General features: G+C 68.4%; 52 protein-coding genes and 2 tRNA genes (1 of these 54 running past the window's edge). 36 read left to right on the top strand and 18 right to left on the bottom strand.

Going from position 1 to position 57671, the window contains the following annotated elements; translation table 11 throughout:
• The 5 genes from OWR29_RS39130 to OWR29_RS39110 form a co-directional block, all read right to left on the bottom strand.
• On the bottom strand, positions 1–857 hold the 5' portion of the coding sequence (locus tag OWR29_RS39130) for a hypothetical protein (protein ID WP_267568603.1). Its footprint begins 523 nt before the window's first position; the window shows 857 of its 1380 coding nt (coding positions 1–857); its start codon is at positions 855–857; the stop codon falls past the left edge of the window.
• A gap of 397 nt (positions 858–1254) precedes the next feature.
• The gene (locus tag OWR29_RS39125) at positions 1255–2238 is read right to left on the bottom strand and encodes a hypothetical protein (protein ID WP_267568602.1); all 984 of its coding nucleotides are present in this window, start codon (positions 2236–2238) and stop codon (positions 1255–1257) included.
• Positions 2235–2678 carry a hypothetical protein gene (locus tag OWR29_RS39120; RefSeq protein WP_267568601.1) on the bottom strand — a complete coding sequence of 148 codons (444 nt, stop codon included), beginning with the start codon at positions 2676–2678 and terminating at the stop codon, positions 2235–2237. The genes OWR29_RS39125 and OWR29_RS39120 overlap by 4 nt, the downstream gene beginning before the upstream one ends.
• A 561-nt stretch (positions 2679–3239) precedes the next feature.
• Complete coding sequence (locus tag OWR29_RS39115; protein WP_267568600.1) at positions 3240–3482, bottom strand: hypothetical protein; 243 nt, start codon at positions 3480–3482, stop codon at positions 3240–3242.
• 251 nt (positions 3483–3733) lie between these two features.
• Positions 3734–4804: a hypothetical protein gene (locus tag OWR29_RS39110; protein ID WP_267568599.1), complete on the bottom strand. Its 1071-nt coding sequence runs from the start codon at positions 4802–4804 to the stop codon at positions 3734–3736.
• A 1216-nt stretch (positions 4805–6020) separates the two neighbouring features.
• Here OWR29_RS39110 and OWR29_RS39105 point away from each other — a divergent pair.
• The 4 genes from OWR29_RS39105 (at position 6021) to OWR29_RS39090 (ending at position 8287) form a co-directional block, all read left to right on the top strand.
• Positions 6021–6386 (top strand): hypothetical protein, encoded by a 366-nt coding sequence (locus OWR29_RS39105; RefSeq protein ID WP_267568598.1) that lies wholly within the window; start codon positions 6021–6023, stop codon positions 6384–6386.
• A gap of 143 nt (positions 6387–6529) precedes the next feature.
• Positions 6530–6901 (top strand): hypothetical protein, encoded by a 372-nt coding sequence (locus OWR29_RS39100; RefSeq protein ID WP_267568596.1) that lies wholly within the window; start codon positions 6530–6532, stop codon positions 6899–6901.
• 5 nt (positions 6902–6906) lie between these two features.
• Positions 6907–8001 (top strand): hypothetical protein, encoded by a 1095-nt coding sequence (locus tag OWR29_RS39095; RefSeq protein WP_267568595.1) that lies wholly within the window; start codon positions 6907–6909, stop codon positions 7999–8001.
• Positions 7994–8287: a hypothetical protein gene (locus tag OWR29_RS39090; protein WP_267568594.1), complete on the top strand. Its 294-nt coding sequence runs from the start codon at positions 7994–7996 to the stop codon at positions 8285–8287. Before OWR29_RS39095 ends, OWR29_RS39090 begins: the two co-directional genes overlap by 8 nt.
• Before the next feature lie 13 nt (positions 8288–8300).
• Here the strand turns inward: OWR29_RS39090 and OWR29_RS39085 are convergent, their stop codons facing one another.
• Entirely contained in the window at positions 8301–9083 is a 783-nt protein-coding gene (locus OWR29_RS39085) for a hypothetical protein (protein ID WP_267568593.1), read from the bottom strand.
• Between the two features lie 854 nt (positions 9084–9937).
• Here OWR29_RS39085 and OWR29_RS48185 point away from each other — a divergent pair.
• Complete coding sequence (locus tag OWR29_RS48185; RefSeq protein ID WP_369077362.1) at positions 9938–10102, top strand: DNA cytosine methyltransferase; 165 nt, start codon at positions 9938–9940, stop codon at positions 10100–10102.
• Positions 10103–10174: 72 nt separating this feature from the next.
• Here the strand turns inward: OWR29_RS48185 and OWR29_RS39080 are convergent, their stop codons facing one another.
• The 5 genes from OWR29_RS39080 to OWR29_RS39060 form a co-directional block, all read right to left on the bottom strand.
• Complete coding sequence (locus OWR29_RS39080) at positions 10175–10477, bottom strand: hypothetical protein (protein WP_267568592.1); 303 nt, start codon at positions 10475–10477, stop codon at positions 10175–10177.
• A 28-nt stretch (positions 10478–10505) separates the two neighbouring features.
• Positions 10506–11240 (bottom strand): hypothetical protein, encoded by a 735-nt coding sequence (locus tag OWR29_RS39075; RefSeq protein WP_267568591.1) that lies wholly within the window; start codon positions 11238–11240, stop codon positions 10506–10508.
• Positions 11209–12054, bottom strand: coding sequence for a DNA methyltransferase (locus tag OWR29_RS39070; RefSeq protein ID WP_267568590.1), 846 nt, complete (start codon positions 12052–12054; stop codon positions 11209–11211). The genes OWR29_RS39075 and OWR29_RS39070 overlap by 32 nt, the downstream gene beginning before the upstream one ends.
• On the bottom strand, positions 12047–12787 hold the full coding sequence (locus tag OWR29_RS39065) for a hypothetical protein (protein ID WP_267568589.1): 741 nt from the start codon (positions 12785–12787) through the stop codon (positions 12047–12049). The genes OWR29_RS39070 and OWR29_RS39065 overlap by 8 nt, the downstream gene beginning before the upstream one ends.
• Positions 12788–13118: 331 nt before the next feature.
• Positions 13119–13301 carry a hypothetical protein gene (locus OWR29_RS39060; protein ID WP_267568588.1) on the bottom strand — a complete coding sequence of 61 codons (183 nt, stop codon included), beginning with the start codon at positions 13299–13301 and terminating at the stop codon, positions 13119–13121.
• Between the two features lie 149 nt (positions 13302–13450).
• On the opposite strand from OWR29_RS39060, the gene OWR29_RS39055 reads away from it, so the two are divergent.
• The 18 genes from OWR29_RS39055 (at position 13451) to OWR29_RS38970 (ending at position 32459) form a co-directional block, all read left to right on the top strand.
• Positions 13451–14356 (top strand): hypothetical protein, encoded by a 906-nt coding sequence (locus tag OWR29_RS39055; protein ID WP_267568587.1) that lies wholly within the window; start codon positions 13451–13453, stop codon positions 14354–14356.
• Positions 14357–14654: 298 nt separating this feature from the next.
• Positions 14655–14996, top strand: coding sequence for a pilin (locus OWR29_RS39050; RefSeq protein ID WP_267568586.1), 342 nt, complete (start codon positions 14655–14657; stop codon positions 14994–14996).
• Between the two features lie 2 nt (positions 14997–14998).
• Positions 14999–16321, top strand: coding sequence for a TrbL/VirB6 family protein (locus OWR29_RS39045; protein ID WP_267568585.1), 1323 nt, complete (start codon positions 14999–15001; stop codon positions 16319–16321).
• A 108-nt stretch (positions 16322–16429) separates the two neighbouring features.
• Positions 16430–17374: a PrgI family protein gene (locus OWR29_RS39040; RefSeq protein WP_267568584.1), complete on the top strand. Its 945-nt coding sequence runs from the start codon at positions 16430–16432 to the stop codon at positions 17372–17374.
• Complete coding sequence (locus OWR29_RS39035) at positions 17371–19146, top strand: VirB4 family type IV secretion system protein (RefSeq protein ID WP_267568583.1); 1776 nt, start codon at positions 17371–17373, stop codon at positions 19144–19146. Before OWR29_RS39040 ends, OWR29_RS39035 begins: the two co-directional genes overlap by 4 nt.
• Complete coding sequence (locus tag OWR29_RS39030; protein WP_267568581.1) at positions 19143–21605, top strand: type IV secretory system conjugative DNA transfer family protein; 2463 nt, start codon at positions 19143–19145, stop codon at positions 21603–21605. The genes OWR29_RS39035 and OWR29_RS39030 overlap by 4 nt, the downstream gene beginning before the upstream one ends.
• Positions 21598–22713 carry a replication-relaxation family protein gene (locus OWR29_RS39025; RefSeq protein ID WP_267568580.1) on the top strand — a complete coding sequence of 372 codons (1116 nt, stop codon included), beginning with the start codon at positions 21598–21600 and terminating at the stop codon, positions 22711–22713. Before OWR29_RS39030 ends, OWR29_RS39025 begins: the two co-directional genes overlap by 8 nt.
• Before the next feature lie 474 nt (positions 22714–23187).
• Complete coding sequence (locus tag OWR29_RS39020; protein ID WP_267568579.1) at positions 23188–23880, top strand: hypothetical protein; 693 nt, start codon at positions 23188–23190, stop codon at positions 23878–23880.
• Between the two features lie 121 nt (positions 23881–24001).
• Positions 24002–24520: a hypothetical protein gene (locus OWR29_RS39015; protein ID WP_267568578.1), complete on the top strand. Its 519-nt coding sequence runs from the start codon at positions 24002–24004 to the stop codon at positions 24518–24520.
• A 70-nt stretch (positions 24521–24590) separates the two neighbouring features.
• Complete coding sequence (locus OWR29_RS39010) at positions 24591–25106, top strand: DUF3846 domain-containing protein (protein WP_267568576.1); 516 nt, start codon at positions 24591–24593, stop codon at positions 25104–25106.
• Positions 25094–25423 (top strand): hypothetical protein, encoded by a 330-nt coding sequence (locus OWR29_RS39005; RefSeq protein WP_267568575.1) that lies wholly within the window; start codon positions 25094–25096, stop codon positions 25421–25423. Before OWR29_RS39010 ends, OWR29_RS39005 begins: the two co-directional genes overlap by 13 nt.
• 152 nt (positions 25424–25575) lie before the next feature.
• Positions 25576–26769, top strand: a complete 1194-nt coding sequence (locus tag OWR29_RS39000) for an FAD-dependent monooxygenase (RefSeq protein ID WP_267568574.1) — start codon at positions 25576–25578, stop codon at positions 26767–26769.
• Positions 26770–26865: 96 nt separating this feature from the next.
• Complete coding sequence (locus tag OWR29_RS38995) at positions 26866–27423, top strand: hypothetical protein (RefSeq protein ID WP_267568572.1); 558 nt, start codon at positions 26866–26868, stop codon at positions 27421–27423.
• 111 nt (positions 27424–27534) lie between these two features.
• Positions 27535–28518 carry a GGDEF domain-containing protein gene (locus OWR29_RS38990; protein WP_267568571.1) on the top strand — a complete coding sequence of 328 codons (984 nt, stop codon included), beginning with the start codon at positions 27535–27537 and terminating at the stop codon, positions 28516–28518.
• Between the two features lie 76 nt (positions 28519–28594).
• Positions 28595–28771 carry a hypothetical protein gene (locus tag OWR29_RS38985; protein WP_267568570.1) on the top strand — a complete coding sequence of 59 codons (177 nt, stop codon included), beginning with the start codon at positions 28595–28597 and terminating at the stop codon, positions 28769–28771.
• A gap of 269 nt (positions 28772–29040) precedes the next feature.
• Complete coding sequence (locus OWR29_RS38980) at positions 29041–30060, top strand: DUF4192 domain-containing protein (RefSeq protein ID WP_267568569.1); 1020 nt, start codon at positions 29041–29043, stop codon at positions 30058–30060.
• Between the two features lie 149 nt (positions 30061–30209).
• The gene (locus OWR29_RS38975; RefSeq protein ID WP_267568568.1) at positions 30210–31187 is read left to right on the top strand and encodes a DNA-processing protein DprA; all 978 of its coding nucleotides are present in this window, start codon (positions 30210–30212) and stop codon (positions 31185–31187) included.
• Between the two features lie 807 nt (positions 31188–31994).
• Positions 31995–32459, top strand: coding sequence for an AAA family ATPase (locus tag OWR29_RS38970; RefSeq protein ID WP_267568567.1), 465 nt, complete (start codon positions 31995–31997; stop codon positions 32457–32459).
• A gap of 16 nt (positions 32460–32475) precedes the next feature.
• Here the strand turns inward: OWR29_RS38970 and OWR29_RS38965 are convergent, their stop codons facing one another.
• A complete protein-coding gene (locus OWR29_RS38965; RefSeq protein ID WP_267568566.1) occupies positions 32476–32640 on the bottom strand; it encodes a hypothetical protein in 165 nt (54 codons plus the stop codon).
• 361 nt (positions 32641–33001) lie between these two features.
• Between OWR29_RS38965 and OWR29_RS38960 the strand changes: the two genes are divergently transcribed.
• Positions 33002–33982, top strand: coding sequence for a hypothetical protein (locus OWR29_RS38960; RefSeq protein WP_267568565.1), 981 nt, complete (start codon positions 33002–33004; stop codon positions 33980–33982).
• A 221-nt stretch (positions 33983–34203) separates the two neighbouring features.
• Here OWR29_RS38960 and OWR29_RS38955 read toward each other — a convergent pair whose 3' ends face one another.
• Positions 34204–34581, bottom strand: coding sequence for a VOC family protein (locus OWR29_RS38955; protein ID WP_267568564.1), 378 nt, complete (start codon positions 34579–34581; stop codon positions 34204–34206).
• 2152 nt (positions 34582–36733) lie between these two features.
• Here OWR29_RS38955 and OWR29_RS38950 point away from each other — a divergent pair.
• The 5 genes from OWR29_RS38950 (at position 36734) to OWR29_RS38930 (ending at position 41367) form a co-directional block, all read left to right on the top strand.
• Positions 36734–37966, top strand: coding sequence for a hypothetical protein (locus OWR29_RS38950; protein ID WP_267568563.1), 1233 nt, complete (start codon positions 36734–36736; stop codon positions 37964–37966).
• Between the two features lie 450 nt (positions 37967–38416).
• Complete coding sequence (locus tag OWR29_RS38945) at positions 38417–38800, top strand: hypothetical protein (protein ID WP_267568562.1); 384 nt, start codon at positions 38417–38419, stop codon at positions 38798–38800.
• A gap of 371 nt (positions 38801–39171) precedes the next feature.
• Positions 39172–39510, top strand: a complete 339-nt coding sequence (locus OWR29_RS38940) for a hypothetical protein (protein ID WP_267568561.1) — start codon at positions 39172–39174, stop codon at positions 39508–39510.
• Complete coding sequence (locus OWR29_RS38935) at positions 39510–40889, top strand: hypothetical protein (protein WP_267568560.1); 1380 nt, start codon at positions 39510–39512, stop codon at positions 40887–40889. The genes OWR29_RS38940 and OWR29_RS38935 overlap by 1 nt, the downstream gene beginning before the upstream one ends.
• A complete protein-coding gene (locus OWR29_RS38930) occupies positions 40882–41367 on the top strand; it encodes a hypothetical protein (protein ID WP_267568559.1) in 486 nt (161 codons plus the stop codon). Before OWR29_RS38935 ends, OWR29_RS38930 begins: the two co-directional genes overlap by 8 nt.
• 111 nt (positions 41368–41478) lie before the next feature.
• Here the strand turns inward: OWR29_RS38930 and OWR29_RS38925 are convergent.
• The 3 genes from OWR29_RS38925 to OWR29_RS38915 form a co-directional block, all read right to left on the bottom strand.
• Positions 41479–42383, bottom strand: a protein-coding gene (locus OWR29_RS38925) for an IS5 family transposase (RefSeq protein WP_267568558.1) whose coding sequence is annotated in 2 segments (ribosomal slippage) — positions 41479–41661 and positions 41664–42383 — 903 coding nt in all. Because the reading frame shifts where the segments join, the coding sequence is not laid out codon by codon here.
• A gap of 287 nt (positions 42384–42670) precedes the next feature.
• Positions 42671–44554, bottom strand: a complete 1884-nt coding sequence (locus OWR29_RS38920; protein WP_267568557.1) for a hypothetical protein — start codon at positions 44552–44554, stop codon at positions 42671–42673.
• A 28-nt stretch (positions 44555–44582) separates the two neighbouring features.
• Positions 44583–46334, bottom strand: coding sequence for an Hsp70 family protein (locus OWR29_RS38915; protein WP_267568556.1), 1752 nt, complete (start codon positions 46332–46334; stop codon positions 44583–44585).
• Between the two features lie 278 nt (positions 46335–46612).
• Between OWR29_RS38915 and OWR29_RS38910 the strand changes: the two genes are divergently transcribed.
• Together OWR29_RS38910 and OWR29_RS38905 are read left to right on the top strand one after the other, a co-directional pair.
• Positions 46613–49351 carry a BTAD domain-containing putative transcriptional regulator gene (locus tag OWR29_RS38910; RefSeq protein ID WP_267568554.1) on the top strand — a complete coding sequence of 913 codons (2739 nt, stop codon included), beginning with the start codon at positions 46613–46615 and terminating at the stop codon, positions 49349–49351.
• Positions 49348–50181, top strand: a complete 834-nt coding sequence (locus tag OWR29_RS38905) for a DUF2637 domain-containing protein (RefSeq protein ID WP_267568552.1) — start codon at positions 49348–49350, stop codon at positions 50179–50181. The genes OWR29_RS38910 and OWR29_RS38905 overlap by 4 nt, the downstream gene beginning before the upstream one ends.
• Before the next feature lie 409 nt (positions 50182–50590).
• Here OWR29_RS38905 and OWR29_RS38900 read toward each other — a convergent pair whose 3' ends face one another.
• Both OWR29_RS38900 and OWR29_RS38895 read right to left on the bottom strand, forming a co-directional pair.
• Positions 50591–50962 carry a hypothetical protein gene (locus tag OWR29_RS38900; RefSeq protein WP_267568550.1) on the bottom strand — a complete coding sequence of 124 codons (372 nt, stop codon included), beginning with the start codon at positions 50960–50962 and terminating at the stop codon, positions 50591–50593.
• A gap of 101 nt (positions 50963–51063) precedes the next feature.
• Positions 51064–52029, bottom strand: coding sequence for a LysR family transcriptional regulator (locus tag OWR29_RS38895; RefSeq protein ID WP_267568549.1), 966 nt, complete (start codon positions 52027–52029; stop codon positions 51064–51066).
• A gap of 69 nt (positions 52030–52098) precedes the next feature.
• On the opposite strand from OWR29_RS38895, the gene OWR29_RS38890 reads away from it, so the two are divergent.
• The 5 genes from OWR29_RS38890 to OWR29_RS38870 all read left to right on the top strand — a co-directional run bounded on the left by OWR29_RS38890 (position 52099) and on the right by OWR29_RS38870 (position 56372).
• Complete coding sequence (locus OWR29_RS38890; protein ID WP_267568547.1) at positions 52099–52842, top strand: HD domain-containing protein; 744 nt, start codon at positions 52099–52101, stop codon at positions 52840–52842.
• A gap of 163 nt (positions 52843–53005) precedes the next feature.
• Complete coding sequence (locus OWR29_RS38885) at positions 53006–53851, top strand: ATP-grasp domain-containing protein (protein ID WP_267568545.1); 846 nt, start codon at positions 53006–53008, stop codon at positions 53849–53851.
• A 1440-nt stretch (positions 53852–55291) separates the two neighbouring features.
• A tRNA-Ser gene (locus tag OWR29_RS38880) sits at positions 55292–55383 on the top strand.
• 77 nt (positions 55384–55460) lie between these two features.
• Positions 55461–55545: transfer RNA gene (locus tag OWR29_RS38875), tRNA-Ser, on the top strand.
• Between the two features lie 227 nt (positions 55546–55772).
• Positions 55773–56372 carry a DUF1877 family protein gene (locus OWR29_RS38870; protein ID WP_267568543.1) on the top strand — a complete coding sequence of 200 codons (600 nt, stop codon included), beginning with the start codon at positions 55773–55775 and terminating at the stop codon, positions 56370–56372.
• The last annotated feature ends 1299 nt before the right edge of the window (positions 56373–57671 follow it).

Raw genomic sequence — 57671 nt, 5'->3', positions numbered from 1 at the left:
GCTCGTTCGATCCAGCCGGGTTCGCCGGGTTCGTGCAGCGGATTGGGGTTGTGACGGGGGAACCGGCCACGGCCGTCGGCTTCGACGACCGGTGGGAACGCGGTGAAGCCGGCGGAGCCGTCGAGGTCGCCGCCGTCGTCGTACCAGGTGGTGTATTGGTTCTCGTTGGCCAGGAACACCACGAAGCCGGGTACCGCGATCCGCTTGCCCCACATCGCTCGCACGGTGGCGGCGGCTCGCTGCGCTGCCGGCAGATACGCTGCCGGATTCCATAGACTGCCGGCTGGGGCGGCGATGGTGATGCCGCGGCTGCGCGCCACGCGCAGGGGCACGTCGTCCCACGGCGGCTGGTGGACGGCATAGGAGGCGGTGTAGTCGTTGCCGCCAGGGGTGATGGCCGTGATGGTCGGCCGCGGGCCTGCGAAGTTGATGGTCCATGTCGCCGTGGTGGCTGATCGTTGCAGATCGCCGGGCAGCCGCATGATTTCCTGGACGCTTGCCTGTTCCACGTTGGTGTCGCCGGTGATGTAGGCGCCGGCGAGGACGTCGTGCGGTAGCAGGTCGAAAATGTTCGGGCGCAGCAGGCGCAGGTTTGCGAACCGCATCTTCTCCCGCGCGATCAGCGGTGCAGCGCTGGCGTCGATGTCGGCAAGCCAGGCGCTGAGGTTCCCGGCACGCAGTGCTGCGCTGCGGCGCTTCGCGATGTCCTTGGCTTGCTGGCTGCGGTTGTCACCGGACACTCGGTAGGGCGGGGCTTTCGCGGCGGCGCTGAGCTGTCCAGCGCCGGCAGGCTCAGAGCCGGACCGGGTTTGGGCGGCGACGACGATTGCGGCGACGAGGACACCGGCGGTAGCCAACGCGACTGGCAGCAGCCATCGGCGAGCAGATGGTGCTGCGGCAGGTGGCGATCCGGCGCGCAGGGCCGGCGGGATCGCCGGTGCCTGCGGCGGTCTGACTGCGAACGCTGGGCGGCGGATCCGCGCCTGCGCCTGCGAATGGTTTCCAGTATCTGTACCGGGTGGCCTACTCGGTTCGCCGGACGCGGGTGCGGCCGGTCGGTCCGAGTCAGCCGGACTGGCGGTCGATGATGGCGGCATCCAGAAGCGGTGATCGTCGGACATAGCTGTTCCTCCCGTGTTGTCTGTGCTGCAAAGGCCGGCGGCAAACGCGATGCCGGCGAATGGCCGCCAGTACTGGTTGCGCCGGTGCTTACTCATGCCGCCCGGCTGCTGCGACGCGTGAGCGGCGGTCTTGTCACTGCTCGTCGACGTCGTCACCGCCCAGGCAGGCGGAGAGATTGGTCAGGCTGACGGTCAAAGCGTTGACGTAGGTATGGATGCGCCAGACGGTTTCGGCGATCCGGGCCGCCAAGGTGCGGACAGCAACGGGCTGGGCGTCGGCGGATCGGACGATCACATCGGTACACAGCTCGCCCACGAGGCCGCGAATTGTGTCGCGGGTCAGCACGATCAAATCCCCGGCGGCGGTGATGGCCACGGCCAGGGCGCTGGCGGCGGCGCCCGCGGCCCGTAACGACCAGACGTTGTCGGCCATGATCGTCACGTAGGCGTGGACGCCGGGGTGGTCGCGGCCGGTGAAGTCGCGCTCGAGACAGCGCCGCAAGTCGTCGCTGACGCCATACAGTTCCTGCGACATGGCGCTCCAGCAGTTGGCGCGGTGAGTGATGACTGGCGGTGTGCCGGTCACGTCCTCGAGCAATTGCCGCAGCGCGTCGATGCCGGCAGTCGCCGCGTTCACCGCCGTGGCCCGCAATGTCGAGTCGTAACTGCCGGCTCGTGCGGGTGCGGCGATGGCAGCGCTGTGCGATAGCCACCCGTCGACCCATTCGCGGCGCGCGATGTGCCCCAGGAGGTCGTCCGTAACTTCGCCAGCGGAGGGCTCACCGCTCGTAGCGTGTTCGCCGCCAGGCGAGGTGCTGTCAGCGGCGGCGAGCTGCGCGAGTTGCGCCTTACCGGTCGCAACTCGGCGCATCCCGCCGACGGCACGCATCAGGTTCTCCTGAAGGCGGGCCATCAGCTCGTCCTGCCGGGCGTACCGAGCATGCAAGGCATCGGGGAAAGAACCACTGTGGCGCCCGAACACGGCGGGGCTCCGGCCGATCTGATGGCCGGTGATGCGGATGAGCACGATTCGCATCCGTATCGCCTCGATCTGCGCCGCATGTGCCAGGAAGTGCTCCGGGCGCAGCGGCTGCCCGGCGGTCATGGTCACGGTCACGAACCGCCACGTCCGGTTGCACTGGCGTGATACTCGGCGCCCGGCAACGCTTCCGTCCGGCGGCGCGCGGGCGGCATGGTGGCCAGCCCGGCCGTGGCTGATAGCTGCAGATGCGGCCAACGCGAACGGAGCGAGGTCGCCAGCAGGTCAGGCCGCTCGCGCCCGGCGCGGTGGCACACGAGGCCGGGCGGCGGCGCGAGTCTGCGGGTAGCTGCGGCCGATGAAGATCGGGGGCAGACGGCGGCGGCGGTGAGATGCCGGCGAGGCAATGTCCGCCTGATGGCGCCCGGGCGGCCGATCTGCCTGATGCGGGCGGCCGGCATGCCGTCGGTGCCGCGATGGACGATGCGGTGAGCTGCACCGGGTGCGGTGACCTCCGATCCGACGTGGTCATTGACGCGGTCAGTGGTGAGCACGTCGCTGGGCTCGAGCGGCGTCACGATCAGCCGTACTTCCTTTCCTGGACATCGCCTCGGCGCAAGCCCGGCGCGGCACCGTATGGCGTGACACGGGGGAGTGCCTTGCCAGACCGTCAGGCCGCCGCGTGGTGAGGCGAAACGTGGCCTTCGAAAGGCTGCCGTTGTTGAGCAGCCGTCACGGACGGCATTGATGATGACGAGTGGAATAGGTGCGCAGCCACGAACGGTTCCATGTCGCCGCCTACGCCGTGCTCGTATTGGCGGTTGGCCGGGAACGCCTCGCGCGGCACGACCGACATGAGCGTGCGTCAACGGCAGTGCCTGGCGGCAAGCGAAACGTCAGTTTGCTGCGACGGCGTCGATGAGTTCGAGCCCGACGCGTGTAGACCGGCGACTGCAACCCGCTACGTGCCACCACCGGCGAAGGCGGCTACCGGCGCGGTAGGCCCGACGTTTCCTCCAGCGCAGCCGGCCCGCTGTGAATCGGCGACCTGGTTCGCTTGGTGACCCTGCTGAGCGGCTATCCGTGCCGGGCCGGTCAAGGTGGCGATGACTTCGATCTCATTCACGGTTTGCAGTCCGTCACCGGCGGGGCGGTAGCGACATCAGGACCCAGTCGTCCTGTCCCTGCGGCGCGGTCATGCGCAGACGCTGCACCATCTGGCGTGCGGTCTTCTCATCGTCAAACTCATAGGTGACTACTTGGCCCTCGGACCCGCCGACGCGGCCGACGACCTGCCAGCCGGTCTCCGTGCGGAGCAGGTAGATGTCGCGTCGGCCCGCTCGCCAGACTCGGTTGAAATGGTGTTCGATCCGCTCCGCCATACTCGCAAATTAGAACGCGTGTTCGATCAAAGCAACTCGGGCGGCCCGCACGAACGCGCCACGAAACGGACGTCAAGCCGCTGTGAATCTGCCTGTGGTGTGCTCGATCAGCTCGCAGCTGACCAGGGCTGATCGCAGCGTGGAGGGGTGGTGGGCTGCCCGGCTGGCCGGTCGTCAAGCGCTACGGGAAGCCACAGGCACCCAGGCCCAGCCCGGGCGCTCCTCAGCTCGTCCCGCGCTGTCGAGCTGACTCAGTCGTCGATGGAGCGGGAGAGCTCCGTCATGCTGGCAGTCAGCGCGGCGATGTAGCACTGCAGGCGCCGTACGGTGACAACCACGACGCCGAGCTGGGCGGGCAACGACGGAGGGTGCTCGCCCGGGGTGTCGATGATCCAGAGGACCACCTGTGCGACCAGGTCGCCGATGATGCCGCGGATGATGTCGCGGGTCAGCAGGATCATATGGCCGGCGCAGGCAGTGATGATCGACAAAGCCGTCGCGATCTCACCTAGAGCCGCCAGCGCGTGAACGTTGTTGGTCATCATGGCGCGGTAGGAGCGCACAGCCAGCTGGTCACGGCGAGGGAAGTCGTCATCGAGACTTTCCCGCAGGAATTGGCTGAGCTGCTGCAGGTCGGCGCTGACCGCAGTCCACGAGCGGGCACATGCGGCGACCTGCTCCGGTTTGCCCGTCAGCTCGTCGAGCAGGCTGGCCAGCCCGTCGACACCGGTCAGCGCGCAGTGCAAGCCGGCCGTGCGCAGCACGATGTAGCTCTCGTCGGCCGGCGCCGCGAACTCGGCGACCGGAGCAGCGCCGGCCAGTAACGGTTCCACCCACTCGAGGCGCTGCACCTGGGCGATCACCGTGTCCATCAATCCGTGCAGTACATCGGCGGGCTCCTCGATGACCGGTGTGCCATCGCGCGTCATCACGTCAGGCCCGCTGGCGCGGCGGATGATGCTTTTTAACGGCACCTCGCCATCCGCCACACGGCGGATCTCCTCAACCATCGAAAGCAGGCTCTCCTCGACGAAGGCAGTTTCGCTGTGCTGGTAGGCCTGTCGGCTGCCGAGCCCGCTGAGGGCGTCGGCGCACGCCGATCCGAACGCTGTCTGATCATCGCCGATCTCCCAGATGGCCCAGCAGACCTCACGCAACAGCGACCGAAGCGCATCAAGGTTCGCCGCATGCTGCCTCAACTGTTCCGCACCGACCGACGGGCCGTCGTCGTTCACGATGATGCCGGCACAGCACGGCGGAGCTCGTCGCTCGTCACGGCGCGAACCGTAGCTGCTCGGCGGCGTCGCTGTGAGTACGCGCATGCGAACGTCATGGACCGTGGCGGGCCCGGCGGTTCTCGGCTCGCAGCGGCTTTGCCGTGGGCTGGTCGCGTCGACGTCACCGCCGGGGTGATGCTCAATCTGGCTTCGTTCGCGAGTTTGGGCACCAGGTGTTCGCGACTTTTGGCACCACTTTGGTCAGCGCTGCCCGCCGCAATATCTGTGAGAACCGGTACCCCACGCCGACATCGATCGTCCGGTGGCGCGGACAGTACCGTGGAGACGCTCACGCTACATGCAAGCAATCATGACGTCACTCAGAGCGTGGATGCGCAGATCTGCCGATGAGAGTGCAGAGTCCGACCTGGTGAGGTCACCCGATCGAGTGCCTTGCTCGTTCCTGTCTCGAAGACAGCGCGTGAATCTGGCACAACCGTACTCGTCTGGACCGCTGTGTACGCGCTGAGCTGCTGGGTGTGGCCGTTCCGTAAGTGCTGGTGTTGTAAAGGCAGAGGACACCACTCACCCGAGGCAAACTGCCATCTAATGCGGCTGTGCTGGTGGTGTCGAGGGAACGGACGACGGCTGCGGATCGGCCGTCGGATATGGAACTCCACACGCAGGCTCCGCATGAATAAAACTCGCGATACGATCTACCTTTAAATACGCGCGTGGGTACGCTGCGTACTCAGTAGTAACCCGCCATGCAGCCCTAGGCGTTTTGTGACATACTTCACTAATTCCAACTATCAGGAACGACCGCTATAAATGAATAACGATTAGTTCATTTAGGGGTTACGGAGCGTATAGATTTCTCCAATGATCGAATGCGCTCCGTTGACACTTCGCGCTTTATCGCGCTAGCTTCACCACGAATACTAGGAGTCTTATTTCGATACTCTCCCCGTAAGTGCCGAGACGGCAACGCCCGGGTGCAACCGGACGCCGCCTCGGATTCCTACTACGGGTCGGAGTAGAACTCCTTGAGAAAGAAAGTACAACGTTCCAGGGATCAGCGCTCGAAGGATCGGCGCGTCGTCCTGGCGCTGATCTCGGTGTTGCCAGCCACGATCCTCGCCATCTCGACGGCGGTGACCGCCTGGCCTCGATGACGTGAGGAGAGCCCCGCTCGACATGATGCGAGCGGGGCTCCGCGCTGTCTGAACTTCGAAGATTCAAGTCGGACGGCGGATGGTGAGCCGAGCCGGCCAACTCCACCATGGGAGCCGATCGTGATCAGCTCGACAAAGGATCATCGGTGGAAACCATCTCTTACGCCTGCCACACCGCCTATCTCGACCCAATGACGGGTTCCGGCCTACTGGTTCGCCCGAACCCCGACGATGACGTGGCCACGCCCACCGAGCCGGGCAAGATCTACGCGACGCTGTCGATTCATGAGGCCGACTGGGACGCTGTGATGCGCGACCTGGGGCACCGAGGCGGGGAGCCCAGCAGGGACGACAAAGACGACCTGATCCTCAACGGTCACACCTCGGACGGCGACGAAGTGATCGCCCTCTACGGCGAAGACTCGATCATCGACGAGCCGACCATTGAGCAAACCCGTGAGAGCTTCGTCGAGCTCCACCGACTCGCAGGAGTCGTCGACGGCCTGGTCTAGGCGGACCACGCCAGGGCTGGGGTTCGTCCGCTCCTAACGGCGATTAGGAGCGGACGGTTCGACTCATCGGCGAAGTCTGCGCCACCTGACAAGCTCGCGGCTGCGCACGGTCCGAGATAGGCATCGATTGGTACGGTCCCAATGTGGCGAAGAGAAACCGTAAAGGCCCTACTGCACGTCGCCCCGTTGATCCGCAGGAGCGGGAAGCTGCCACGGCGGAGTATCAAACCGCGATTGATCGTTTCCAGCGCTCGGCGTTCTGGAACCTCCGGACCCGCATTGCAAACGCCAGCATCCTGCTCGGGGTCTTCGCCGTCGCCCTCATCGTCTGGGGTGAGGCTGACGGAGCAAGGCTGGTGCCGACGCTAGCCTGCGCGGTCGGCGGAGTATGCGGTGCTGGCGTCTACGCCAGCCGGCCTTACCCACAGTTGACCCGCTGGCTTCTCCTGTCGGCCGTCACCCTGACTGTGCTCGGGGTCGTCGGGCTCGCCATCGCAGCGGGGGCAGGCAAGTGACAGCGATGAAGGTCGAGCCAAGCGCGCTCGGTTTCTACGCTTCCCTAGTAGACCGCGCTCGCGAAGACTCCGTGACGATCAGCGACTACGTCAAGAAGAATGCAGCCGCTGGCACGGGAGGCGAGTTCTTCGCCATCGCGCGCGACGGCCACGAGCAAGCGGTTAGCACGATCCAAGGCACGCTCTACCGGCTGAGCTGCATGCTCGAATACTCCGCGCCCGAGCTTCGCGCGGCGAGCAAGTACTACAAGGAGACCGACGCAGCATCCGCCATACGCCTCGACCAGACGCTTCCGGCTGGCGTCGAGCAGTGCCCGACGATCCTCGAGTATGAGATCTCCTCCAACGCTTGCCAGCCCGGAATGTTCCTCGACTCGCGCGATGCGCCTGGCCGGCTCAAGCCGCCGGGCGAACCTGATAAGCCGCCAAACAAGCTGGCTTGGTTCGACTACATCAGCCCGACCTCATGGATGCTCAAGGGCTTCGAGACCGTGTTCGGGTTCGACCCGGTGGCTGAGGTTCAAAACAAAATCTTCGGCGACTGGGAAGCTATGGCCAAGATGTCGGAGGTGGTCTCCAACTCAGACCTTGCTCTCCACGACCTGGCCGTCAACGTCCAGTCAGGCGCCACCCAGCTACACACCTACTGGCAGGGAAACGCGGGCGACACTGCGTATCGGTACTTCACCGACCTCGCTACTGCGATCGAGAACCTGCGTCCTTCTTTGAAGGAAATAGCAGACGGGTACAAGATCATGGCGGACGCGGTGTGGGCGGCTGGTGACGCTCTCGGCGGAGTCATTAAGGCCATCTGCGACTCGGCCATCATCGCCGGAATCGCAGCGGCCGGAGGAACCGCAACGGCGGCTACGGGCGTTGGCGCGGTCGTCGGCTACGGCGTCGCCGCAGTCGAGGTCGCCAACATGCTGAGGCTGTGGGGCGAGGCCACAAAGCTGCTTCAGAACATCAACGCCGCCGTCCTAGCGTTCCGCGCTCTCCTCAACCGCTCGCTTAGCGACCTAAACTCGGTGAAGCTTCCTACGATCGGCGGCGGAGCCGGCTACGACCATCCCCTCACCGGAGCTGGAGCGCATGCCTGACGAACTGCTCGACATTGCTCACGGCGATCCGCGCCTAGCCAGACAGGTCGAGACGATGCTCCGCGACCTCGCCAAGGACGGAAGTCCGCTGATGCGCGAGATGGCACAGGGCGTTCTTGACGGTGGCTCTCTTCGCCAGGCGGCGATCAGCGACGCATACGGCGAAGAGGTGTCGGCAGCGTTCGGCGACTTCTGGTCGAAGTACCAAGCAATGTCTCCCGAGGAGCAAGCTGAGCTTGGCGAGGTCGCCGAAGCTGCACTGCGTGGCGAAACGACGGAAGCGTAGCACGCACCAACAATCATTTGAAAAATGCAATCACGAATGCACCAAAACCGCATAAGGCTGCAACCACGGTAGACCAAAGCATTATGAGTTTGTACATGTAATCGGCTTTTGGTACCGAGTAAGCCCACCTTCCTACGCTTTTCATCTGTTCGACTACCCGCTCATATATTGAAGATGTGTCGATGATCGGCCGCAAGGTAACGCTACTCAACCTTGCCCATGACCAAAACATCAACGTCGTCAAAGCAAGTATAAAGAACGAAGTTAAAGACCACACCGTGGCTTTAGCCAGGTCACCACGAGGACCCACTTGCTCTTTTAACCAGCCGACGTTTCCAATCTCCTCCAAGAGGATTAGCGGAACGGTAAAAGCAATCGTTGGACCTATTACAGCAGCGATGTAATGCCACTTCCGGCCTCGCTTCTCGGCCTTGGATAGTGGCACCACTGCGTTTTGGAAGGTTTCCGACGGCTGTTCACCCGGTCCTTCATACGACAAAGTCACGAACCTAGGATCATCACCCACTAGTAGAAGCGTGAAAGATTGCTCACCAGACTGCGCCTGAACCTCGAATTGATAGACCGCACCCTTCGGCGCGGCAGCACATAGCTCATCGAGGGAATCTGAACGGGTGTAGACATTTTTCCATGACCACGTACCCAGGTGTTCACGCGTGCCGAACCGCCAACTCACCTCATCAGCAGCCAGTGCACGCTCGAATTCGCGAAGATCATCCACCAGGAGCCGGACAGTACGAAACCGCGCCGTCGCAGTGACACTCTTCTCTATCGACACGGTTGTAGCGTACGTAACCACGCGCAAGGGATCCATATCAGAGCGTCCTGCCAGGGCCGGCCTCAGCGATCGCACACCTGGGGGTATGACCCCCTGACGATCAACAAGCCGACCGCCGCGTGATAGCACCCCGAAACTTGCCACAGTTCTAGGGTCGTTCTGGGAGAGTTTTCGCAGGTCAAGAGGCTTTACCCACTCGATAAACGCGCTCTCCGGGACATGCCACTGTTAGAAAGTCGATGTCCAGTAAGTGTCAAAAACACGACCAGTCGCGGGCGGATTGCCGCCGCGTCAAGGCATGACCAGGCGATATGCCGTTCGTATTGCGTCGTTTCTACGATACGGCATCCGTAGAAGCCGCAAGGCCCGACGTGCCTCAATGTCTTCGCGACTCACTTCGACCGGTTCGGCGCAGATCGCCGCTCGGCAGCTCTCTTAGTTGGGCTAGTCGCAGGTAAACTAGCGATGTGACAAGGGAGATGGTCGACCTCTTCTCCGGCAGCGGGGGCTTTGCGCTCCAGCAGGAGCGAGCAGGCATCCATCACACGTAGCGACCGAGCTGCGTCCTTTGTCACCGAAGCCCAAAGAAGGGACTGACCACATGGGCGAAAGGGAGAGCCAAGGGACGGCCTCCGTAGTCCTCGCGATCGGCACTGCGATCGCGGCACCACCAGCATCTCTGTGGGTGATGGGATACCCACTCTGGTGCATCCTGGCCAGCCAGGCAGTAGTGGTCGGCCTGGTGCTGGCCTACCTCTGGCCGGCTATCCGGCAGAGCAGCCGGAACCGCGCGGATCGCAACAACAACCAGCGACCGCATGCGAACCAAGCCCTCGAACGAATAGAGGGACGCGATGAGGCCCAAACCGTGCCTCACCCGCGAAAGAACGGCTCAGGCCGTCGAGACCGGGCTACAGCGCGATCACGCTGAGCCCCACTGCCGGAAGACTCTAGTGGACGTTATGACGCACGGTCCTCCGTGCCAGCCCTTTTCCCTCCTGGGCAAGAAGAAGGGCTAAGACGAAGGGGACGGCTGCGCAATGCAGCCGTCCCTCCGTCTGGACTACCTCAGCCGTTGACTCGGCTGACCATTACAATTCGGCTCGGAGCGTGCACTTCGAGCGGATCGGGCGGCCCACCTCGTTGCGCCGCTTCTCCTCATCCCACACCCACTTGACTGCCGGGCCACTCTCGATTCGGCCGAGCCACGGCGCGATCTTGCTCGGCAGCACCTCGGTGAAAGCTCGGTCGATCCGCCTCCGCAGGGTCACCTCGTCGTGTCGGCCCTGCACGTCGAGAGTGATCGACACTCGGCGGCGGAGGACGTCAGAGTCGGTAGCGACATCGACCAGGTCGAACGCCTGCAACGATCCGCTGATGGAGGACGAGGTCATCTCGTAGAGATACGTGCCCTCCCCCGTCTTAATCTGGTCTCCAGCGGCGACGACCGATTGGAAGACCATGACGCCGAAATCCTTGAGCCGCGTGCTCCGGCGCCTCGATCGGCAGAACGGGAAGTTCCGGCTCGACGTCGACGAGCTCGATCGTCAGCTTGGGTGAAGTGAGCTGTTGCCGCGCGATGACCTCCGCGTACCTGGCGAGGCCAGCGTCGCTGATCAGACGCTTCGCACCCGTGGAGAACGCAATGTATTCCCAGGTGGCGTGCTCGGGCAGCACGACGTGAACCCAGACAGTGCCGCTCATCATGCCGGTACCGAGATCCGTGCTCGTGGGCTTCGTCTGCGTTAGGAACACAGCCGGCCCCTCGGCGTCTTGAGGCACGGTCGGCACGACGGTGATCGGCATGCCTTGAAGGCCGAAGGCGAACGGGTTCTTCTCGATGACCTTGTGGAGCCATTGCGCCAGCGTCGGCGAGGTCTGAGCTTCGTGCGCCTCGACCGCCTTCTCGGCGCGCTTGATGGCTGCCTTGGCGGGCGGCACCAGCAGGGTGGTCCGCTCGACCTGGAAGTGCGCGGTGGCGAGGTCGAGTGCGGTCACCGTGTCGTCTCCAGCGGCGAGCTGGTCGCGCAGTTCCTCGTAGGTGACGGCTGCGGATTGTTGGTCGGCCTCTCGCTGATCGGCCAGAGTGCGCCGCTGGTCAGCGTCGCCAGGCGTTCGGCTGCGGTCAGCAAGCCTGGCTGAACACGGCGACGGCATAGCGGACGACCCCCGTCGCGGGACACCGGCAGCTCTGACTATATCCGCAAGTCTCGCCCAGGTGACTGGCCTGGACAGCGTGCCGTACCGCCGTCAGGTGAAGACCTGCCGACAGGCCTGCCTGCAGGACCTGTCCGAGGCTGCCGGCATGAGCGCCGCCGCTCGGGCGAGCACGGGCCACGACGATGACCTGGCCGGCAGGAGCGAGCAGCGCACGGCAGCCTGCCAGCACAGAAGTGAGCCCGGAGAACACTGCGACGCGGCCGGCACGACCACCGCGGCCTCGTGACGTCGTCCGGCCGGACGGCGTGGTGCCGCAGCCGGATGGGTGGCCGGGCATGGTGCGGGCCGCCGGGGGCGCGGTCAGCACCAGACTGGTAGTTCCCCGCAGACAGTGCGGTATACCGCTGGGCAGACGGGTGGCGTCACGGCACAGGATCCGGGCGTGCCCGCCGGCTCCCTGCTGACGGGCCAGGGCGAGGTTGGCGCGGGCCAGCGCCACCCAGCCGGTCTCGTATTCGACGCCGATGGCGTTGCGGCCGGCTCGGGCAGCTTCGGCCAGCGTCGTGCCGGTACCGGCGAGCGGGTCGAGCACCAGGTTCCCGGGCTGCGTGTACTCGTGCAGCAGGGCAGCGGCCAGGCCGGGAGGCATCCGGTCGGGGTGACCGGCGGATCCTGCCACGTAGCGGCGAGGACCGGCTGCGGCCTGACGGCGCAGGTGGATCACCAGTGGGGGCAGCGCGGGCGGGCACGGCGCGTCGGTGTGGCCTGTCCCGCCGCCGGCGCGGGCGGGGGAGCGGCGGGCGTCAGCCATGGCGGTCCTGCGCCAGCGTGAAGACCAGGAGCTCGAACTGCACGACCGGCAGCGCCGTCGCAGGCGCCGCAGCGCTCGATGGCGCACCGGGCCGGCGGCGGCGATGCCGGGACCCGACCGCGACGATGGACTGCGAGCAGGCAAGACCCGCCTGCCAGGCGGCGGTGACCACGCTGCCGTGGTGATCGGTTCCCTTGTCGAGGTCCGGGCCCGGCCGGAAGACCACCACGGTGCTGCCGTTCGTTTTCAGCAGCCGCCGGCAGCAGCGGAACGGAGCCTGCGGATCGTGCTCGGTCTCGGCGGCTTGCGGCCAGGGCAGCACGATCAGCGTGACGGCGCCGTCCAGGCGCAGCCCGCACAACTCCGGCACGGCGGCTGGCCCGTGGTAGCGGTGCCCGCCCGCCCCGGCGGCGCCCGCGAGTGCCGGGTCGTCGCCGACCGACACGATGATGTCGCCCGCCCGGCTGTAGGCGCCGATCAGGCGGGCGGCGGTGCGCGCACTCAGCGCACCGGCCGGCGCCGGACGGTGCCGGCTCGGCAGATCGGTGATCCGCCACGGCGTGACGGCGACCGGTGCGGCACCGGCGCGCGCCGCGCCACTGCCGGTGCGAGGCGAGCCGGCGTCAGCCGCTGCCGGTACCGGGTGCTCACCGGAGCCGGCTGTTCGTGCGTGGGGTGGCGCAGCCGCCGGAGGCTGCGATTCGGGTACCGGTTCGAAGATATTCACGCCCACCCACGGCTGTACCGGACCCGCCCCGGTAGCCGTCACCGCCTGCTGGAGCGGTCAACCGGGCCAACCGGTACCGGGCCCGGCCGGTAGTTGGCCAACCGGTCGCTCGTGGCGCCACTACCGCCAACCAACGCGTTGGCCAACCGGGCACTCTCGTTGGCCAACCGGGCGTGCACACGACAGGGTTGGCCGGCTCGGCTGCCAGGTGACGAGGTCAACCGGTTCGGGCCCGATGCGCCGCACCGATCATCCGGGCACGCCAGGCAGCATGTCGTCTCCCGGTAGCCGCCCGGCCATCCTTCCCGTGGCGGCGCTCTCCTGCGCGCGGGGCTGGCTAGCCCGGTGCGCAGGCCGGCCATGCCGGTGCGGACCCGGTGCCGTCGCGAGCCGGCCAGCCGGGGACGCCGGACGCCGACCGGGCCGCGAGCGGCAGTTGCGGGCGCACCGGTGCAACGGTCACCGGCCGGTGCTCGCGGGCCCGGCCGGTCACGGTGACGGGCGCACCGGTGACCGTCACCGGGCAGACGGTGCGGCTGGCTGGCCGCAGTTGGCGGGAGCGGTACGGGCGGCCGTGCCCGCACCGCATGACCGGTTGGCCTATCCGCACCGGGCTCGCGGCCGCCGCCACGTCAACCGTTGGCCCACCGGTGGGGTCCAGGTGCGCTCATGGACGGCATCTCGCGCACCGCCCGGCGGTACCGCCGCCTCGCGCCCGTTCTTCAGGAGCCCGCCATGACCACCACCTCGACCCGCCGGACCGCAACGCCACCGGCTGCCGACCTTCAGCGCATGGCAGCGGCCCGGACGTGGCCGGCCACAGCGCTGGACGCCGCGCAGCGCGCATTCGACCTGCTGACCTGCCCGCCTTCGCCGCTCAGCTTCGACGGCCGCCTGGTCGACGGGCTCCCCGACCGGCTTCTGCCGCTGCGCGAACTGAAGAAACTCCTGCTGGCCGACGGCACGCCCCGGGCGGTGCGCGACCAGGTGTGGCGCGAACTCATCGCGCGCCGCACAGATCCGGCCTGGGTGGTGGCCACGGTCGGTCTGGCCCTGCCGGGGCTGCGCCGTGCCGCGGGCCGGCTTGCCCGCGGCTGGCACGGCGACTGCAGCGATCTGGACAGCGAGCTGCTGACCGGGTTCGTCGACCGGCTGCGCACCATCGACGTCCGCGAGTCGCGCCTCGCCGGCAAGCTCATCGACGCGGGTGCCCGGGCGGCGCGCCGGGCCCGCGATCAGGAACGCGACACCGACGTGGTGCGGGTGTCCGGCACGTGGTCGGTGCCGCCACGCCAGCCATGGGACCACCCGGACTGGGTGCTGGCCCGGGCGGTCGCCGCGGCGATTATCACCGTCGACGAAGCGCTGTTGATTGCTGAGACCCGCCTCGAGAACGTCAGCTTGGCGATGCTGGCCGACCGGTTGGGCGTCGGCGTCGCGGTGGCCGCGGCATGGCGGCGCAAGGCCGAACAGCGCCTGGCGCAGGCCATCAGAGCCGGGGAACTCGACGGAATACCGCTGGTGCCTGCCGGGCTCGGCGCGGTGCTGCCGGATGACCGTGCGGGCGCTGCGTAGCCGGCCAACGGCTGTAAGCGTGCGGTAAGCGCCACGGGTGGGCCAACGGTGGGGTGCGCGCCGGGCGCCGGCCGCCGGGTTGGCCACCCCACCGGCGCGGTGGGTGAGTAGCGATAGGCCGCTGCAATCCCGGCTCAGACCGGCCGGCGGGCTATCGCGCCACCGCCGGGCACACCCGGACGCGGTTGCGGCGCTGAGGTTTTGCGAGCGCTGTGCGGGGCCGGGTGCGGCCGGCGGTGGCGACCGCCTACTTCCCGTCGTCCCCGGCATCGCCGGGGGCCGAAAGGTGTGACCGCCCATGCGCCGCGCCCTGCCGCGGCTGGCTGCCCTGCTGGCACCGGCCGCCCTGATCCTGCTCCTGACGGCTGTTCCGGTGTGGGCGGCCGCTCCTGGCCCGCCTCCTGCCGTCAACGACCTGGCCACCGTGATCAACAACCTGCGCTACTGGGTGATGAGCATCATCGGCGGCGTCGCCACGCTGTTTCTGTGCCTGGGCGGCTTCCGCTATCTGATGGCCGGCGGTGACCCGTCGGAGATCGAACGGGCTAAAACCGCTTTCAAGTCCGCCGCGATCGGCTACGCCCTGGCTCTGCTGGCCCCGGTGATCCTGACCATCCTCAACAGCATCCTGGTGCGCTGATCATGTCCGGCTGGCAGATCGACTGGATGGCCGAAAGGGCCTTCGACGCGATGGTCGGCTGGATCGCCGCGGCGGTGCTGCGCGTGATCACCGGGCTGTGGGCGCTGCTGTCGGACACCGTGTTCCTTACCCCTGACGTCACAGGCCTGCCGCAGGTGGCGCAGGTCAGCGCCACCTGCCTGGCCGTTGTCAACGTCACCTTCGTGCTGGCCGTGCTGAGCGCAGGGATCACGGTGATGCTGCGCGAAACCGTGCAGACCCGCTACGGGCTGGCCGAACTCGGGCCGCGACTGGTGATCGGCTGGCTGGCCGCCAACTTCGCCGGCCCGATCTGCTCGCAGGCCATCCAGCTGACCAACGCGGTGACCGAGGCGCTCACCGGTGACACGCTCGCCGGCCCCGACTCCCTGCAGCGCCTGCAGGCCGTCACCACGCAAGCGCTGACCAGCGTGCCCGACGCTCTGCTGGCCGCGATCATCGGCGTGCTCGTCGGGGTGCTGACCGCGGCGCTGCTGCTGGTCTGGCTGATGCGTATCGCCCTGCTGGTGTTCCTGGCCGCGGTGGCGCCGCTGGCGCTGGCCTGCCACGCCACCCCGTTCAGCGACGCCATCGCCCGGCTGTGGTGGCGGGCGCTGGCGGCCACCCTGGCCACGGTGGTCCTGCAAGGGTTCGCGCTGCACACCGCACTGGTGGTGTTCCTCGACCCGCAGGCCAACCTGCCCGTGCTGGGCCTGCCCCGCGACCCGAGCGGCACGCTCAACCTGCTCATCGTGGTCTGCCTGCTGTGGGTGGTGGTGCGCATCCCCGCCCTCATGCGCCGCTACGTGCTGCGCGGCGGCGGCAGTTCCCGCAGCGCGCTGGTCCTGCGCTCGCTGCTGGTGCAGCAGGCGACCGGACGGCTGCGCCTGACGCGCCCGGCCCGGCGTGCCGCCGGGCGCACCGGCGGCCAGGCCCGGCGCAGCGCCGGCGCCGTAACGGTGCCCGGCGGGCCGGCGGTGCGGCTGCCGCGCCCGGTGCACGCCGGCACCAGCCGGCCCCGACCGGCCGGTGCCCGGCTGCCCGCCCCGCGCGGAGCCGGGCCGGGCCGGGTCGCTATCGCCTGGCCCACCGGTCGTCCGGTGCCGCCCTACACCGCCGAAGACCTTGCCGCCGGCGTCGACCTCTACACGCGCAGCCGTCGCCGTCCGTCCGGCCCGCCGCGGATGGCGGCCAGCCCGCCACGGATCGCCGCCACCCCACCGCGGATGGCGCCCAGCCCGCCGCGGACCGCCGCCAGCCCACCGCGAATGGCGGCCAGCCCGCCACGCCGGCGCAGCTCGCCCTGACCGCTTCCGCCACCGCGGCGCCGCGCCACCGCGGCGCGCACACCAGCAGGCCTTGGCCTGGCGCCGTCCCGACCTCACCCGTTACTTCCTCTTGCCTTGGAGTCCGCTGTGGACACTGATTTCGACGTACGTGCCCGGGTACCCGCCGACATCGAAGCCCCCGACCGCATCGTGGCCAACCTGACCGCCCGCCAGGTGGCCATCCTGGCCGTCGCTGCCGCCGCCGGCTGGCTGATCGTCAAAGCGGCCGGGCCGCTGCTGCCCCTGCCGGTGCTCGCCGTGCTGATGGTGCCGCCAGCCGCGATGATCGCGGCGATCGTGCTCGGCCGCCGCGACGGGCTGAGCCTGGACGCCTGGCTGCTGGCCGCGCTGCGCTACCGGGCCCGCCCGCGCCGGCTGGCGGCCGCACCGCAGCAGGTGGCGGCCGCCCCGCCGTGGGCGCCCGCGGCCGCGCCGGTGCCGCCACCGGTGGTGCTGCGGCTGCCCGCGCACGCCATCGGCGACGACGGCGTCATCGACGTCGGTGACCGCGCCACCGCCCTGGTCGCCACCACCACCGTCAACGTGGCGCTGCGCACCGGCGCCGAACAAGCCGCGCTGGTCGCCGGGTACGCCCGCTGGCTCAACGCGCTGACCGGGCCCGTGCAGATCGTGGTCTCGGCACGCCGGGTCGAACTGGACAGCCACGCGCAGCGCCTCGCCGACACAGCACCCGGCCTGCCGCATCCGGCGCTGAGCGCCGCCGCGAGCGAACACGCCGCCTTCCTGACCGAACTCGCCGCCGCCCGCGACCCGCTGTGGCGCACCGTCACCATCGCCTGCACCGCCACCGGTGCCGGCGCGGCCCGGCAGGCCCGCCGCAGCGCCGAGCAGACCGCGGCCGCCCTGGCCGCGCTCGGCGCCGCCACCCGGGTGCTGGACGCAGGCACCACCGCCGCCGTGCTCAGCGCCGCCGTCGACCCCTACCCGCTGGGCGGCGCGTCGTGGCCGCGCAGCCGCCCCCAGGACACCATTACCGGCCCCGCCCTGACCGAGCCCGGCGGTGCGGCATGACAGCGGGCAGCCACCGCGGCCCGCAGCGCACCGGCGACGACCAGGCCGTCCTGGCCGCCGCCCTCGGCCCGGGCACCATCGAGCACCACCCCCGGTATCTGGCCGTCGGTGACGGCTGCACCGCCACCCTGGCCATCACCGGCTACCCGCCCGAGGTGGGGCTGGCCTGGCTGGACGCGTTGCTGTCCTGGCCGGGCCGGTTGGACGTGGTCGAGCACATCGAACCCGTGCCGGCTGCGACAGCCGCCACCCGGCTACGCCGCCAGCGCGCCCGCTTCGAATCGACCCGGCGCCTGCACGCCGACCACGGCCGGCTCGACGACCCGCTCATCGACGCCGCCGCCGAGGACGCCACCGATCTGGCCGAACGGGTCGCCCGCGGCGCCGCCCGGCTCTTCCGCGCCGGGCACTACCTGTGCGTCCACGCGGCCAGCCCCGAGGAACTGGAGGAAGCCGTCGCCGACGTGCGCGCCCTGGCCGCCTCCGTGCTGCTGGACACCCAGCCGGCCACCTGGCGCCAGCTGGCCGCCTGGACCTCCACCCTGCCGCTGGGCGCCGACAGGCTGCAGATGCGGCGGATCTTCGACACCGACGCGCTGGCCGCCGGTTTCCCGCTGGCCGCGGCCGACCTGCCCGCTCCGCTGCCCGGCGACGGCGCCCCGGCCGGCGGGGTGCTCTACGGGCTGAACACCGCCAGCAGCGGCGTCGTCTGGTGGGACCGCTGGTCCTGCGACAACCACAACAGTGTCGTGCTGGCCCGCTCCGGAGCCGGCAAGTCGTACCTGATCAAACTGGAACTGCTGCGCTGGCTGTACGACGGCGTGCAGGTCGCGGTCATCGACCCGGAGGACGAGTACCTGCGCCTGGCCGCCGCGGTCGGCGGCACCACGGTGACCCTGGGCGCGGCCGGTGTGCGGCTCAACCCGCTCGACCTGCCGCCGGGCGAGCGCCGCCCCGATGGGCTGACCCGCCGCGCCCTGTTCCTGCACACCCTGATCGCGGTGCTGCTCGGCGAACAGCCGCCACCGGCCGCCCGGGCCGGGCTGGATCAGGCGATCGCCGCCACCTACGCCGCCGCCGGCATCACCAACGACCCGGGCACCTGGGACCGCCCGGCGCCGCTGCTGCGCGACCTGGCCGCCACCCTGGCCGCCGGCACCAGCGACGCGAAAGATCTGGCCGCGCGGCTCTCCCCGTGGGTCGACGGCTCGTTTAGCGCCCTGTTCGACGGGCCCACCACCGTGCACCCGCGCGGGCACCTGGTCGCCTGGTCGACCCGGCAGCTGGCCGAGGAGCTGCGCAGCGCCGGCATGCTGCTTTCGCTGGACGCGATCTGGCGCGACGTCGACGCCGGGGAGATCGGCCGCGGCCCGCGGCGCCTGGTCGTGGTCGACGAGGCGTGGACGCTGCTGCGCGACGGCGAAGGCGCCCGGTTCCTGTACCGGCTGAGCAAGGCCGCCCGCAAACGCCGCGCCGGGCTGACCGTGATCACCCAGGACGCCGCTGACCTGCTCGGCTCCGAGCTGGGCCAGGCCGTCGTGGCCAACGCCGCCACCCAGATCCTGATGCGCCAGGCCCCGCAGGCCATCGACCTGATCGCCGACACGTTCGCGCTGACCGCCGGCGAAGCGCGCATGCTGCTGACCGCCGGGCGCGGCGAGGCGCTGCTGGTCGCCGGCACCCACCGGGTGGCGTTCCAGGCCGTGGCCTCGACCAGCGAGCACCAGCTGTGCGCCGGACTGGCTGACCTGGCCGACGAGGCCGACGCGTGACCGCGCTGCCGGGCGCCACCCCGGCGCCGTCCTGGCCGACCGCACCACCACCCACCTTCGACCAGCCGCACCTGCCCGGCCCTCTGGCTGACGTGCTGGCCTGGCCGGCCGGCCGGCCGTGGCTGGTCTTGGTCGCCGCCGCCCTGCTGGCCGGCGCCGCCGCGCTGGCTCGGGCGGCCCGCCGCCGCGCCCAGCGGCGGCTCGAGCATGGCGCCCACGACCTGATCATCACCCCACCCGCGCTGGTCGACCCGGCCGGGGTCACCGCCTGGTGGGCGCAGCTGGCCGCGCTGCTGCCACCAGCTCGTACCCGCTGGCAGCCCGGCGCCCACGTCACGCTGGAGTACCGCTGGACCGGCCGGCAGCTGAACATCTGCGTGTGGCTGCCCGGACCGCTGGCCCCGGCCCCGGTCGCCGCCGCCGTGCGCGCCGCCTGGCCCGGCGCCAGCGTCACCGTCACCGACGCCACCAGCCCGCTGCCGGCCGGCGACGGTGTGCCCGCGCGCGGCGGTGTCCTCGCCCCGGCGCTGCCCGCGCAGTACCCGCTGCGCACCGACCAACCCACCGACCCGCTGCGCGCCCTGATCGAAGCCGGCAGCCTGCTCGCGCCCGGTGAACACGCCTGCGCCCAGATCCTGGCCCGGCCCGCCCACCCCCGCCGCGCCACCGCGCTGCGCCGCGCCGCCACCGCACTGCGCACCGGCACTCAGCCGCGCGGATGGTCCGAGCCGGAAACGTGGCTGCGCGCCGGGCTCAACCTGCTCGACAGCGTGCTCACCCCGGCCCGCCCGGCCGCCCGCAGCAGCGCCGCACCCGACCCGGTCCGCGACCGCGACGCCCGCGCCGCCGCGGACAAAGCCGTCACCGCGCAGTGGGAAACCGCCATCCGCTACGCCGTGGCAGCCACCCCCCGCGCCGACACCGACCCGCAGGTCATCGACTCGCGGCTGGCTTTGCTGGCCCGCAGCTTCACCAGCGCCTACGGCCTCTACACCGGACGCAACCGGCTGCGGCAGCGCCGCCTGGCCCGCCCCGCCGAGGTCCTGGCCGCCCGCCGCTTCACCCGCGGGTTCCTGCTGTCGGCGGCCGAACTGGCCACGATCGCCGCCCTGCCCACCGACGTGGCCGTCGCCGGGCTGGACCGGGCCCGCGCCAAGAGCGCCCCCGCCCCAACCACCGTGGCCACCGGCGGGCGCAGCACCAAGGTGCTGGGCCGGGCCCAGGCCGGCGGGCACGCCGTCGCCCTGCGCGTCGCCGACAGCCGCGAGCACCTGCACGTGCTCGGCGCCACCGGCAGCGGCAAGTCCACCCTGATGACCCACCTGATCCTCGACGACATCCGCGCCCACCGCGGCGTGATCGTCATCGACCCCAAAGGCGACCTGGCCGTCGACGTGCTCGAGCGCCTTCCCGTCAGCGTCGCCGACCGGCTGGTGCTCATCGACCCCGACCAGGACGGCGGGGCCACCCTCAACCCGCTGCTCGGTGACGACGACGATCTGGTCGTCGACAACATCGTCAGCATCTTCAGCCGCATTTTTCAGCGGCATTGGGGACCGCGCATCGACGACGTGCTGCGGGTGGCCTGCCTGACCCTGATGCGCCACGCCAACCCCACCCTCATGTTGATCCCGCCGCTGCTCAACGACCGGCAGTTCCGGGCCTCGTTCACCGCCGGGCTGGACGACCCGGAAGGGCTCAAGGGTTTCTGGGAGTGGTACGAAACCATGGCGCCGCCGCTGCGCGCTCAGGTCATCGGTCCCGTCCTGGCCCGGCTGCGGGCGTTTTTGCTGCGCGACTTCGTCCGGGCCACCCTCGGCGCGGCCACCTCGAGCTTCGACATGCGCGACGTGCTCGACGGCGGCATCCTCATCGCCCGGCTGCCCAAAGGCGTGCTCGGCGAGGACACCGCCAAACTGCTGGGTAGCTTGCTGTTCGCCTCCGTCTGGCAGGCCGCCACCGCCCGCGCCCGTCTGCCCGAGGCCCGCCGCCGTGACGCGTCGGTCTACATCGACGAGGCGCACAATGTGCTCAACCTGGCCGGCTCGGTCAGCGACATGCTCGCCGAAGCCCGCGGCTATCACCTCAGTCTCACCCTGGCCCACCAGAACCTGACCCAACTTCCGCGCGACACCCAACTGGCGCTGTCGGCCAACGCCCGCAACAAAATTTTCTTCAACTGCTCACCCGAGGACGCCCACCAGCTGGCCCGGCACACCCTGCCCGAACTCGACGAGCACGACCTGTCGCACCTGGACGCCTACACAGCCGCCACCCGGCTGGTCGTGGCCAACCGGGAAACCGCCGCATTCACCCTGCGCACCAGCGCCCCGGCGCCGGTGCTCGGGCGCACCCGGCAGCTGCGCCAGGCGGTGGCCCGCACCACCCCGGCGGCGCCCACCGCGATCGCGCAGCTCGCCCGGCGCACCCGCACGGCAGGCGGGCCAGCCGGTGAGTAGCCCGCCAGGCCCGCCGCCGGGCGCCACCCCGGGGGAGCAGCCCAGCCCCGGCGGCCAGGCCTCGACCCCCGCCGGCCTGCGGCAACAGGCCGCCCCTGGTGCGGCGCGCGCACCCCGAAACATCCCTGCCGGGGACGTTTCCCCCCAAGGGGCGCCAGACCGGCGCCGCCGGACCGCAGCCCGCCCGGCGCGGGCCGCGGCCGACGACCTGCTGGGCATCTCGTGGCGCCTGGAACCCCGCGACTACGTCATCGCGCACCTGCTCGACGAGCACCGGTTCCTGACCACCGAGCAGATCACCGCGATCCTGTTCACCTCCGCCCGCACCTGCCGCAACCGGCTCGACGTGCTGCGCCGCATCGGCTTCATCGACTGGTTCATGCCGGTGCACCCGGCCCGCGGCAGGCTGCCGGTGCATTGGATCCCCGGCCGGCTCTCAGCCCGCTACGTCGCCCTGCACCACGGCCGGCCAGCACCCAGCGCCCGGATGTGGCGCCAGGCCCGCGACACCAGCCCCGCCCAGGCCACCAGCACTGGGCACCTGGCGCACGCCGACGGCGTCAACCAGTTCTTCGTCGACCTGCTCGCCCACAGCCGCGCCCACCCGCACACCCGGCTGACCCGCTGGTGGTCGGCGGCGCGCACCTTCGCCACCATCAACCACAACACCCGGCCGGACGCGCACGGCGTGTGGCGCGACGGCGCCCGGCAGGCCGCGTTCTTCCTCGAACACGACACCGGCACCGAAAGCCACCCGGTGCGCGCAGCCAAACTGGCCGGCTACCGCACCTTGGGCGACAAAGGACTCAGCTGGCCGGTGCTGTTCTGGCTGCCGAGCATCACCGTCGAAACCCACCTGCACCAGCACCTCGAGCGCCACACCGGCGGGCACGGCGTCACCGTGGCAACCGCCGCGCGTGACTACGCCGCCACCCATGGCGGGCCCGCCGGGCCTGTGTGGAGGATGCCCGGGGACACGCACCGGCTGCCGCTGGCCGCGCTGCCCGGCCCCACCGGACCCGGCGGCCTGGCGTATCACCCGGGCCCGCCCGCCGCCGAGGAAGACCCGCTGTACCTGCTGCGCGGCACCCCGGACCAGCGCGCCTGACCGCGCCGTCACCCGGCACGGCAGGGCCGCTGTGCCCCCGCACCCAACGGGTTGCCCGCGCGACGGCGGCCCGTTGGGTGCAGGCCCTACAGTGAAATCTTCTCTCCGAGAAACCCACTTCAGCAGCACCGCACCACCTCCGGCGTTCACCGCCACGGCAGGACACCGTCTCGCCCACCCGCCAACCCGGCCGGTCGGCCACGGCACCTCCCGCCGTTCGCACAACGCCCCCACGGCTCTGATGCCGTCTGCACCGGTCACGGCGTCGAGCGCGTCCCGGCTCACCGGGCAGCACCACTTGCGCCGTCACGGCGAACACCGGCCGCCCATGGCCATCACTGCCTGCCCGCCGGTCAAGCCCGGCACACGCCGGTAGCTCGCCCAGCGCCACCCGCCTTACTCCTGCTGCTCGACACCGCCCGCACCGCGCACCCGCGCAGCGGGCCCATCGCCATGCCCGAAAGGAGATCCGCCATGTCCCTGTTCCGCACCGCCAGCCCGGCACCCACCCCGACCGCCCCGCCCGGACCCACCATCGTGGTCGCGCTCAACCCCGAAACGGCAGACACCGACGTGCTCGCCGCAGCCGTCGCCGCAGCCCGCCGGCACCGCCTGAGCCCGGCCCAGCCCCGCCCCTACTTCCTGCGCCGCCGCGGCGTCCTGCACGGCAAACACGCCGCCGCGCGAGTCAGCGACGGACCCCTGGCCCGGCTCGACCTCGACGCGATGCGCCAGAGCGCGGTCGCCGCCGCCGGCGCCCAATGGCGGTGGTGGCACCACATCGTCGAAGGCACCCCCGTGGCCCGGCCGATGTGGTCATTCGCCGACCGGCACCGCACCCAACCTGAGCGCTACCCGTACCGGCAGGCCGAGTCGGACTACGCGGCCCAACCACGCATCCTGGCCATGGCCGCCTACAACGCGATGCCCCAGCACTGGCCACTGCCCCTGAGCGCGCTCGAAGCCTTCCAAGCCGGCTGGAGCACGTATCTCAACCTGGCCTGGCTCAGCGCCGTATGCGCCGACGGGCTGATCACCGCCGACGGCCGGTGGCGCACCACCGCAACCGAGCGGCTCAGCGACCAGGTGCACTACCTCAACGGTGCGAACGCCTACCTGGCCACGCTGACCCGCACCGACCACCTGGTCGCGCTCAGCCTGGGCTGAAACACCCCGCCACGACACGTATCCACCCCCTTTGCTCCGGCCCGCCCCGCCGACGGGGCGGCCGGTCGTGCCGTGCGCAACGCACGGCACCCACCCCCATCTCCGACAGGAGGACACACCCATGTCCCTCGAGGACGTCATCGCCGACATCGCCACCCAGTTCGAGGCCACCCAGCGCCTCATCGGCTGGGCCGAAGACGAGATCCGCGCCGCGCAAGCCCGCCACCCCGAAGCCGCCCAGCGCATCTGGCGCAGCTTCCAGCTGCTGGCACCGGCGCTGCCACTGCCGTGGACCGAAACGGTGTACCGCGCGCACTGCCACGAACTGCTCGAGCGAGCCGCCCGCGCCGGCGACACCCGGCCCGGCACCGCCGCCGAATGCTGCCTGGTGCTCTCACAGATCAGCCTGCAGGCACCGCTGCGCGCCAGCGCCGCCGGCCTGTACGCCCGGATGTGGCGCCGAGCCGGTCTGCCCGCCGACGTACTCGACGCCAGCAGCGCCGACTACGAGGCGCTGTACGGCCAGGCCATCGACGACGGCGAACGAGATCTGCGGGCGAAGCTGCGGCAAAGCTGGCGGATCGCGCCGGGCCCGGCCGCGCCGTTCAGCCAGCGCCCGGCACCGAGCTCCGGCCGATGACGGCGAGGCCCGCCGCGTCGCGCGGCACCAATCCCACTAGCACGCACCTGCTCAGGAAGGAACCCGACCAGTGATCACCGGCCTGGCTATCGCACCTCACATCGGCACACCTCTGCACCTGGTCCAGCTCGACGAGCGAAACCCGCTGGCCTACCGGCAGATCGTCGGGGGCGACCCGCACGCCCTCGCCTGGACCGTGCCGTCCGCCACCATGTACATCGACGAACATGCCATCGCCGACCGCCTGCCGGCCAACCTGCGCGCCACCACACTGCTGTGGCTGCACGCCCTGCCGCGGCTCGGCCAGGGCACGCTCGCCGGGCCCGCCCTGCTGGTCGGACCGCCGGGCCCCGACGGCCTGGACACCGACGTCCCGTCCAGCCTGGTGGACCTGTTGATGTACACCGGCGCCTACCGCGTCGTGCTGCAGACGCCCGACGATCCACGGTGGCGGGTCACCGCGACAACCCACGAGGACTGGCTCGACGCGTACACAGTCGCCGTCCACACGGCCCGCCGGATCGGCCCGGCCGGCGCCGTGAGCGTTGTGGCCGCTGACACCGTGGCGGAGGTGTGGCCGCTATGAGCTGCCCGTGCCACGACGACGCGGCGACCACCCAGCCGCAGCCACCCGCGGACGGTGCTGCGGCGACCGTTCAGGTGTCGCTGGAGATCGAGAACCGTTACGAGGGCGACATCGTCATCTACACCCGCGTCACCGACGCCGTCGTCCCCGCGCCCGCGCCAGACAGCAGTGAAGCGCAACTGTATGAGTGGGCGTTGAAGCACCTGTTCCCGTTCACCGGCACCGGGCACGTCGACGGCGACGCCTGGTATGACGTGACCGTCACCGCCAGCTCAGACCCGAGCCTGATCGGCGCCTGCTTCGACTTCGGCTACTGACCTCGTGCTCTGACGCCGGCTGTCCGCCCGCGTCCTAGACCTACGCACGCACCCGGCCGTTGCCCGGCCACCCGCGCACTCCCGCGCATCCCCGGGCACGGCCGATCGGCCGTGCCCGGGGCTTTCTCGCCTCAGCGGAAGGAAACCCCGCCATGACCGCACCCCAGCCTGCCCGGCCGTTGTGCCCGCCGCTGCTCTCGCCGCAGCCGCGGATCGCCGTGATCGGCGGATCCCTGACCGGCCCCGCAGCCACCCTGCTGCTGCTCGCCGCAGGCTTCGACAACGTCACCTGCTACGAGGCCACCCCGTCCAGCGCCCCGCTCGGCGGTGGCCTGATCAGCCTGGAACACAGCGCTCTGGACACTTTGGAAGGCCTCGGCATCAGCCAGGACGAGATCGTGCGCTACCCGTCGGAAAAGATCATCGAGATCCGCCACCAGCGTGGTGCGGCGCCGCAACGCATCGAGCGGCTCTACCCCGGCCGCAGCACCACCTGGAGCCTGCTGCACAACGCCCTGACCGCCCGGGTGCCCGTGCACCGCGGGCGGCGCCTCGAACGGCTCAGCCACCGCGGCGGCACCCCCGTGCTGCACTTCACCGGCGGCGCCAGCACCACCGCTGATGTGATTGTGTTCGCCGACGGGCGCGCCTCCACCGGCCGGGCGCTGCTCGACCCGGCCCGCCGCCTGCACTACGCCGGATACGTCGGCTACCGCGGCCGCACCGGCCAGCCGCAGAACAGCCAGGACGACTTCCTGCGCCTGCAGCCCTGCACCGGCGTGCAGTTCAACATCGCCCCGGTACCCGGCGGGCTCGACTGGACCTTCTACCTCGACGCCACCGCCGAGCAATACACGGCCCAGTTCGGCGCACCACCCCAGCAGCGCCTGTTCGCCTTCGGCCGCCACATCAGCACCGCCGCCCGATCCCACGTCGATCAGCACGCCACGGCACATCTGAGCGCCAGGCACGCCGCCACGGTGCACGCCACCCGCACCCGGATGGCGGTCCCCGTGTTCGACATCGACGCGCCCACCCGGATGGTGTGGCCGATCGGTGACGGCTACGCCGTCCTGCTCGGCGACAGCCTCGCCCCGGTCCGCCCGCACACCGCCCGCGGCGCCAACAACGGCATCGAACAAGCCGCCGGGCTGGCCGTGGCCCTGCGCCAGCACACGCGCCACGGCGCCGACCTTGGAGCCGCCCTCAACGGCTGGCAACGGCGATTCCTGCCCGCCGCGGCAGCCGCCGTCCGGCTCGGACCCGTCATCGGCTCCCGGCTCGGTCTCGGCGCGACCAGCCACCGCACAGCGCCGGCTGACCAGCCGGCGCTCACCGCCAGGTAATAACCCCAGCACTGCGGCCGTTGCCCGGCCACCCGCACCTTCCGGGCACGGCCGCGACGGCCGTGCCCGTTCCTCATCCGGAAAGGAGCACACCTCGTGCTGTACCGCCACTCGTGGGCCTGCCTGCCCAGCGCCGCCGAATACCGGCGCCATTGGCCGCAACTGCTGCACGACACCCGCAGCATCATCGGTCACGTCCGCGCCGCCGGCGTGGTCATCGCCGGGACCAACGGCCTGCGCCGGCCCGTCGTCAACGCCCACGGCATCGCCTTCAACGGCGACGCCACCAGCGACCTCGACGGCCAGCCGTTCACCTTGCTCGCCCCCATCGACGCGCCCGGCGTGCTGACTGTGACCGCCTCCTGCACCACCGGCCGCAAACCCTACGACGCCGCGGTCGCCGCCGTCCTGCTGCGCTGCGCTCTGCTGATGCCCGGGGCGTTCGCCGTGGCCAGCACCGGGCGCTGGGACCAGCAGTGGGCGCGCGGCGCCATGCTCGAGCGCCTCGACGAACCCGGCTACCAGCTGGCCGCCCGCACCGTCATCGCCGAACTGTTCGGCGACCACCCAGCCGCCAACCCGCTGTACGGCTCGCTGGCCGACATCCAGTTCCCCCTGACCGTGCCGGGACCGTCCCGTAACGGCAGCCGCTGAGCACACCCGTCCGCCGTGCTCAGCCAGCCGGCACGAGCACGGCGCCATGGGGCGCCTGCGGGAGCACAGTTGGCCCTGACGGCGCCCTTCGCACGCCGAAGGAGCACCCTGATGTCCCCACCGTTCAGTTCACCCACCGCCCGCCGATCCGTGCCGATCGCCGCCATCGCGGCCGTCATCGCCATGGTCGCTTCGTTCCTGGCCGCCGGGCACCCGGCCACCAGACTCAGTTGTGCCGCAGCGGGAGGCGCGCTGGCCGGCTATGCCCTGGCCGCCCGCCACTACCTCGCCCGGGCACGCGCCGAGATCGCTGCCGCCCAGCGCGACCCGCTGACCGGCCTGCCCACCAGAGCCGTGGCCGAGCGGCTGCTGGCCGACGCCACCGCCAAGGCGACGCCCGTCGCGGTAGCCCTGGCCGACGTCGACGGCCTGCACGCCGTCAACGCCAACTTTGGCCACGCCGCAGGCGACCAATATCTGGTTGCCGTAGCCCAGCGCCTGCACCGGGCCGCGCCTGACGGCGGCACACTGGTCCGCCAGGGCGGCGACGAATTCGCCCTGATCGCACCACACATGGCAGCTGACGCGCTGGCCACCGCTCTCGGGGCCGCCCTGGCCGGCCCCGCCGTCATCGCCGGGTACCACCTGCAGCCACGGGCCAGCATCGGTGTCGCCGCCGGCGTTGACGCCCGCCGTACCCTCGCCCGCGCCGACGCGGCCATGTACAGCGCCAAACGGGCCGGCGGCAATGCCATCCTCACCTACGACCGCGATCGCGACAGCGAACCCGCCGCCGACGGCACCCGGCCCGCGCTGCGGCGCCGCGACCTGATCCCCGACCGCACCGGCGCAGCCGGCTGGGCACCACCAGATGACGAGCTCATGACCCTGCTGATCTCCGTCGACGAATTACGGCTGCTGCACGACGCCGTGCACCGTTCGAACGCGGCCAACGCGGCCGGACCACCGGCGGCAGGCAACGACCGGGTCGCCCCGGCGACGGCGGCCCGCGCGTTGCTGGCGGCGCGGCTGGACCACCTGCTGCAGGCTCCGCGCCGCACCGGGCCCGCGCATGAATGCCCCGGCTCCTACTGAACGGCACCACGGCAACGAGCCGACACGGGCGCGGCAACTGCCGTGCCCGGACACCCAACCATTCAAGGAGCAACCCATGCACCCCGACGACAGCCCCGACGCTCCACGGCCGGTCAGCACACCACCTCGCCACCGCCTCACCCGGTGGGCGCTGCACCCGCTCGGCCACGTCATCAGCCTGGTCTCCCTGCACATCGTGGCCTTACTGGTCATCGACAAGACGCCACTGCTGCTTCTGTTCTGGCTGCACTGACCCGCACCCGGACGATGCCCGCTGAACGCAGCACCACCACTGGTGCAGGCCGCTAGCTGATCAGCGCCGCAGCGGCGCACTCAGCCATAGCACAACACAGCTACCCGAACCATCCCAACGTTGCGCCGGACACCGTGGCGCAGCAGCGCGCCGCGCTGACCCGGCACCTCCACTTTCTGCCCGCTGAGGGCACCGGTCGTCTGCGACCTGTGCCCACGGGCACAGGTCGCGGCCGGTCCCTCGGGCACCGACCCGACAAGGACAGCACCATGCCCTCATTCGACAACCATTCCTTCGACGTGCACCAGGTCGACGAGCTGCTCGATTTCATCGCCCGCCTGCTCGGTTTCACCCCCAACAACAGCGCAGTGCTGGTCGGCATCACCGCCGACAGCACCATCGCGGCCATCGGCCGGATGACCCTGGCCAGCTCCGCGGACGAGCTGCACGCCGAACTGCGTACCGCCACCGCAAGCCTGTCCAGCACTGGCGTTACCCGAGTCGTTCTCGTCGGCTACGGCTACGAACAGCTCGTGCGGGTCACCCTCGATGCCGTCCGGGAATCGCTGCGAGCCGCGGGCATCCGCGCCGAAGGTGCCATCCGCGTCAACGGCGACCACTTCTGGCTGCTGGCCGGACAAGCACTACGAGCCACCACCCCGGCCGTGCACTACCAGCCGGGCACCAGCGCCGCCGCCGCTGCTGCCGTCGCGGCCGGACTGGTGGCGCTGCCTGACCGTGAGACGCTGGTCGCCACGCTGGCCCCGGTGACCGGGCTGGATCGCGAACACATGAGCGCTGCCACAGCGCACGCTGAGCAGGCTCTCGCGACGCTACTGCACGACGCTGCCACCAGCGAGGGCCCAGCGTCATCCGCTGCGCAGCAAAGCCGCGCACACCAGGCCGGTATCACGCTGCTGAGCGAGGTCGAGCAGCTCTACCGGGCCGGTAAGACAGCCGACGACAGCCAGGCCGCCTCCCTGAGCATTCTGCTCACCGTCTTGACCGTGCGCGACGCCGCGGTCCAGCGCTGCAGCGGCGACGACTGGCAGCGCGCCATGTGGATCGACCTGCTGCGCCGCGCCGAACCCCGCTATAGCGCCGCACCGGCCGGCCTGGTTGCCCTCTGCGCCCTGTACGACGGGTGGGGCCCGCTGGCCGGCATCGCCCTCGCCCGGGCCCTTGAGGCCGATCCCGGCTACCGGTTCGCCCAACTGATGGCCGACGCCATGGCGGCCGGGGTTCCCCCGCACATCATCACCGACGGGCTACGCGACGGCCAGATCTGACCGGGCCGTCGCTGGCAGCGGCCGGTATCCGGCCTCCGCAAGCAACGTCGAGCCCGTGACCTCGACGACGGCGCCGACTAAACCTCCTACCGGAACTGCGGCCGGACTCGGCCGCAGTTCCGGCTTCTTCCGCATAGGAGAGAATTGCCATGACCGACCACACACTTGATGACCTTCGTGAAGCACGCGCCGTGCTGAGCATGCTCGGCTGCGGCCACCACGCCGCCCTGCACGAGCTGCTAATCCAGCGCGGACCGGTCGGCGCACTAGCCTGGCTGACCGCAACCAACCGGTCGGCACGCGACCGCAGCATGTACCTGGACGGCATGACAGCCGACAAACTGCACACCCGGGCCACCGCACTTCGGCAGGCAACCCGCCACGCCGGCGCCCGCGTGCTGATCCCTGAAGACCAACAGTGGCCGCAGCAACTCGACGACCTCATCAACGTCGATTTCACCCAAGCCCCAGCAGCCGCACTGTGCCTGTGGGCGCGGGGGCGAAGCGACGCGCAGCTGCAGCAGATGGTGGCCGTCACCGGCTCCCGGGCCGCCACCTCCTACGGCATCACCGTGACCACTCGCCTCGCCGGTGAACTCGCCGACGCCGGCTGGACCGTAGCGGCCAGCGGCGGCTACGGCATCGACGCGGCGGCCCTGCGCGGCGCACTGGCCGTCAACGGACAAACAGTGGCCCTGCTTCCCTGCGGCATCGACCGGCTTTACCCAGATGGCAACCACTCGCTGCTGCAGCGCATCGCCGCCACAGGCCTGCTGCTGAGTGCCTACCCACCCGGCACCTCGCCAAGCCGGGAACTATTGGCCGGAACGGCACGACTGCTGGCCGCGATGACCAGCGGCACCCTCGTCGTCGAAGCCGGTTCACGCAGCGGATCTCTGATATCGCTGCGCGAGGCAGCGGTACATGACCGACCGGCCATGGTCGTGCCGGGCCCGGTCACCTCGGCCATGTCCGCCGGGATTCACCGGGCCCTGCGCCAGCAAGCGGGAATCCGGGTCGTCCGCAACAGCACCGACGTTCTCGCCGACCTTGCCGCTGCGTCCGGCGACCAACCCCCGACAGTCAACGAATCCGACACAGCAGTGACCGAGACCGGTCGACCGTGACTGCGACGGTGTAGAAGCACGGCACTGGTGAGCCTCGCTGTATAAGCCGGCAGCCGGTGTCGGCTCGGCCTAGAAGGCGCGGCGAGCGTTCCGAGATACCGGATCGCTCGCCCGCCTTGGCTGAAATCGGGCCTGAGCAGCTGAACAAACCGGCCGTGCCGCAACTGCGCCACTGCTGCTCGTCTGCACACCGCGCGCCAGGTTTACAGCCATCGACCCCCACCGCCACGGGACCGCACGGGCATGCTCGTCGGATCGGTCACCGGCTGCCGACATCGGCGTGATGTCCAGCCTGCCGAGCTGACACTTGGTCGGCGCTGGGCTGCACGCGGTCGTAACCGTCACCTGCGCCGCCATCAACACTTCGACGACGACAATTGCAGCTACAGCAGCGTCCAGATCAGGCACCGATACCCCTCACCGCCCTCAGGCGGCGCGCACTGGAGTCCCTTTTTCGTTGGTGGGTAGACGTTGAACTCGCGCCCCCTTCCGGTGCATCTCTTCGAGACTGCTATCTAGATCCGTCCGCCAGGCGCCCGTCAGCGTCAACGACGTGAAGCACATAGCCGGCCACGGCCACGGTCGCCGCAGGGGGCGTCCGGCGGCACCGCCAGGAAATCCATCGTCAGGTTTGCAGCCGTCATGCACGACTCCGCCCCTCCACATCGCCGCAAGCGTTCCACGGACCGATCCCGCCGCTCACGCGATCCCATCCGGCGCGGCAAGCCGGGACACGACCGCCAATGGCAGGACCAATCACGTCCTGCCGGGTAGCTCTCCTCGCTTGCTAACCGTCGGAGAATCTGCATGAGCCGGACGCTCATCATCACGCGCGGCCTTCCCGGCGCGGGCAAAACGACACGGGCGATGTCCTGGGTCGCCCAGGATCCGCAACGCCGGGCCCGGGTGGGCTCCGACCAGATCGCTGCGATGCTGCACCCGCACGCCCTGACCGGTGGACCTGCAACCTACAGTTCGGACTTCGCCAAGCGCGAGCAGTTGGTGGTAAATGCGGCGATCGAGGCGCTCTTGCGATCGGGCATCGATGTGGTGTGCGACGATCCCTACCTTTTGCCTCACTACCTGGAAGCGGTGCGTGAGCTGGCGGCACGCTGCGACGCTGAACCGGTGGTGTGGGACATGACTGATATCGATGTCGAAACGTGCATCGCCCGAGACGCGCAGCGGGGACGCCGATCGATCGGTGAGCAAGAAATCCGCCAGCAATACCAGGTCTACCGCTCGCACAAGACAGCGCGAGACGGCGTCTAGGCAGCCGGTGGTGCCTTCAAAGCAGCAGCGACACGGCCGCCGAACCCTGCCGCTGCCTCGCACTCTGCTGACGAGCGGCGAGCTGGTGGCCTGTTCGCAAGTTCGGGCACCAGATGTTGGCGAACTCCAGCAACACTTGGCCGGTACTGCTCGCCGCAATGTTCGTGAGAACCAGCGCCACAAGTTCACCTTGACCGCCCCGGCGGCGCGACCGCCCGCCTAAAGGCCGCGCACGCTACGTGCAAACGATCGTGAAGCCATCCAGGGACGAGTGCACGGATCTGCCGATGTGAGTGTGCCGTTCATTCACATCCTTGAAGCCGGGCGGGCGCATTGCGGATAGTCGTCGGAGTCGGACTAGCCTGGCTTGTCCGTCAAGCTAGCTGTTGCAAATGATCCGTACAGCTTGTTCCGTCGTACGCTAGGCGGGTGGATAGCGAACCAGCGAGCCGCCTGACTTCGACTGCGTCCGGGATTCGGCTATTGTTGAGCGTCTTGCAAACGAGCCAATAGAAAGCCGATCTACTATGACACACATACTGTTGAGCGCAATTAAGGCTGTATTAGTGGCAAGTGTGACAGCTGCGGCCGCTTTAACCGCCGTTGTAATGGTTGCCGATTTCCCGTCTAAACGATCAGAAATTCCTCGCGCTTACTTCGGCTTCAGATGCCCAAACGGGTCGAGCCTGCACATGGGGGTCTCTCCCACCATTCAAATTAACCTCGAGAATGATCGTTATCTCGCACTTTTCGAGTTTTACGCTGTAACTAAAGGTAAGCTACCTTGTCACGTGGTTGCTGAGCTACCCCGTGGGTCCGCCGTTAGTCCAAGCATTACTGCATGGACTCATCGAACCGATGGATCCTATGCCGCGAGACCTTACCAAGGCAACATTTATGACGTTGCCGTTCCTGGAGCACCCCAAGAAGGTGAAGACCCTAACGCTAACTTCGTTTCGATCCGATTTGCAGGGAGCCTTGGGTTCCGACAAGAGGGGTGGGGAAAGCGCTCATTTGCAATGAATATTGGCAACGGTCAGCCCATCATAAGCTACCCTTTTGCCGCTCCCTTTCTTGGAGAAGACGATGGTTTGGAGCGTGAAAGAAGAGCGTTGATTGTAAAAATCATATCTCGGAATAGCTTGCAGCATCTCGACTCGGCTTACCCCTCGTCCTTTCAGGCCGATGCATCGCAGGCGGTTGAGTGGAGACATGACAGGCTCGGCACCGGAGTTTTCAGTGCAACCTACGAGAATGAGCGTGTTAGGTACTGGGCTGATCACGCCATTGACTTCTTCACTTTGGCGGTCGGCGCCCTTCTCGGCGTACTGTTCGGAATGGCCAATAACGCGCGCAACGCACCTTCCGAGTCCGGCGTTAGCCCATCTGAGACTGCTGGCGTTGGGCTAGAACCACTAAAGGGGCCCTATAATCAGCATCCGGCTCCGCCTCGACCGCTCCCCGGAACAGAAATGCTTCGCAGGAAAGTCGAGGAATGGCACGCTGCCAAAAATCTGAAATGACGCACGCGTGCTGTTACTTTCTACCAATCCCCTTGCCCGGACGGCGGTCGGAGATCGGCACGCGCGATCGTCTCGTGAGGTCTAGGTACGAGCTGACGCTGCAGCTTTACTCATCAGCCGCCGATCGTGCGCGGCGGGCAGGCCGAATCGCCGTGTCACTGTCTCGGCACGCCGGACACACGCCCGTGCCGAGACGAGAGCTCAGACTCCGCGTCGCGTCTTCAGTGCTTCCGTTCTGCGGCTGAGCGAGTCAAGCAGAACTCGTTTCCTGCTGGATCGAGCAAAACAACCCAGCCATCGCCGTCAGGCGTCCGATGGTCGTCGAAAACCTTTGCGCCTAGCGCAACGAGGCGATCGGCTTCCTCGTCGCGGTCTCGATCATCCGGCTGAAGGCAGACGTGGATCCGGTTTTTCACAGTCTTGCCCTCGAGAACGGCTTTAAAGAACAGCCGCGGACCCTGCGACGGTTCAATGAAGACCTCCGGGTCTCCTGGAACACAGTCACGATGGACGGGGTAGCCGACCACCTCGCTCCAGAATTGCGCCAAAGCGTAGGGGTCAGCGCAGTCGAACGAAACATTTCGAATGAACGACGTCATGACCCGATAGCGTAGATGTCCTCTGTCGGCCGCATCAGGTCGCGCACTCAACTGCCGCGATCCGCGCTCGGTTCTATTGCAGGCGGCTGAGCGTCAGTAGACCGCCTCGGACGCGATATAGTTTCCTGTTTGCACTTTGCTCCACAATCAGGACATGAAATCTGACTGGGGAAGCGTGCCTGACTGGATCGCAGGAGTCGGCGGCATGCTCGCTTTCGGAGCGGTCGTCGCATCACTGCTACTTGAGAGACGACGGACGGCAGAGGCTCGCCGTGGTGCGCTCGAGAGCGATAGGCGCGCGCAGGCTGAGCGGATCACCTACTACCTCGTTGAGAACCTTGGTCCTTCCGCCACGGTGGTCGATGGCCGCCATGAACGCACCCGTCGACGGCGGCAACTTCTTTTACGGCCCGGGGGATGATGAGAGGTCAGGGCATCTCGTTGTGGTGAACAACAGTCACGGCTGTGTGTACGCGTGTATCGCACACGCTCCTGAGGGTCCAGAAGGGATGCCCGACAGGGCGATCGGAGTGATCCCGCCCGGCGCGACGCATATTAGGATGCCCTTGGGCGGATATTCCGTCGGAGGCTCCGGTTCATACCGTTACCAGGGCGAGTATGCCAACAACAAGCTCGTACCGTGGATTCAGTTCCAGGATGAGGCCGGCCACACCTGGCGACGAGGGAACGATGGCGCACTCTTTGAGCCGCGAGACCCCAATCCTTTTCCGGACCATTCGCCCTGATGGTTCCAAGCGCAGCCCACCGGCGCCTAGGGACGTGTTCATCTGCTGCATATAAGGCGCGCCGGGCTACCGTACTCGAACCGGCTCATACCTCGCGGTCGTCAGCATAGGACTGCTGGCACGGAATTTCCACCCGCCTTTGCCCGGCGCGCCGCACCAGGTTAGCTGCCGGCCAGCGCCGATGCACGGGGGACTTTCTGGGCGCTGTCATACCGCCGACCGTGCGTCAACCGCTGAAGGTGCGTAACGCAACACGAGGCAGCTCCGACCGGGATTCTCTCACTCGATCGCCTTGGACTACAGCGTAGATTTCACTTCATAGAGGTACGACATGTTGATGCAGGCGGCGGTCTGGGGATACTCCTATCCCGGGTGCTTGATGGGAGAGGCTGGTGCCGTGTCTAACAAGATAGTCGTGTGTCCGGCTTGTAAAGGAAACATCAATCGTCGACAGAACTGTGAGCAGTGCTGCGGCGGGGGTCAGGTCTACGAGGACGATTTCATGGCTCTCGAGGAATTTGCGACCCGGTGGCGAAACCGGCGGGAGCCAGAGACACCGACGCAGTTTCCACCAAGGCCGACGACCCGCCAACGGCCCATAGCGTCTCGACCATGCTGGCGACGGGCATTGCAGAAGCTTGGTTGGTAACCCAAATGTCGACGTCCGCTCGGTAGAGGAGGACGGGGTAATCCATCCATGTGTGGTCCCATCCAGTCTATTCTCGCAGCACAATCGGCTAAGAATTAGAGCGATAATTCACGTGCGCCCTAGTTAAGGATCAGGTGTACGGCTCACTCAACTGCCGCGGATAAGGGGCGCCCCGGGCTATCGGACTCGAGCCGGCTCATACCTTGCGGTCGTCAGCACAGGAGTGCTGGTAACGGACTTTCCCATCCGCCTTTGCCCGGGGTGCCACACGAGCGTAGTCGCCGACCAGCGGCGATGCACGAGGGTTCTAGGCGTCCGCTCATTTGCCGCGAACCGAGCGCCACGGAACGTTCACGTTTGACCAGTTGATTCATGTCGACCTAATTGACCGACATGCACGGACCTTCGGTCGTTGGTGGACAGTTAGCTGCCTCAAGTGAACCGCGGTCCAACTCCGCCGATGGTTCTTCAAGAGTCCACTCACGCAGAGTGCAAGCGATCATCAAACCACTCGGTACGCCCACGCGCGGATCTGCCGGAGAAAGTGCACGTGACCGTGCTGATGCCAGTTGGTGTGGCGTTTGGAACGGGCTACGTCCTGACGGTTACGTTCAGGTGTTGAGGCGGCGGCTCATCTAGCCGGGGCGTCACTTGTAGTCCATGATGTCGATGCAGGCTTCGGCGGGCCAGGTATTCATGATCTTTTCGAGCAAATGAGAGTGACGACTTCCCTCACTCCTTTGACTTTACAGAAAAATTGGCCGACGACGCCGTTGGTATCGATGAGTTCGGTCTTAAATTCTTCCCTCATGACGGTTCGGAACCCGGGGAGCCAGACATGTCGCGAGACTCTTCAAATGCTGGCGAAGTCGCATTGAGCTTGAGAAACGCAAATGATACGGTCGCCGCGGAGCAAGGTCGGCTCGATGAAACCTCGAGGCGACTCACGGTAGCCCTCGATCAGATCAGTGAAGCGTCCGACGGTACCGGCCGCAGGGAAGTCATCGGGACGCTGCTGGAAGCCCGGCTCGGCTTGGAGTCCATTTACAGGGCCGGTCTTCGGTTGGATGAGCTGACCCATGCGGTGGAACGCCTTGCTGAAGCACTTGCGGGTCATGCCGGCGGGCCTGCGGGTGTCTCCGCTGAGGCTGGTCCCAGCCGAGCCGTCCCCTCCGGTCACCTCGACGAAGCTGTCGGGCACGTCGTTCGGTTCACCCAGGACGTCTGGAAAGAGCCGGCGGATCAGTCGGACGCGACCAGCGCCGACGATGCGGCGAGCCTAGGGAGCCTTCCCCACGTTGTCTGGGACCGCGAAGCGCCGCTGAGGTCGCTGCTACCAGAGATGGCTGTTGTTGAAGATAGGGCTCGGACCCTCAACGATCCTGAGTTGCGCAACGTGCACGGGGAAGCCGCCCGCGACATCATCGACGCGCTCCGTCTTGGTGTCCGCGGCCTGCTCGTCTCTCGACCTAACCTGGACCGACTACCGGCCTTCGTCTTAAACGATCAGCCAGCAAGTGCGCTGCAATCCCTGGCAGAAGGGATCGACTCTGCCGCATCTGCTCAAGGTCTCGCTTGGCCGCCCGCCGACGTTGGACAGGCGGCGTCCGTCCTCTCGGACCTGAGCTTCTTCTTCCGGTGCGCCGCCACTCAAGCGGAGAATGCACCGTCGCTGCCCACAGCGTTGCTGACTGACACATTGCGGGGCATCGAGCAGCGGTGTGATGCTCTCCTGACCCGATGGCAGCCTGAATTCGCTGAGCCGATTGGCCGGGCTACGGCGGCCAGGGACGAGCCAGGAGCCCGATCAAGGATCGGGAGCGTGTTCAGCGGAGCCGCGCTGATCATCTCCCTGCTTCAGGGTCCGGGCGCCCTCCTCGACCTGCCGGATGATCTCGCCGATCTCGCCTCGGTGATAGCTGCGGCTGCGATAACTCTATGGTCCATCTTGAGCGATTTCATGGCGCTCATCGACGCCCTGCTGAGCTGATCTTACTCGTAAGTCGATTACGGTACCCCGATCGCCGAAGCCATCCGGGCCCAGATCATTTTTCATCATGGCTACCCGTGATCGCCGCGCGTCAATTAGGGTGTCGGCGGCGCGTGGCTATGGGTGCTCACGGAAAGATGAGTCAACTGGCGATCGCGAGGCGGCGGTTTTTAATGGTCGAAACCTTGACCCTGCCGAGCTTGATCGAGCCCACGCCGGCCGGCTGGGCGTCAACGCGAGCGGGGACCGTCGACGGGGACGATAGTCGCTGGCCTGCGAGTAGTCGTCACACAACGATCCCGATCCTCCATAACGTCTCAATCGAACATCCGGATCTGCCGCTGATCGAGCTCGCGGGCCGACAGGGCCGTCACGGTCTGTGCAACCTGTGCTGTCCCGCGCGAGGTGGGAAATGCCGAGCTGAGGATGTTGCCGTGACACGATGAGCCGGTGGGTGAAGACAATCGCGACCTGAGCGCACGACTGGCGGTCCTCGACGGCGCGATCGCCGAACTGGTGCGTGACGGCAAGGTGGCCGGTTGGTTGGCGTTTCAAACCGCGCCATCCAGGAATCTGTTCTTGGTTAGGCAGGTCGGTTGCTGGCTCCTGTTCACTTGGGCAGACGGGACGGTCGAGATCGAGGAAGACTACCCACCCTTCGCTCTCCTGCCCGAGATCCTCGACGGAACGCTCCGAAGCGAGGACGGTGGCCCGGACTACGAAGTGCGCTGGGCGACCGAACGCCGCCAAGAACTCTGGCGACACTATGGGATCCACGAACCACCGGGTCATTACATGGGCCTCGCCGCGAGACAGCCGCGCGATCGCACCTAACTATTCCGACCGCCTCGGGAAGTTTTCCCAGCCCGCAGCCCTGATGCCCTCACATGCCGCGTTCCGAGCGCTAATCGAGTCGAGCGGTCTTGCGCGTCTGGCACCGACATCGTCGTATGGCGTGATCAGCAGATCGCCGGCGTCCACCCGAGACGAAAGGCCAGGGGGCCGTCGTGGATCGGCGTCGGATCGTCACCACGAAGGGGCTTAAATCGAAAGTAGTGGCAAACTCGCTGGCAGGTGTACTTCCGGCGGAGTCAACGTCGGTGATCTGCTGCGCTGACTGATCCACGCCGGCGATCGGCAACGACGTATGGGTTCAGTCGTTGACTGTGCTCGTTACGCTGAACGGCCGACGGAGGGGGCTGCAGATGGCGGGGGAGGTCGAAGCCGTTCCCGATTCGCTCACTGGTGCGGCGGGGACGCTGCACGACCTGGCGCACGATCTGCAGGCCGGTCAGTTAGATCTGTTCCTGCTGGACTGGGCCAAGGATCCGGCGAGTCATTCGGATGTGTCGACGGCGATGCGTAGGTTCGGTGAGTTCGCCCATGATCAGTATCAGGACGTCGTGGCGTTGCTGTCCGCGCTGGCCACCCGGGTGCAGGACTCGGCGGTCGGGTACGGCACGACCGACGATGCGGTAGCCGAAGACTTCACGTCGTTGCTGACTGGGTCGACGTTCCAGCCGGCAGACCAGCGGACACAGTGATGGCTTACCACGACGACGTCGAATACATCGAGAAGATGCGGCCTGACTTCGTCGACGCGGTCGGCGAGGAGTTCCTGCGCACCAAGGGGATCATCGCTCAGGCGATGCCGACGCTGTCCGGTCTGCAGGGCAAGGTCGAGTGGCATTCGGACGCGGCGACGCTGTACGAGCAGCGATTACGGGAGACGGTCGACCTGGTCGAGGGCCTGCACGACGGGTTCGACAAGGCCGGCCCGGCGATCACCGACTATGCGCAGGCGCAGGCCATGGCGAAGGCGTTGGTGGCAGACGGGGTCGCCGCCGAGGCGCAGCTGAAGTCGCTGATCTCCTCGATAGCGAAGACCCAATCGCTGGTGGTTCGTTTCTCCGATGCGCTGCGGCAGTGGAACGACCTGCGCAGCACCACCGGCGCCTTGGATTGGCTGATCGAGGTCGGCCAGCACAGCAAGATCGACGAGGTGCGCGAACAGGCCGACGCGCTGTGGTACCAGGCGACTGGCGCCTACGACGACGCGATCCGGATCGAGAGCGAGGCCCGTGCCGACGCGGTGGCGCGCCTGGCCTCGGCATACAAGATCCTGCCGGACTTCCTGGCCAACTCGGCACTGAGCGCGAAGATCGTGGCGCAAACGCCGGGCCTGCAGGACGAGGGTGGCAAGTACCACGTCGGGCCACCGACCAAGCCGGATTTCACGTTCGACGACGATTTCCCGTATGACCCGAACGCCGAGCCGACCGCCGGCGACTACGCGTCGTACGCCGAATGGAAGGCGAAGCTGCTCGGGGGACGCATCGCCCGTTCCGATCTTGACGACGCCACCGCGTTGTACGCCCACTATCTCGACGCCAGTGGCACTGCGGTGACGGTGGACTACGACGAGGCGTACAAGGAGGATCCGAACATTCGCAGCTCCGTCGATCAGGAGATCGCGCTGGCCCGCTCGGAGGCCGAACGGATCTATCGAGAGACTGGGCAGACCGGTTTCCAGATGACCGGTGACCCACGCTCGGTCAACGACCTCGGCGGCTACCCGTCTACCGAGAACTGGCAGAAGGCGTTGGGCGACCACCAGATCTACGGGACCTCCGACGTCGAGGTGAACGGCAACCAGATCACCATGAAGATAAAGGTGCACGCGGAAGACATGTACAACTTCAACGCCGGCGCCGCGGACATCGCCACCGGTGCGCCCGATAACGACAACGGCCGCTTCTCCACACTGGGCTGGGCGAAAGGTTTCGAGACCAACGGTGAGATCGAGCGGACCATCACCTGGACCGTGGGCGACGCGGCGCCGCCCGATGTCACCGACGGTAGCGGCCCGGAGCGAGGCGTCTCCGCCGGCGAGGACCGTAACGACGGGCGCGGCGATGGCTGACCGGCGCGCCATCTTCGCCGCCGGAGCACTGCTGTTGGCGGTTTCCGCCTGCACCGGTGGCAACAACGACCAAGACCCCTCGGGGAGGACCACCACCGTGAGCCCAGCCGCCGTACGGACCGACGCCGAACCGATCACCAAACGGTTCCCCGCTCTCGGCGCTCCCACCGACCTGCACTGGCAGGGCGCCGCGGCCGGCGCGGACAGCGGCGGAGTTCCCGGTCCGACCGACGTCCGCATCCAGGCACTGATCGTGCTCACGCCCGACCTGGTGGCAGCGGCCCAGAAGGACTACCAGTTCCAACCCGCGACCGGCGCCCCTGACCTGACCACGCAACTGCAGCCCTTCGCGCCGGCCGCAGCGGCTTGGCGGGAAAGCGACGCCTTCACCCAGAAGGTCCGCACCGCCAAGTACAGCGGCACGATCCTGCTCGACCCGGCGAGCCGGACGCTATGGCTGGACGTGATCGGCGGCTGAGCCGAATCGCGTGTGCTTTTTTCTGCAGACAAGGCGCGCCTTGTCTCACACTCGTCACCGTGCGCGAATGGCAGGCCGGCTGATGATGCGTAGACGGGTCTAGGTCGCGTTTCATAAAGCCCTGAGCCATTGGTTGATGGCGGCGATGGTGAGGGTGGCTTCGAAGCGGACGGCGAGTTTGTCGTAGCGGGTGGCCATCGCTCGGTGGTGTTTGAGCTGGTTGATGCCGCACTCGACGGCGTGACGCAGGCGGTAGAGGGCGGGGTCGATGACGATTGGGCGTCCGCCGCGGGAGAGCCTTGGGCTCGGCGGTGGGCGTCCTGGTCGGTTTTGCTGGGGATGCAGGCTCGGATCCCGCGCCGGCGCAGGTAGGCCCGGTTGGCGCGAGAGGTGTAAGCCCGGTCGGCCAGGACCAGGTCCGGCCGTTTGCGGGGATGACCGGCGCCGACGCGGGCCACGGCGATACGGCTGAGCACGACCGGCAGCTGCGGACTGTCGTTGCGGTGGCCTGCGGTCACGACGGCGGCCAGGACTTTACGGCCTTGCTCGCAGACCAGGTGCGTTTTGGTGCCCCACCCGCCGCGGGACCGGCCCAGTGCGTGATCGGCGGGCTCGTGCATGAGCCCGCCGGGCGGTTCCTTCTGCCGGTCACCATCGCGGCGAGCTCCGGCGGCGTGCTGGTGGGCACGGCTTGTCGTGGAGTCCACGCTGACAGTCCAGCCGATCCGCCCTGCCGCGTCCGCGGCTTGTTGCAGCCCGGCCAGGATCCTGACCCAGGTGCCGTCGCGCTGCCAGCGGCGGAACCACCGATACAGGGTTTGCCACGGCGCGTAGGCCGCAGGCACGTCACGCCACGGCGATCCCGTGCGCACCCGCCACCGGATGCCGTCGATGATCTGCCGTTTGCTCCACTTGGGCGGCCTGCCCCGGCCCGGCTCGGCGGGTAGCAACGCCACCAGTCGCTGCCACTGTGAGTCGGTCAGGTCGTGCCGCCTCGCCGCCGCTAGGCTGGCCACGAGGTCTCCGGTATGAAGTTCTGCTTGGTCGCTGAACCACTTACCGGAGACCTCTTCGTCTATCGATCACCGCCACGCCGCGATCTCAACCTCGACCTCGACCACTTATGAAACGCGACCTAGATCAGAGTGGAGCCCGAGCTCGCGAACATCGATAAAGGCGAGATCTCGGTGGTGCCGGACGCAGCGACATCTGGTGCCCAAACTCGCGAACGAAGCCAAGCTGACGCGGTACACCAAGAGAGTCCTACTAGCTATGCACCGACCTGTGGCGACGGCGAAGCCGCTCATTCGCCTTCACCCAGCTCACTGGAGCAGTCGGCACCGCCGTTGCCGGTGCGGTGCTGCGAAGGGCGGACGATCATCTTCGCGTCCGGCGCCTCCCGTCGTTCGTGGCCGGGCGCCGGCGCGACGCGCTGGCTGCGCTCTAGACGCCGGCGCAACTCGAGATTGTGCGGATCGATGTTCAGCGCTGCCGCTAGGAATGCGTTGCTGTCAGCGGAATCACCGCGTGCCCCTAGCGCGAGGAACGCGTCGATCACCTCTCGGCGTAGCGCTTCGCGCAACGGGTGAATCCACGGCCACACGTGGCCGGCGGCCAGCTCACCGCGGTACGCCGCCGACACTGCTGCAGCCGCAGCCCGGCATTCGTCCACGGTAGTGGCCCGGGCGGCCATGGCGATGGCGTCGCGCACAGCGGCAAGGTCGCTGCCGATGACGCGGGTGTTCAGCAGGTAGCGGTCGTCGCGGCGGTCGACCGGATCACCGCCCAGCAGCGGATGCAACTGCCGTTTCAACTCGCTCAGGGTGGTGTACAGCCTGCCGGTGATCGACTCCGATGGAAGGCCCGGCCAGATGGCGCGGGTGAGTTCAGCGCTGGTCGCGCCGACGGTATGCACAGCGAGATAGGCGAGAACCTGACGCCCCGCGGTGCGGCGCAACGCTACCGGCTGCCCGTTGACGCTGAGCTGACAGCTACCGAGTAGGGCAAGGTGCCCAGGCGAGGGCCCGGCGGTGGCTGCCGGGGCCATGATCGGGGGCGCACTCAGAGCCGCCGCGAAGTCGCCGGGGCGAACCTGGTCAATGAGCGTGAGCAGCTCGCGGGCCGCGTGCTGCTCGAGTACGCACATCCGTGCGTTCACACCGTCGGCCACGACATGACCGTCGGTCGCGACGGTCCAGCCTTCACCGGCTGCTTCGCCGCCGACTATGACCAAGACTGTCCGCGCCTGCTCGGGCCGCTCTGAGCCGTTTTTCCGGCCCGCACCGTCCGGCGGCGCGTCGGTGACGTCGATACCGTAGGCAGCCAGCGACGCTGGATCATGATCCGGCAGGAGCAGCCGGAGGTCGTCTCGGCTTATAGCGATCCGCCGCGGTGGCCGCCGGCCTGAGGTGGCGTGCAGCGCGGCACTGACCAGCACGCCCCGCGCGGCGGCATACGCGCCGGGACCGCTCAGGCGCAGCCGGTCGGGGAAGTCGTCCAGTAGCTGCGGCATGCCCTGTGGCGGTGTTACGGCGGCCGGGGGATCGTTGAGGGCTGCGATGACCGTGTCGGCCGTCTGCGGCAAGGGCTGCAAATCAGGATCGTCCAGATGGCTGCTGGAGCGTGGTGGGCCTGGCCGGTAGGCGCGCCGGCGCTGCCACCACACGGCGGCGGCCACCGCGGCGACGACGACTGCGGTTCGTTCGGGGATCCATCCGCCTCCGGGCAAGGCGATCCCGGCCGACGATGCCGGCTGCGTATCACCGCTGTCATGGGGCTGGCCGGCACCGGCCGCTGGTGGCAAGCGGCCAGAGTCGGCCACCGGGGGAATGCCGGCGGCACCGGTGTCTGGTGCCGGCACGGTGAACGCGGCCAGGCCGGCCATCGAGGTGGCGGTCACCTGCGCCGGGCCCGGTATCGACATCTGCCGCAGTCGCGTCCATCGCGCTCGCAACCGCCGTCCGGTCTGGCGCAGCACCACCAGCGCAAAAGTCAGCCAGCCCATCGCAGCGACCGCCAGAACCGCAGCGACGACCGTGGCCGGTGTCAGCGGCTGCTCACGCCAGGTACGCAGCTGCGCCAACCCATTCAGGTTGTGATGTGCCAGCCACCAGCCCACGGCCACCGGCGGGCCGGCGACGACGGCCAGGACGATGAGCGCGTGAGCCAGCCTGCGCGTCCAGCGCATCACCGCTGCGCCCGCCTCGCCGCCATCATCAGCCGGGCACGACCGGCAGACGCAGGACCGTCCAGGCCCGCTGCGCCCACCACGCGGCGACAGCCACCGCGTAGACGACGGCCGGCACGCTGGGCCCGGCCCGGGAAATGATGAGAAGTAGCAGGCTCAGCAGGACCGAGACCGCCACCCGAAGCCCCGCGTGGCGGGTCACGGTGCAGGCCAGCGCCACCGCGACCAGCAACGCCCCGGCGGCGGCGAGCAGATCCGACCAGCCGTCCAGCGCCGACAGGCGACCGTGCCAGGACAGCGCCAGCGCGGCGCTGCCGGCCGCACCGGCGAGCACGGAGCTGACCGGGAAGCTCAGCAGCGGATCCCAGCCGCGCTCGGGTGGGCGCCGGTGGCGCCACACCAGAGCCAGCAGGACCAGCGCGGCGGCCGTGACCGGCAGAACCGGCACCAGCGCCCACTTCAGCAGGGCGGTTGTCGGCTGACCCATGTACACGGCTGCGACCACCGCGTACAGACTGGCCACCGCCACGCCGCCGGCGATGGCCGCACCCAAGCCGGAGGTCAGGGATTGGTTAGGCAGTCGGTCCCCGCCGCTCCGCGCCGCCTGCTGCTCGTGGCGGACGGCGGTGAGCACGGGAGCCGCCTGCAGCAAGGCGACCACGGCGAGAACCGAAGCTACGGTGAGCTCACCCCAGGCGGCCAGCACGTAGAAATACGGCCGGGGAGACTGTGGTGTGCCGTTGTAGAACTCGGCCGAGAACACGAAATGGGCGTACAGCACCAGCGATACCAGGGCGGGCAGGCTCAGACTGACCAGCCGTCGCAGCGGCGGCAGCGCCGGCGCCCGCACGTCGCGTGCCGGTACCGAGGTCACCTGGGCCGCGCCGAGGACAGCCGCTGATGCCGGGCGATCCAGCACCTGCGGCAGAGCGCCGAGCTTGGCGGCGACCACGTCGACCAGCGGCGGGCAGGCGCCGCCGATGGCGTACACCGCGTGCACCCGGTCCACGCTTAGGTCGGCATTGCCCAGAGCTTCGGTGGCCAGCGTGGCCACCCGCTCAGCTGTCGGCTGCGCTACCTCACGCAGCAGCGCAACGCTGACCGCCGCAGGCGGCTGCCCGCCGGGCAAAGGCACCGTCACCGCAGGATGGTGCTCGAGCGCCTGCTGCGCCGTGCGGACCGCGGCGAGCGCCGGCCAGCGTTGCGGTACAGGCAGATCGTCAAGCGAGCCCGCGCCGGTCGCGGCGAGCAGCGCTTGATCGATCCGATTGCCACCGGCATCCGGATCAGTGAGCACAGACAGCACGGAAAGGCCATCCGCGTCGTATTGCAGCACCGTCGTCTCGCAGCCGTTGCCGACGTCAATGACCAGCACCACCTGACCGGGCCGCGATGCTCCGGCCACGGCGTGCAGCGCCGCAACAGGTGCCGCCACCACGGCGATCACCGGCAATCCGGCGTTGCCGGCGGCGCGCCGCAGCCAATTGCGGCGCTGCGGTCCCCAACCGGACGGCACGACCAGCCGCACCTGACTGATCGGCTCACCGGTGACCTGCGCGGCCTCGGCGCCGACGTGGCGCAGCGTCGCCGTGACCAGATCGGCGACCTCGACATCGCGCCCGCCGGCACGCACCTGGCCGGTCCCGGCCCGCAGCGGACTGACAACGAAGCCGTCCGGCTCAATTCCGGCCTGCTGCCACGCCGCCGCGCCGATCAGCACAATAGAACCGGCGACATGCACGGCACTGGACAACTCACCCGCCCCGCCGAACGGCAGCATCATCCCGGTTCCGTCCGGCCACGTCAGGGCGGCACGCGTGTGCGCGGCCCCGTAGTCGATCGTCAGCCACGGATTCACGCCGGACAGTGAAGCAGCGATTCACGGCGCGAACACCATCGCGCTTGCGACCAATCTGGCCGTCCGGCGTGGTGCCCCTGGTCAGCGTGAACCAGCTGGCGCTGCCTTCAGAGTTGCACGCTGGCCGGTCAGAGCCGCCAGCTGTTGTGAGGTTTTGTCAGCGACTGTGAGCTGCGGTGCGCTGAGCGCAGCGGGTCCTGATGCCTACGGTCGAGCAGTCGATGCCGGTGGGCAGACTCGCGGGCATCGACATGGCCGGCAAGCGCGGCCTCGTACTTGAGCGATGTCAACAACTGACCGGAAATGGGGGCGCTATGCGGACCTTCCATACCGCCATCCGTATCGGCCTGCGCACGCTGACGGTGTTCGCGGCAGTGCCCGGCGTGCTGCTCGTTGTCGCCGGCAGTCCTGTGCCGGAGCGCATACCGACCCTCGCGCAGCTGCAGTCGTGGCTCGACGCTCCCTTCGACCCGCGGTACGCGGCCGGTACGGCCCGATCCGCTGCATGGCTGTGCTGGGCGTTGATCGCCGTAACCGTCGTGCTCGCTGGCGCCGCTCGCGCCCGGCGCCGTTCGTGGAGCACCATCGTCACGCGGCTGCCGACACCGCTGCAAGGCCTCGCCGCGACGCTGATCGGGGCGGCCGCTGTGACGACTGCCGCAACGGGCGCGGCAGCGCACGCCGCACCAGTTGCGTCGGCGACAGACGCCAGCTCGCCGGACTTCGCTGCTGCTGCCGGCCGGACGGGGCAACCCGCGCACCGTGCGCCGCAATCAGCTGGCCAGCATCGTTTCGCAGCAGCGGCCCAAGACCAGTACAACAGGGTCGTGGTGCGCCGCGGAGACACCCTGTCCGCCATCGCCGCGCGGCAATTGGGCGACGCCGACCGCTGGCCCGCCATCTTCACCCTCAACCGCAACCGGCACTTCCCCGAGATTGGGGGGACTCTGAGCAACCCGGACGTGATCTACCCCGGATGGCAGCTGCGCCTGCCGCATCAGCCGGCACCGCCTGCCAAATCCCGGCCCGACCCCGGCAGCCACAACCGCGCTCCGGCGCCGACACCGGCGCAGCGCACCCCGGCCAGCCCTCCCAGCACCGGTGGGCACACCCCGTCGCCGGCGAGCGAGCCGGCGAGCACCGATGCCCCAGCGCCTGACACAAGCGGCGATGGGCCGCCCCCGCCCGGCGGCTGGGGCACCGGAGCCCTGGCGGCCGCCCTTACCGCACTCGCCGCAGGGCTATGGCGGCGGCGCTCCGTGCGCCGGCGGCGGTCATCCAGCACGCCTGCCGTGACGCGACCGCAGCCGGAAGTACCAGCGCCGCCGACCGCACCAAGCCGAAGCCGACGCAACGACAATGACGCCGTCCCCGCGCCGCAGCACCCAGGCACGGCTGCACCCGCAAAGCACCCCGCCACGGCAGAAGGTGACGCACCGGCCGCACCCACCGGTCCCCGGATCGCCGATACTAGCCACGACGACCCCTGCATCGGGCACGCTCTGGCCGGGCCCGGTGCCGAGGCAGCTGCCCGCGCCGTCCTGGTCGCATCCCTGACTTCGGGCGCTCACGACGACCCCGATGCCCGCGAGCAGGTCATCACCACCAGCGCCACCCTGACCCAGCTGCTCGGCAACCACCTGCAGCGTCTCAGCTCCGCCGTCCGGCTCACCGTCACCGACGACCTGATCAGCGCACTCAGCACAGTCGACCACATCCTGATCGAGCGGCGACGCATTCTGCAGGACCACGGCGTCGACGACGTCGACGCCCTGCGCCAATCCGGGCCCGGCCACCCGCCGATGCCAGCTGTCCTCCTGCTGGCCTGCACCCCGCCGGAAAACCTACATGCCCGGCTGTCCAACACGATGCTGCTTGGGGCGGGACTGCGCCTTCGGACCCTGCTAGTCGGCGACTGGCCACCCGGCCGAACCACCGCCGTCGACGCAGACGGCGCGACCGCAAGCGGGAACCTGCCGCTCCTCGACGTGCCGACCGCCCTGCAGCTGCTCGACGCCATCGGCGACGCCCGTAGCAAGGAGCCCGGCGCTGACGTCGAACCGGCCCACAAGCCGGCGACACACTCAGCGGCCGACTCGCGCACCGACAGCCAGCAGCACGACACGGCCGCCCCGACCGTCTCGGTGATCGACCGGCCGACCTCCACCGCATCGCCAGCCGGGCCGCAGGAAACCACCGCCGTACGTATCCAGCTGCTGGGCGCCCCCGCCATCTACGACCGCAGCGGCGACACCGTCACCGGTCTGCGCTTCCACGCCCGGGAGATGCTGGTCTATCTCGCCGTGCACCGCAGTGGCGCCAACCTGCCCGACATCATGGAGGCGATCTGGCCCACCGCCACGCTACGGCGAGCCACACAACGGCTGTCAACCGAAGTCGCCGACCTGCGCCGCCGCATCCGGCACGCCGGCGGCGACACCACCATCCAGCCTGTCGTCAACACCGGCGGCCGCTACCACCTCGACCCCGCTGTGGTGGACATCGACCTGTGGCAGCTGCACGACGCGCTCCGTAGCGCCAAAACCGCCGACGCCACCGAACGGATCAGCCTGCTGCAGCTGGCCGTCGACGCCGGTGCCGGAACACTCGCCGACGGTTTCGACTACCCCTGGATCGGCCGCTACCGCGAACACGTCCGTCAGCAAGCCATCCAGGCCCGCCAAGCCCTCGCCGAACTCGTCGCCGTGCACGACCCGGCCGGTGCCGCCGGCCTGCTGCGAGCCGCTGCCGAACTGGCACCCGCTGACGAGAACACGGCCCGGCGCGCCCTGCAGGCTCTGGCCGGCATAGGTGACACCAGAGCCGCCCGCGAGCTGCTGCAGCAGCTGCGCCAGGCACTCGACGATATCGACGAAACACCGTCGGCCGAAACGCTGGCATTGGCCCAGCACCTGCAGCTGACGCAGGACACGCCATGACCGCCCGCCCGTACACCGCGATGCGATGGGCTGTGCGCGCCACCCTCGGGCTCGGCGTGACCGTCTCCATCGCGGCCAACGTGCTGCACGCGCGAGACAACCCGGTCAGCCAGGCCATCGCCGGATGGCCGCCGATCGCGCTGCTGCTGACCGTCGAACTCATCTCCCGGATTCCGGCCTCTAGCCGGGGCTTGGCCGCCGTGCGCATCTGCGCCACCGCCCTGGTCGCCGGCATCGCCGCGTGGGTGTCGTACTGGCACATGGTCAGCGTCGCCGCCCGGTACGGCGAAACCGGAGCCTCGCCCTACCTGCTACCCCTGTCGGTTGACGGACTGGTCATCGTCGCCAGCATCTGCCTGGTGGAGCTGAACGTCCGGGTGCAGCGCACCGGGCCACCACCGCCGATCCCGTGCCCCACCGATCCGACGCAGAAGCCAACTGCGCAGCACAGCGCCACCGGACCAGAATCTACGCAGCCATCGCGGCCGACGCAGCCCGTCCCCGCTCCGGGTCGGACTCGAACGGACAGAACCCATCGCGCCCACCCTCAGCAGCCGGCGACGCCCGTCGCCGCAGCGCAGACGGCGGTGCTCGAGCTTCCGACAGGGCAGACACTGCAAGCGGGCCTCTACCAGCCGGTCAGCGAGCAGGACCGCGCGATGTATGAGGTGTGGCTACGTGCCACCGCAACCGGGCGCCGCCTATCCGGCGCCGATCTGGCCCGTGCCGCCGGTCGCAGCAACGACAACACCGGGACGGGACGGCGCGCCGCGCGCCGCTACACCGACGCCCACAATCACCGATTCGCATCCACTGCGCCCTCGGCATGAGGAGGCCTGCCGGCCTTCCTGTCCGGGCGGCCACCGTGCACAAAGACCCACATTGCTTCTCTGACGTACAGGCGACCGGGCTCAGGGCGTGTCCGGCAGGGCCGCCGATGCTGCAGGTACGATGAGGGCGGGCGGTGGTTTCTATTCGCGCGGTTCTCCCCACACGAAAAGCCGCCGTCCGCTGACTTGCTGGGTGAGCTCACCCTCCCCGGCCGCAATGCTGGACGCGGCCGGGTGGCCCTTCTCAATCTTGATCGGTTCGTCGTCGCAAACGCGCCATAGGATGCACAGGCCGCCCAGCCATCGGTCCACCGGTTGGCGGTTCCGGCCGGCTTCAGCGCATCCGTCAAACGCAGCACCGCGTTCCAGCCAAGCCATCGCAGCAGCGCGGAGCCTCGCCCTTCTTGCATCAGGGCCTGCTGCGGAACAGGTCGTCAACGTCGGGCAGGAAGCAGCCGAAGCTCTGCAGGCTTACTACGTCCAGCTCGATCACACCGAGACTGCCGGCCGGTGACAGCCCGTCCGGGCGATCGGTAACGAGGACGTCAGGCAGCAAGCCGGTGCCGCCGTGCGTTCGCGGTCGATCATCGTCGGATGCGACGTCCGGATGGTCAGATGTCAACGCCCCGTACCGCTCGATCAGCGCGTACGCGGCGTCGCGGACGTCCGTGACAGCTTGCCGCGCCTCCTGCGCGCAGGCTTGCGGGTTATTCGCGAGATAGGCGCGGCGGGCGGCGGCGATGAACCGGTCCGGATCGACGATGATTGCGTCCTGACGCATGCGGAAAACTGATCACCATGCGCTGGCGTGCAGCCACCTTGTCAGGGACGTTCTTGTCAGCCATCCGGTCAGGCTAGGGCAGGGGCGTCCTCGTTGACTGCTCAGCGGTTGCGACGGATCACTGGCCTGGGCGGCTGGCCTTCGGTGCGCTCCTGAGAGCCGGCGGACGTGGAACGGTGCGGCCGTGCCGTGGCCGGGATGTTCGACTGGATGGAGGCGAGCAGCGCGGCGATCCGAGGATCGTCGAGGGCGCCGGGGCGGTGCACGGCATGGAACGTGACGCGCGGCAGATCGACGATCGGCCGGGTCACGAGTCCGGCAGCCGGTTGCACGCAGCCGGCCACCACCGCCAGCCCCACGCCGAGGGCGGCGAAGTCAAGGGTCATCGGAAGTCCTTCGGCTTCCACAGCGACCCTCCACGCAACGTCGGCCTCGGTGAGGGCGCGTTCGAGGTTGATCCGGTGCGGGCGGGCCGGCGGCGGCACGATCAGTTCGCTGCCGGCCAGGTCGCGCAGCCGCAGCCTCGTGCGCCGGGCCAGCCGATGGCCGGAAGGCATGAGTAGCGTCTGAGGAAACGTTGCCAGCTTGACGGTGGCCAGGTCGGCCGGGCGCACATGCAGGCTGAACACTCCCAGGTGTGCCCGTCCGGTGCGCAGAGCGGCCTGCATCTGCTGCCGGTTGGTGTGCAGCGGCCGGATACTGCCGGGCCGTTCGGTGAGCATGCGGCGGATGGTCGGGCCCAGCAGATACAGGTAGGCGGTGTGCCCGGCCGCGGTCACCAGCGGCTGAGTGTCCGGGACGCCGTGCAGGTCGTCCAGAAACACCTCCAGGCGTTGCTGATGTTCGCGGGCGAACGCGGCGATGCGCTCACCGTCCGCGGTGAGCTGCAGCTTGTTGCCGGTGCGCTGATACAGCGTGCAGTCGAGCTGACGCGCCAGGTTCGCCAGCTTCGACGACAGCGACGGCTGGCTGATGTGCAACTGCTCCGCGGCGCGGGTCAGGTTGAGGTGATCGGCGAAAACCACCAACGCGGCCAGCGCATCCGACGACACCCGCACACCGGTCATAGAACAACCCTATGAGCCCTGCGCCACTTCATAGTTCACATGGAGATCGGCAGCGGAGATCATCGATCTATGACATTCATCGAGGGACACCAGCCACAGGTATCGGCCGCGCAGCTGCGGGTGATGCCGTTGCACGCCGTCACAGAGGTTCACGGCGAGCCGGGTCTGCGCCGCCGGTTCACGCTCGAACTTGACCGGCTGCCCGCCGAGCACCGGGGCACGGTCGCCGACGCGGCCGGGTGGGCGGCCCAGCTGCACGCCGGCCAGGGGCGCACCCGCGAACCCTACGTCAACCACCTCTGGCGGGTGACGCTGCGCCTGCTGTGCCACTACCGGGTCACCGACCCGGACGTCCTGATCGCCGGTCTGCTGCACGACGCCGTCGAGGACCAGGCCTGGACGATCACCGGGATCACCAGGCACGGACCGCCCCCGGCACGGCAGGCACTCACGGCCATCGCGGACCGCTACAACCCCGGCGTGGCCCGCCTGGTCGGCGCGGTGACCATGCCGCCTCGGCCCGACGGGACCGACCGGATCCGCCACTACACCGGCCACCTCGCCCACGCCCTCAGCGGCGAGCCGTGGGCCCGGGTCATTAAGCTGTCCGACTTCACCGACAACGGCGTCGGCCTCATCCACACCGTCGGGCCGCTGGTGACCCGATCCGCTGCCAAGTACGACGCCGCTCTGCCGGTCCTGCGAGGACTGCTCGATCGCCCGGACACTCCGCTGCCGGGGGACGTCAAGGACCACATCCGAGGACAGCTCGACCTTGCGCAGCGGCGCTTCGCCGCCATCCTCACTGCGTGAGCAAGCCAGCCAGCCGTACCGATGCTCGCAGCCGGCCTGGTGGGGGCGAATCCCGACACCAGGCCGGAACACTGCCGTGAGTTGGTGGCTGCGCGCGGCAAGCTGGCCGCAGGCATCTCGACATACCTGTGCCGATCCTGCTGAGCAAAGGAGAATGCCGGTCATGATGCTGCTCGTGCCGTACGACGTGATTCACCGGCGACGCGCCGACGACCACTTCGCCGCCGAAGCCGAGGCCGCCCGCGTGCTGGGGTATCAGCTCGGGCTGGTCGACCACGACGCTCTCGCGGCCGGGAACACAGCCCACGCGCTCGCCCAGGTTCCGGACGACTGCGACACGGCGGTCTACCGCGGATGGATGCTGAGCGCCACCGCGTACGCAGGCTTCGCCGCGGCCCTGGCCGGCCGGGGTGTGCGGCTGCGCACCAGCTCTGAGCAGTATCGCCGCGGGCATGAACTGCCCGGCTGGTATGACCTGCTTGAGCCGTTCACGCCCGCATCGGTCTGGACCAGCGGCGCCGACCGTGAGGACTTCGACAAGGCCCGCGCTGCGCTCGGCCCTGGTCCCGCAATCATCCGCGACTACACCAAATCGGAGAAGCACTACTGGCACGAAGCCACCTACATCCCTGACCTGGCCGACCGCGACGCCGCCTGGTCGGTCGCCCGACGACTGCGCGAACTACGCGGCGCCGACTTCACCGGCGGGTTCGTCCTGCGCCGCTTCGAGGAGTTCACCGGGGCCGAAGCGCGCACCTGGTGGATCGACGGAACCTGCCGGCTGGTAACCGCTCACCCCGACACCGCTGATCAGCATCCGGTGGCTGACCTGTCCATCGCCTCGCTCACCGGGGCGGTCGCCGCGCTCGGCCTGCCGTTCGTGACAGTGGACCTCGCTGCCCGCAGCAACGGCACCTGGCGCGTCATCGAACTCGGCGACGGGCAAGTCAGCGACCGGCCCAGCAGCACACCCGCCGAGGCACTGATCACCGCCGTCTCGCACGCTTAGCCCCGGCGGAGGTCGCACTGAACTGAGCACTGGACATCCCCGCAGCGCCGCGCTACTGGAGGTCAGGCGCTTGTATGGGGATGTCAGCAACCCAGATGCTCCCGGGTACCGCTAACGGTGCTACAGCCGGTGCAACCAAAAGCCCTACGTCGTGAGATACGCGCCGGGGACGGGGACAGGCCATGTCGATGCCCAGCAGCTCGAACGTCTCGTCCGTGGTGACGTCGCGAAGCACGGTGCCGACGCGAGCCTCACCCTGCAACACGCTACCCGTCACGGCCAACCAGGGCCGTCCGCTCAACCGGAACACACCGGTGACTCGGAACCTGAACACCGTCACGGCGGCGACTGTCGCAGCCGGAGCCCAGCTTGAATAGTCGGCGCCGCCGAACCGTTAACGCAGCTGCCGCGCCGACACGGCGAGTCGGATTGGCTGCGAGGCCGACGACCTGACGACCCCCGACGAGACTCAACTGGCGCGACGTACCGGATAGCCCCAACGCTGCCGCTACCCAGCAGCACCACGGGGCCTGGCCCTTGAACACCGCGTCGCAGCTGCGATCTGGACGTACAGCAGACCGCGGAGTACAGCCCTTCAAATGATTTCAAACGAGATGACGCCTCCGGCTGTCGTCGCTCGTGTCGCCGGCACTGTACGAGCATGGACGCGTCCGTGGACGTCAGCGTCGTCGTGGCGGCCTTCCGAGCCGGTAACGCCGGGACAACTAGCGACCTCGACCGCACCTCCACCAAACGGATGTTGAAGTACCCGTTCAATCTCATCCCGGCGCGGTGTCCCGGCACACGATCGTCCGGCATTGCCTGGCCCGATTCACGGCCGCGCCGGACTGGTCGTCACGACCGTACCGGCGGAGCCTTTCGCGCGACCAACGCCACGCTCGGCGTCCAGGGCGACGGCGCGCTGGTACGCATCCTCTCGATCATCCCGCTCATTCTGGCCGGGGCAGGAACGGAACAGGGCTCACCCATACCGTGGGTGCCTCCTAGGACCGCCCAAGCCGGGCAAGCCAAGGTCCCGCGCCTCTTATCCGCCTCGAGCGAGGTGGCCGGCTTGGCGATGCACCAAGTAAGTCGAGTCACCCACGTGTGGACGAATAAGACGTTGCTCAGCGCGATGCGGGTCTCTACGCTGAAGCAACGATCGACTTACATTTTGGAGCGCCAATGTTGTCATGGGCCACGCTCGACGGGCAGCGCACGCTGCTGTGCAGTCGAGCAGCCATGCGTGGCTCCAGTCGAATCGCTGAGCAGCCAGCACGCTGAGTCGCAACACTCGATAGCGGCCGAATGGACTTTCGCGTCAAGGAATAGAAATGCTCGCGACGGGCCGCCACCGCATTGCTCACGCTCGTCTCTCGAACACTTCGCAGACTCCCGCGACGCCGATGTGAGACGAGCGATCCCCTCCGCAAATTTCCCGGAGAGCTGGCCGAGTCTGGTTGAAGGCAGCGGACCGCTAATCCGCAGCAAGGGCATCGCTCTTGCCGGGGGTTCGAATCCCTCGCTCTCCGCTCTGCCGCCGCATTTGCGCGGTATCGATACCTGCGTTGAGGGGAGTGGCTTCCACATCCGGTCAGTTTCACGTCATGGAGGCGCCAGCCGATTGGTGCCGGCCGCGGTCCCGAAAACCGTTGGGGCGAAAGCCCGTGAGCGTTCGACTCGCTCCGTCTCCGCGTACAGCTATAAGCACGATGGCTTCATGGAGGAGCCGGCCCGGTCACGGAAGCGCTGCCGGAAACAGCGCGGGCTCACCCAGAGCCCCGTGGGTTCGAATCCCACCTCCTCCGCTGAGCAGAAATCCCGCTGCCAGCCCACTCAGGCGCAGGCGTCTACGGGATTCCGACAGGACACCAGCGACATTCGATCCAGAAACAGCCGACCTCAACGAAAGGTGCCGGCCATGGGCCTCGACATGAGTTGCCTCATCGTGCCGCTTGACGCCGAACCCGTCCGCGCGATCCGCGCCGACATGGCGCTGTTTTCGACTGCCGAAGAATATCCGCCGTTCGGACCGCGCTTCGGCGACGAAGTCCTCCCAGACATCAGCTATCAGCTTCTTGAGGTGGTGTCGGCCCAGTGCCGCTGGACCGAAGTTCTCGGCGGCCGATCGTTCGCCAAAGCCGAGTACCTGCTCAACCCCGCCTCCTACCGGGCCATACACACCTGGGAGAAACGCGAACGCAGCCCTGCCTACCGGATGACCCGCGGTGACGAACCCTTCGCGCGCGAAGGGGTCACCCTCGAAAGATGCAGCTGGCGATGCTCAAGGTCCGCCTCACTCAAGCGAACAGCGCACACCATCGACGCCCTCGACGTCGCCGCCGTCCGCCGAGAGTTTTCCGTCGCCGACATGTGCGAGCAAGGGGTGTACAAGGCAGACCACCCCGACGAAGACGACGAGGAGAACTTCACAGAGATCCTCGGCTACCTCCGCGACTTCGCGAACCTTTGCCACCAGGTCTCCGGACAGGGCCTCGACCTCGTGTTCCGTCTTGATTAAGGAGCCCGCGACTCGGAAGGGGGCAGCGTGGCCCGCTCGCCGGCTATTACCAGCCCAAGGCCGACTCATTGCCGACCGACGCCGGAACGGCCGCTAACCGTCTAGGCCGACGACCTGTAGGGGCACCCAAAAGGCGTGGCGCGTACCCGGCAGCTGGACCTGGACGCCACGGGTCACCGTCATCGACAATCAGATCCAGCCGCCTGGAGAGGGTCCCACGGGTGCAGTTGGCCGGCACCGAGTTATCGCCAGGACTCCGCGGCGCCCTCTGGCGTGCAACGGCGCCGCAGTAACCTGCCGGCGAAACGGAAATGCGGACGAACTGCTCGTCCCGGAGCTTGCGTCCGCAGGCACTCGAAACTACAAACCTGTACTTCTCGTGATCGCCTTGCCGCGCTACCGGGCCTGCCTGTCTAAGCGTGCATTCTCAACCGTGGACAACCGAAGCGGTCATCCGTCACATCAGCACCTTCTACCGCGACGTGGCCAGCCTGCCCTGAGTAAGGGCATCGCGAGGATGCCGGATCTGTCCATCCGCGAGTACGGCTGAAGGTGATCGAGTACGAGCGATCAGGACCTTGGGTCGAGCCGTCAGTGGTCGTCATCCGGCGACGTGCGGATGCGCGCCCAGACGACCTTGCCACCCGGTGCTGCCGGGTGGGCGCCTCAGCTGTGGGCGAGAGTGGCAACGATCAGCAGGCTCCGGCCTCCGACGCGCCGTGGATCCGGGTCGCGTAGCTGCGCTAGATGAGGACAGCGATCAGCAACCTCGACCAGAACGGCACTCTCATGACAGGTGAGGGAAGCTTCGCCGCTCTACTCGGTGTGCTGGATGACGTTCTGGGTTAACTCGGTGATCACCAGCAGAATGTCTTCGACAATCGGGGACGGCGTCTGCCACGAGACCAGCACGTGATCCGCCCAATGGCGTACCGGCGCGGCGTCCAGGTCTAGATCGAAGGGCCACCGTGTAACACGGACGGCCGCGGCTTATTCCAGGGCGCCGGCAGGCCGTCCCCCATCACGCTCACCCCCTTGATTCTCGGTGATCGAATGCCGTAGATCGTAAGGCGTGTACCCACCGCTGTGGATCGTGACGCCTTCGTACGGACGTCGAATCAAAAGAGCGGCGAGAGCTGGTGTGCTGAGGCTGGTTCGGCCGGAAGTCACGAGGAGCGAGGTCCCGCTCCTGCATGCTATGGCCGACGAACTCCGTGACGAGATCATCGGTCTGCTCGCAAAGCCGCCGATGCGGATTTCGGTACACCCGTACTCCGCCGCGCCAATCCTCTGACTCAT

Origin of the sequence: Paractinoplanes pyxinae, from assembly GCF_026626335.1 — a bacterium.
GTDB lineage: Bacteria > Actinomycetota > Actinomycetes > Mycobacteriales > Micromonosporaceae > Actinoplanes > Actinoplanes pyxinae.
The sequence above is the reverse complement of the archived record's forward strand: the minus strand, read 5'-3'. Positions and strand labels throughout refer to the sequence as shown.

What these genes read in the sequence shown, in the direction of transcription:
- OWR29_RS39115 (WP_267568600.1), bottom strand. Translation starts at nt 3,482, where the DNA reads ATGGCGGAGCGGATCGAACACCATTTCAACCGAGTCTGGCGAGCGGGC.
- OWR29_RS39110 (WP_267568599.1), bottom strand. Translation starts at nt 4,804, where the DNA reads ATGCGCGTACTCACAGCGACGCCGCCGAGCAGCTACGGTTCGCGCCGT.
- OWR29_RS39095 (WP_267568595.1), top strand. Translation starts at nt 6,907, where the DNA reads ATGAAGGTCGAGCCAAGCGCGCTCGGTTTCTACGCTTCCCTAGTAGAC.
- OWR29_RS39090 (WP_267568594.1), top strand. Translation starts at nt 7,994, where the DNA reads ATGCCTGACGAACTGCTCGACATTGCTCACGGCGATCCGCGCCTAGCC.
- OWR29_RS48185 (WP_369077362.1), top strand. Translation starts at nt 9,938, where the DNA reads ATGAGGCCCAAACCGTGCCTCACCCGCGAAAGAACGGCTCAGGCCGTC.
- OWR29_RS39080 (WP_267568592.1), bottom strand. Translation starts at nt 10,477, where the DNA reads ATGACCTCGTCCTCCATCAGCGGATCGTTGCAGGCGTTCGACCTGGTC.
- OWR29_RS39075 (WP_267568591.1), bottom strand. Translation starts at nt 11,240, where the DNA reads ATGCCGTCGCCGTGTTCAGCCAGGCTTGCTGACCGCAGCCGAACGCCT.
- OWR29_RS39070 (WP_267568590.1), bottom strand. Translation starts at nt 12,054, where the DNA reads ATGGCTGACGCCCGCCGCTCCCCCGCCCGCGCCGGCGGCGGGACAGGC.
- OWR29_RS39055 (WP_267568587.1), top strand. Translation starts at nt 13,451, where the DNA reads ATGGACGGCATCTCGCGCACCGCCCGGCGGTACCGCCGCCTCGCGCCC.
- OWR29_RS39050 (WP_267568586.1), top strand. Translation starts at nt 14,655, where the DNA reads ATGCGCCGCGCCCTGCCGCGGCTGGCTGCCCTGCTGGCACCGGCCGCC.
- OWR29_RS39045 (WP_267568585.1), top strand. Translation starts at nt 14,999, where the DNA reads ATGTCCGGCTGGCAGATCGACTGGATGGCCGAAAGGGCCTTCGACGCG.
- OWR29_RS39035 (WP_267568583.1), top strand. Translation starts at nt 17,371, where the DNA reads ATGACAGCGGGCAGCCACCGCGGCCCGCAGCGCACCGGCGACGACCAG.
- OWR29_RS39020 (WP_267568579.1), top strand. Translation starts at nt 23,188, where the DNA reads ATGTCCCTGTTCCGCACCGCCAGCCCGGCACCCACCCCGACCGCCCCG.
- OWR29_RS39015 (WP_267568578.1), top strand. Translation starts at nt 24,002, where the DNA reads ATGTCCCTCGAGGACGTCATCGCCGACATCGCCACCCAGTTCGAGGCC.
- OWR29_RS39000 (WP_267568574.1), top strand. Translation starts at nt 25,576, where the DNA reads ATGACCGCACCCCAGCCTGCCCGGCCGTTGTGCCCGCCGCTGCTCTCG.
- OWR29_RS38990 (WP_267568571.1), top strand. Translation starts at nt 27,535, where the DNA reads ATGTCCCCACCGTTCAGTTCACCCACCGCCCGCCGATCCGTGCCGATC.
- OWR29_RS38985 (WP_267568570.1), top strand. Translation starts at nt 28,595, where the DNA reads ATGCACCCCGACGACAGCCCCGACGCTCCACGGCCGGTCAGCACACCA.
- OWR29_RS38980 (WP_267568569.1), top strand. Translation starts at nt 29,041, where the DNA reads ATGCCCTCATTCGACAACCATTCCTTCGACGTGCACCAGGTCGACGAG.
- OWR29_RS38975 (WP_267568568.1), top strand. Translation starts at nt 30,210, where the DNA reads ATGACCGACCACACACTTGATGACCTTCGTGAAGCACGCGCCGTGCTG.
- OWR29_RS38970 (WP_267568567.1), top strand. Translation starts at nt 31,995, where the DNA reads ATGAGCCGGACGCTCATCATCACGCGCGGCCTTCCCGGCGCGGGCAAA.
- OWR29_RS38955 (WP_267568564.1), bottom strand. Translation starts at nt 34,581, where the DNA reads ATGACGTCGTTCATTCGAAATGTTTCGTTCGACTGCGCTGACCCCTAC.
- OWR29_RS38940 (WP_267568561.1), top strand. Translation starts at nt 39,172, where the DNA reads ATGGCGGGGGAGGTCGAAGCCGTTCCCGATTCGCTCACTGGTGCGGCG.
- OWR29_RS38935 (WP_267568560.1), top strand. Translation starts at nt 39,510, where the DNA reads ATGGCTTACCACGACGACGTCGAATACATCGAGAAGATGCGGCCTGAC.
- OWR29_RS38930 (WP_267568559.1), top strand. Translation starts at nt 40,882, where the DNA reads ATGGCTGACCGGCGCGCCATCTTCGCCGCCGGAGCACTGCTGTTGGCG.
- OWR29_RS38920 (WP_267568557.1), bottom strand. Translation starts at nt 44,554, where the DNA reads ATGCGCTGGACGCGCAGGCTGGCTCACGCGCTCATCGTCCTGGCCGTC.
- OWR29_RS38915 (WP_267568556.1), bottom strand. Translation starts at nt 46,334, where the DNA reads ATGCTGCCGTTCGGCGGGGCGGGTGAGTTGTCCAGTGCCGTGCATGTC.
- OWR29_RS38910 (WP_267568554.1), top strand. Translation starts at nt 46,613, where the DNA reads ATGCCTACGGTCGAGCAGTCGATGCCGGTGGGCAGACTCGCGGGCATC.
- OWR29_RS38905 (WP_267568552.1), top strand. Translation starts at nt 49,348, where the DNA reads ATGACCGCCCGCCCGTACACCGCGATGCGATGGGCTGTGCGCGCCACC.
- OWR29_RS38900 (WP_267568550.1), bottom strand. Translation starts at nt 50,962, where the DNA reads ATGCGTCAGGACGCAATCATCGTCGATCCGGACCGGTTCATCGCCGCC.
- OWR29_RS38895 (WP_267568549.1), bottom strand. Translation starts at nt 52,029, where the DNA reads ATGACCGGTGTGCGGGTGTCGTCGGATGCGCTGGCCGCGTTGGTGGTT.
- OWR29_RS38890 (WP_267568547.1), top strand. Translation starts at nt 52,099, where the DNA reads ATGACATTCATCGAGGGACACCAGCCACAGGTATCGGCCGCGCAGCTG.
- OWR29_RS38885 (WP_267568545.1), top strand. Translation starts at nt 53,006, where the DNA reads ATGATGCTGCTCGTGCCGTACGACGTGATTCACCGGCGACGCGCCGAC.
- OWR29_RS38870 (WP_267568543.1), top strand. Translation starts at nt 55,773, where the DNA reads ATGGGCCTCGACATGAGTTGCCTCATCGTGCCGCTTGACGCCGAACCC.